A 55,435-nucleotide genomic window follows, 5' to 3' on the forward strand; every position below is an offset into this window, starting at 1 on the left:
ATGTAACGGGGCTCAAACCATACACCGAAGCTACGGGTATCACCTTCGGGTGATGCGGTAGAGGAGCGTTCTGTAAGCCTGTGAAGGTGAGTTGAGAAGCTTGCTGGAGGTATCAGAAGTGCGAATGCTGACATGAGTAACGACAATGGGTGTGAAAAACACCCACGCCGAAAGACCAAGGTTTCCTGCGCAACGTTAATCGACGCAGGGTTAGTCGGTCCCTAAGGCGAGGCTGAAAAGCGTAGTCGATGGAAAACAGGTTAATATTCCTGTACTTCTGGTTATTGCGATGGAGGGACGGAGAAGGCTAGGCCAGCTTGGCGTTGGTTGTCCAAGTTTAAGGTGGTAGGCTGAGATCTTAGGTAAATCCGGGATCTTAAGGCCGAGAGCTGATGACGAGTTACCCTTTGGGTGACGAAGTGGTTGATGCCATGCTTCCAAGAAAAGCTTCTAAGCTTCAGGTAACCAGGAACCGTACCCCAAACCGACACAGGTGGTTGGGTAGAGAATACCAAGGCGCTTGAGAGAACTCGGGTGAAGGAACTAGGCAAAATGGCACCGTAACTTCGGGAGAAGGTGCGCCGGTGAGGGTGAAGGACTTGCTCCGTAAGCTCATGCCGGTCGAAGATACCAGGCCGCTGCGACTGTTTATTAAAAACACAGCACTCTGCAAACACGAAAGTGGACGTATAGGGTGTGACGCCTGCCCGGTGCCGGAAGGTTAATTGATGGGGTTAGCTAACGCGAAGCTCTTGATCGAAGCCCCGGTAAACGGCGGCCGTAACTATAACGGTCCTAAGGTAGCGAAATTCCTTGTCGGGTAAGTTCCGACCTGCACGAATGGCGTAACGATGGCGGCGCTGTCTCCACCCGAGACTCAGTGAAATTGAAATCGCTGTGAAGATGCAGTGTATCCGCGGCTAGACGGAAAGACCCCGTGAACCTTTACTATAGCTTTGCACTGGACTTTGAATTTGCTTGTGTAGGATAGGTGGGAGGCTTTGAAGCGTGGACGCCAGTTCGCGTGGAGCCATCCTTGAAATACCACCCTGGCAACTTTGAGGTTCTAACTCAGGTCCGTTATCCGGATCGAGGACAGTGTATGGTGGGTAGTTTGACTGGGGCGGTCTCCTCCTAAAGAGTAACGGAGGAGTACGAAGGTGCGCTCAGACCGGTCGGAAATCGGTCGTAGAGTATAAAGGCAAAAGCGCGCTTGACTGCGAGACAGACACGTCGAGCAGGTACGAAAGTAGGTCTTAGTGATCCGGTGGTTCTGTATGGAAGGGCCATCGCTCAACGGATAAAAGGTACTCCGGGGATAACAGGCTGATACCGCCCAAGAGTTCATATCGACGGCGGTGTTTGGCACCTCGATGTCGGCTCATCACATCCTGGGGCTGAAGCCGGTCCCAAGGGTATGGCTGTTCGCCATTTAAAGTGGTACGCGAGCTGGGTTTAGAACGTCGTGAGACAGTTCGGTCCCTATCTGCCGTGGACGTTTGAGATTTGAGAGGGGCTGCTCCTAGTACGAGAGGACCGGAGTGGACGAACCTCTGGTGTTCCGGTTGTCACGCCAGTGGCATTGCCGGGTAGCTATGTTCGGGAAAGATAACCGCTGAAAGCATCTAAGCGGGAAACTTGCCTCAAGATGAGATCTCACTGGAACCTTGAGTTCCCTGAAGGGCCGTCGAAGACTACGACGTTGATAGGTTGGGTGTGTAAGCGCTGTGAGGCGTTGAGCTAACCAATACTAATTGCCCGTGAGGCTTGACCATATAACACCCAAGCAATTTGCGCTTAAAAGCCAGATTGCGGTGTGTGAAGACGAAACGAACCGAAAGTTCGAAGTTCACAAACACCTAGCTGTCACATACCCAATTTGCTGAAGCGAGGCCATCTGGTCGCGAGTCAGTACCCGAATTTCTTGACGACCATAGAGCGTTGGAACCACCTGATCCCATCCCGAACTCAGCAGTGAAACGATGCATCGCCGATGGTAGTGTGGGGTTTCCCCATGTGAGAGTAGGTCATCGTCAAGATTAAATTCCGAAACCCCAATTGCGAAAGCAGTTGGGGTTTTGTTTTGCCTGCGAGAAATGTGTCCGCTTGATTTCTATGCAACGGCCCGGGGCATGGCTATTATGCGGGCCTCATTGTGAGGCGATACCTGCATGCTGACGTTGTTGAATCTACTGAAGGATGGACGATTCCATTCCGGACAGGACCTGGGCGTTGCCCTGGGAATAAGCCGAAGTGCTGTATGGAAGCAGCTACAACAGCTTGAAGCTGAACTTGGCCTGTCGATCCATAAAGTTCGCGGTCGCGGATATCAATTGTCGACGCCTCTGACGCTCCTTGATCCTCGTGAAATAAACAGGAAGATGCCTCAATGGCCGGTGCGTGTGTTCGACTCTGTTGACTCGACAAATGCCGAAGCTCTGCGCTCCATCAGTGATGGCGTCCCCGCGCCGTTTTTGGTGCTCGCGGAGCGACAATTGGCAGGTCGTGGTCGTCGAGGTCGTAAGTGGGTAAGCCCATTTGCGGAAAATCTTTATTACAGTCTTGTACTCCGTATCGAAGGCGGAATGCGCCAGATTGAAGGGTTGAGCCTTGTCGTTGGCTTAGCTGTAATGCAGACCTTGCGAAGTGTCGGCGTGCCGACTGCCGGATTGAAATGGCCCAACGATGTTTTGGTGGGTAACAAGAAAATAGCAGGGATCCTGCTCGAGCTCGTCGGCGATCCAGCGGATGTGTGTCATGTTGTATTGGGTATAGGAATCAACGTGAATATGCAGGTTGCCGATGAGGTCGACCAGCAATGGACTTCTATAAAACTGGAGTCAGGCAAAGCCTGCGAGCGCAATGCTCTGGTGGTTGAATTGAGTAATCAACTCAAGACTTATATCCACAAACACCAGCTCAGCGGGTTCGCAAGCCTGCAGGCAGAATGGGCGGAAAATCATCTGTGGCAGGGTCGGTCCGTATCGTTGATCGCGGGTAACAGCCGTATCGATGGAGTAGTGCTCGGGATTGATAACCAAGGCGGGTTGCGCCTGATTGTAGATGGTGTTGAAAGAGCCTTTAGTGGCGGAGAGCTCAGCCTGAGGTTGCGTGATGATTCTTGAGCTTGACTGCGGTAACAGCTTTATAAAATGGCGCGTGCTGGATGCCTCCGCCAGCGAGCTCGTTTCGGAAGGGGTAGTAGATTCGAATCAGGCTTTGCTTGAGAGCCTACGGATCATGAAGCCGCTCTCACTGCGCAAGTGTCGTTTGGTAAGCGTAAGGACTAACGAGGAAACCAGCGCTTTAACCGAAATGCTTGAGCGCGAGTTCGGTATTCCTATCGTGTGTGCGAGGCCCGCTCGCGAGATGTCCGGTGTTCGAAACGGCTACGAAGACTATGAGCGTCTGGGGCTTGATCGCTGGCTGGCGATGCTTGGCGGGTTTCACCTGGCTGCCGGGAGTGCTTGTCTGGTTCTCGACTTCGGTACCGCGGTTACTGCCGATTTTGTCGGGGCTGACGGTGAGCATCTTGGTGGGTTCATTTGTCCAGGCATGCCTTTGATGCGAAACCAGCTTCGCACCCATACCCGTAAAATTCGTTATGGTGATGACGCGGCAGAGCGTGCCCTTTCCAGTCATGTCCCGGGGCGTACCACCGTGGAAGCGGTGGAGCGCGGCTGTTCTTTGATGCTGAGGGGCTTTGTTCTCACTCAATTAGAGCTGGCTCGAGCGTACTGGGGAGAGCAATTCACCGTCTTTATTACGGGAGGGGATGCCGAGTTGGTTAAAGGCGTCGCGCCTGACGCCAGGGTTGTGCCCGACCTGGTTTTTGTCGGCTTGGCCATGGCGTGTCCCTTGTCCTGAGGTTTATATGCGTTGGTTGTTCCTGCTCCTAGTGGTTCTCAATGTTTTTTACTATGTCTGGCATCAGCAGGAAGCGCCCTTGCGAGCCAAAGATGTAACGCCCCTTAGTCTGTATCGCGGTTCGCAGCAGGATATCCGTCTGCTGAGCGAAACTGCTGGTGAAGGCGGGAGAGGGCAGGTGGTGCCGCGTCAGCAGTGTCTTTTCCTTGGTGGATTTTCTGAAGAGGATTCAATCGCCAGGTTGCAACAGCGCCTGGTGGCGATGAAGGTCAATGCTCAATCCGTGCCGAAAGATGCTGCAGGAAGCGGTTACTGGCTTGCAGTTGCGCCGGATGGCCAGCGTTTGTTGGGCGATCAGCAGTTGCAAAACCTTTCCAAGGAATTCAATGAGTTAAAACATAAAATAATGCTGTGCGAAGGGGTTGCACCTGCTCAATAGTTTGCATAGAATGGCGCCCGCTCCACAGCGAACACCTTAAACGGGATTCGAAGTGAAGCGTGTCAACGCAGCTAACCTCAGGTTTTTAAATGAGAAAATGCTTGACAGGGGTTTGGCATGATATAGAATGCCGGCCTGATTAGGAGGGGTTCCCGAGCGGCCAAAGGGATCAGACTGTAAATCTGACGTCTACGACTTCGAAGGTTCGAATCCTTCTCCCTCCACCAGATTTAAGCGTGAGCTGCAAGCTCCGCGGGTATAGTTTAGTGGTAGAACCTCAGCCTTCCAAGCTGATGATGCGGGTTCGATTCCCGCTACCCGCTCCAAGTTTGCAGGTTGTGCAAAAGGGTTTTGCTCTTGTAGCTCAGTTGGTAGAGCACACCCTTGGTAAGGGTGAGGTCAGCGGTTCAAATCCGCTCAAGAGCTCCATATAACAAGGCAGATATGAAAATATCTGCCTTTGTTTTAATGGTTGATATTGTTTGTCTAATTTCTTCTGTAGAGGGTGATATCGATGGCTAAGGAAAAATTTGATCGTTCCCTGCCCCACGTCAACGTTGGGACCATTGGTCACGTTGACCACGGTAAAACCACTCTGACTGCTGCTCTGACTCGCGTCTGCTCCGAAGTTTTCGGTTCGGCCGTCGTTGAATTCGACAAGATCGACAGCGCACCAGAAGAAAAAGCTCGCGGTATCACCATCAACACCGCTCACGTTGAGTACAACTCGACTATTCGTCACTACGCTCACGTTGACTGCCCAGGTCACGCTGACTATGTGAAGAACATGATCACCGGTGCTGCCCAGATGGACGGCGCGATCCTGGTTTGCTCGGCCGCTGATGGTCCGATGCCACAAACCCGTGAGCACATCCTGCTGTCCCGTCAGGTAGGCGTTCCGTACATCGTGGTTTTCCTGAACAAGGCTGACCTGGTAGACGACGCTGAGCTGTTGGAACTGGTTGAGATGGAAGTTCGTGACCTGCTGTCGACCTACGACTTCCCAGGCGACGACACTCCGATCATCATCGGTTCGGCTCGTATGGCGCTGGAAGGCAAAGACGACAACGAAATGGGCACCACTGCCGTTCGTAAACTGGTTGAAACTCTGGATACCTACATCCCAGAACCAGTTCGTATGATCGACAAGCCATTCCTGATGCCAATCGAGGACGTGTTCTCGATCTCGGGTCGCGGTACTGTTGTGACTGGTCGTATCGAGCGCGGTATCGTTCGCGTTCAGGACGCTCTGGAAATCGTTGGTCTGCGTGACACCACCACCACCACCTGCACCGGTGTTGAGATGTTCCGCAAACTGCTCGACGAAGGTCGTGCTGGCGAGAACTGCGGCGTTCTGCTGCGTGGTACCAAGCGTGACGACGTTGAGCGTGGCCAGGTTCTGGTCAAGCCAGGTTCGGTCAAGCCGCACACCAAGTTCACCGCAGAAGTTTATGTTCTGAGCAAGGAAGAAGGCGGCCGTCACACTCCGTTCTTCAAAGGCTACCGTCCACAGTTCTACTTCCGTACTACTGACGTGACTGGTAACTGCGAGCTGCCAGAAGGCGTTGAAATGGTAATGCCAGGTGACAACATTCAGATGACTGTTACCCTGATCAAAACCATCGCGATGGAAGATGGTCTGCGTTTCGCTATCCGTGAAGGCGGTCGTACCGTCGGCGCTGGCGTCGTAGCCAAAATCATCGAATAAGCGGTTGTAATGTATTTTTCGGGCCGGCATAATGGTCGGCCTGATTTTGTTTTAGGTCAGTAGCTCAATTGGCAGAGCGACGGTCTCCAAAACCGTAGGTTGGGGGTTCGATTCCCTCCTGACCTGCCAGATTCACTCGGTGTATCTGGCTTTCTTTTCACAGGATCTTCATAGATGACTCCTAAAGCTGAAGCTCAAGGCTCTCGCTTCGATCTGCTCAAGTGGCTTGTAGTAGTCGCTTTGGTGGTTGTTGGCGTTGTTGGCAATCAGTATTACGCTGCTTCGCCGATCCTGTACCGTGTACTCGCTTTGCTTGCCATTGCTGTCGTAGCTGCCTTTGTAGGCCTGCAGACCGCGAAGGGCAAGTCTTTCTTTGTACTGGTTAAGGAAGCTCGCACCGAGATTCGTAAAGTCGTGTGGCCAACTCGCCAAGAAACCACGCAGACCACGCTGATTGTCGTGGCTGTGGTTCTGGTTATGGCGTTGCTGTTGTGGGGGCTCGATTCCCTGCTCGGCTGGCTTGTTTCCTTGATTGTCGGCTAAGGGTGTCCCGTGGCTAAGCGTTGGTATGTTGTGCATGCTTACTCGGGTTACGAGAAGCATGTGATGCGCTCGCTGATCGAGCGCGTAAAGCTGGCTGGCATGGAAGATGGCTTCGGCGAGATTCTGGTTCCCACTGAAGAAGTGGTTGAGATGCGTAACGGCCAGAAGCGCAAAAGCGAACGGAAGTTCTTCCCAGGCTATGTGCTGGTCCAGATGGATATGAACGAGGGTACTTGGCACTTGGTCAAGGATACTCCTCGGGTGATGGGTTTCATCGGCGGTACCGCTGACAAGCCAGCGCCGATTACCGATAAAGAGGCAGAAGCGATTCTGCGTCGCGTTGCTGATGGTAGCGACAAGCCGAAGCCGAAGACGTTGTTCGAGCCAGGCGAGACGGTGCGTGTCAATGACGGTCCATTCGCTGATTTCAATGGCGTTGTGGAAGAAGTTAACTACGAAAAGAGCCGGATCCAAGTGGCAGTGCTCATTTTCGGTCGCTCTACTCCGGTGGAGCTCGAGTTCAGTCAGGTCGAGAAGGTCTAGCTGGGCAAGCAATCCCAACCCCGCAGCCTTAGGCTGTGGGGTTTTGTCGTCACTGGGATAAACGCGCAAGTAACCGGGGAGCCTTTCGAGGCGTTCGAACCCGTAATTGGAGTGCCTCATGGCCAAGAAAATTACCGCTTACATCAAGCTGCAAGTGAAGGCCGCTCAGGCTAACCCAAGTCCACCGGTTGGTCCTGCTCTGGGTCAGCACGGCGTGAATATCATGGAATTCTGCAAGGCTTTCAACGCCCGTACTCAGGGTCTTGAGCCAGGTCTGCCGACTCCAGTGATCATCACTGTCTACAGCGACCGTAGCTTCACTTTCGAAACCAAATCCACCCCTGCTTCGGTTCTGCTGAAGAAGGCGGCCGGTCTGACCAGCGGTTCCGCTCGTCCGAACACCGTTAAGGTTGGCACTGTTACCCGTGCTCAGCTGGAAGAAATCGCGAAAACCAAAAACGCGGATCTGACTGCAGCTGATATGGATGCAGCCGTGCGTACTATCGCCGGTTCTGCTCGTAGCATGGGCCTTAACGTGGAGGGTGTGTAATGGCTAAGCTGACCAAGCGTCAAAAGGCTATCGCCGGCAAAATCGAAGCAGGCAAGGCCTACAACATCGTAGACGCCGCTGCTCTGCTGGCCGAGCTGTCGACTGTCAAGTTCAGCGAGTCGTTCGACGTTGCTGTAAACCTGGGTGTAGACCCGCGTAAATCCGACCAGGTTGTTCGTAGCGCTACTGTGCTGCCGCACGGCACTGGCAAGACCGTTCGCGTTGCTGTGTTCACCCAGGGTCCAGCTGCTGAGGCCGCTCTGGCTGCCGGCGCTGACCGTGTAGGTATGGACGACCTGGCTGCCGAAATGAAAGGCGGCGATCTGAACTATGACGTAGTGATCGCATCCCCGGATGCCATGCGCGTTGTAGGTCAGTTGGGTCAGATCCTCGGTCCACGTGGCCTGATGCCTAACCCGAAAGTCGGCACCGTAACTCCAGACGTAGCCAACGCGGTCAAGAACGCCAAGGCTGGTCAGGTTCGTTATCGCACCGACAAAAACGGCATCATCCACACTTCCGTTGGCAAGATGGGCTTCGACGCCGTCAAGCTGAAGGAAAACGTTGAAGCCCTGATCGCTGATCTGAAGCGTATCAAGCCAGCTTCCTCGAAAGGCATTTACGTCAAGCGCGTTACCCTGAGCACCACCATGGGCCCAGGTCTGGTTATCGACCAGAGCTCGCTCGACGCGTAAGACAAAGGTTGGCGCGGTTTGCCGCGCCAATTGAAAGATTGGGGTCCCTGCCTGGCGGGGGCTATCCAAGACCGTAGGCGGCGCAAGCCTTAAACCTCAAGCCTACGCAGATGGTGCTCCCGGTTCCTTACCGAATCAGACACCAAAACGACATTCGGTTCCGATCGAATGAAACGGTAACAAGCAGGAGTTAAACCCGTGGCAATTAATCTCGAAGACAAGAAGGCCATCGTCGCTGAAGTCAACGAGGCTGCCAAAGTCGCTCTGTCCGCTGTCGTGGTTGATGCACGTGGCGTAACAGTAGGCGCAATGACCGGACTCCGTAAAGAGGCTCGTGAAGCTGGCGTTTACGTACGTGTTGTACGTAACACCCTGCTCAAGCGCGCTGTTGCTGACACTCAATACAGTGTCCTCAACGACGTGTTCACCGGCCCGACCCTGATTGCATTCTCGAACGAACATCCGGGCGCTGCTGCCCGTATCTTCAAAGAGTTTGCCAAGGGTCAGGACAAGTTCGAGATCAAGGCAGCTGCGTTCGAGGGCAAGTTCCTCGCAGCTAATCAGATCGACGTACTGGCAACTCTGCCGACCCGTGACGAAGCAATTTCTCAGCTGATGAGCGTGATTCAAGGCGCAACCAGCAAATTGGCTCGTACTCTGGCGGCAATTCGCGACCAGAAAGAAGCTGCCGCAGCCTAAGGCTCGTCACTTCTCGCGTTTTTTGTTTATTTCGATGGTCGCGTAGGCCGTCCCCCAATTCAGGAATTGAGTCATGTCTCTGACTAACGAACAAATCATCGAAGCAATCGGCCAGAAATCCGTAGTGGAAATCGTTGAGCTGATCAAAGCGATGGAAGAAACCTTCGGTGTTACCGCTGCTGCCGCTTCGGCTGGCCCAGCTGTAGCTGCTGCTGCTGTTGAAGAGCAAACCGAGTTCAACGTTGTTCTGCTGGAAGCTGGCGAGAAGAAGGTTAACGTGATCAAGGCAGTTCGTGAACTGACCGGTCTGGGCCTGAAAGAAGCCAAAGAGAAAGTAGACGGCGCTCCTCAGGTTGTAGCTGAAGGCGTTTCGAAAGAAGCGGCTGAAGACGCCAAGAAGAAGCTGGAAGAAGCAGGCGCTAAAGTCGAGCTGAAGTAAGCATCGACTTTGCTCCTCCAGCCCGAGCGTCAAGCGACAGGCTGATGGCTGGTGGCTCTTGCCACCGGCCTTTTTCCGTTATTGGCAGCCGACTGGGTCGGTGCCGGTAAAGGCGCTGTAACCACCCGATGCGGTGGCGCAAACCATGGGGTTTGCACGATTTTCTGGCTGCTCCCGTCGGGAGGGGCCAAACAAGCAGGTGACCAAGCTGGGGAACGCTGATGGCTTACTCATATACTGAGAAAAAACGTATCCGCAAGGACTTTAGCAAGTTGCCGGACGTCATGGATGTGCCTTACCTCCTGGCCATCCAGCTGGATTCGTATCGTGAATTCTTGCAAGCGGGAGCGACTAAAGATCAGTTCCGCGACGTGGGCCTGCATGCGGCCTTCAAATCCGTTTTCCCGATCATCAGCTACTCCGGCAATGCTGCGCTGGAGTACGTCGGTTATCGCCTGGGCGAACCGGCATTTGATGTCAAAGAATGCGTATTGCGCGGTGTAACTTTCGCCGTACCTTTGCGGGTAAAAGTGCGCCTGATCATTTTCGACAAAGAATCGTCGAACAAAGCGATCAAGGACATCAAAGAGCAAGAAGTCTACATGGGTGAAATCCCCCTGATGACTGAGAACGGTACCTTCGTAATCAACGGTACCGAGCGTGTTATCGTTTCCCAGCTGCACCGTTCCCCGGGCGTGTTCTTCGACCACGACCGCGGCAAGACGCACAGCTCCGGCAAACTGCTGTACTCGGCTCGCATCATTCCTTACCGCGGTTCGTGGCTGGACTTCGAATTCGATCCGAAAGACTGCGTCTTCGTGCGTATCGACCGTCGTCGCAAACTGCCGGCTTCGGTACTGCTGCGCGCACTCGGTTACACCACCGAAGAAGTGCTGGACGCGTTCTACACCACCAATGTATTCCACCTGAGCGGCGAAACCCTCAGCCTGGAACTGGTGCCATCGCGCCTGCGTGGTGAAGTTGCGGTTCTGGACATCCAGGACGAGAAGGGCAAGGTCATCGTTGAGCAAGGCCGCCGTATTACCGCGCGCCACATCAACCAGATCGAAAAAGCCGGTATCAAGACGCTGGACGTGCCACTGGACTACGTCCTTGGCCGCACCACCGCCAAGGCTATCGTGCACCCGGCTACCGGCGAAATCCTGGCCGAATGCAACACCGAGCTGAACACTGAAGTCCTGGCTAAAATCGCCAAGGCTCAGGTCGTTCGCATCGAGACCCTGTACACCAACGACATCGACTGCGGTCCGTTTGTCTCCGACACGCTGAAGATCGACTCCACCAGCAACCAATTGGAAGCGCTGGTCGAGATCTATCGCATGATGCGTCCAGGCGAGCCGCCAACCAAAGACGCTGCCGAGACCCTGTTCAACAACCTGTTCTTCAGCCCTGAGCGCTATGACCTGTCTGCGGTCGGCCGGATGAAGTTCAACCGTCGTATCGGTCGTACCGAGATCGAAGGTTCGGGCGTGCTGTGCAAGGAAGACATCGTCGCGGTTCTGAAGACTCTGGTCGACATCCGTAACGGTAAAGGCATCGTCGATGACATCGACCACCTGGGTAACCGCCGTGTTCGCTGCGTAGGCGAAATGGCCGAGAACCAGTTCCGCGTTGGCTTGGTACGTGTTGAGCGTGCGGTCAAAGAGCGTCTGTCGATGGCTGAAAGCGAAGGCCTGATGCCGCAAGACCTGATCAACGCCAAGCCAGTGGCTGCGGCGGTGAAAGAGTTCTTCGGTTCCAGCCAGCTGTCGCAATTCATGGACCAGAACAACCCGCTGTCCGAGATCACCCACAAGCGTCGTGTCTCCGCACTCGGCCCTGGTGGTCTGACTCGTGAGCGCGCGGGCTTCGAAGTTCGTGACGTACACCCGACTCACTACGGTCGTGTCTGCCCGATTGAAACGCCGGAAGGTCCGAACATCGGTCTGATCAACTCCCTGGCTGCGTACGCTCGCACCAACCAGTACGGCTTCCTGGAGAGCCCGTACCGCGTGGTGAAAGAGGGTGTCGTCACCGACGAGATCGTGTTCCTGTCCGCTATTGAAGAAGCCGATCACGTGATCGCGCAGGCTTCGGCGACCATGAACGAGCAGAAAGTCCTGATCGACGAACTGGTTGCCGTACGTCACCTGAACGAATTCACCGTCAAGGCGCCGGAAGACGTCACCCTGATGGACGTTTCGCCGAAGCAGGTTGTATCGGTTGCAGCGTCGCTGATTCCGTTCCTCGAGCACGACGACGCCAACCGTGCGTTGATGGGTTCGAACATGCAGCGTCAGGCTGTACCGACTCTGCGCGCTGACAAGCCGCTGGTAGGTACCGGCATGGAGCGTAACGTTGCCCGTGACTCCGGCGTTTGCGTCGTGGCTCGTCGTGGTGGCGTGATCGATTCCGTCGATGCCAGCCGTATCGTGGTTCGTGTTGCCGATGACGAAGTGGAAACCGGTGAAGCCGGTGTCGACATCTACAACCTGACCAAATACACCCGCTCGAACCAGAACACCTGCATCAACCAGCGTCCGCTGGTGCGTAAAGGTGATCGCGTTCAACGTAGCGACATCATGGCCGACGGCCCGTCCACCGACATGGGTGAACTGGCACTGGGTCAGAACATGCGCATCGCGTTCATGGCATGGAACGGCTTCAACTTCGAAGACTCCATCTGCCTGTCCGAGCGTGTGGTTCAGGAAGACCGTTTCACCACGATCCACATTCAGGAACTGACCTGTGTGGCCCGTGACACCAAGCTTGGCCCAGAGGAAATCACTGCGGACATCCCGAACGTGGGTGAAGCTGCACTGAACAAGCTGGACGAAGCCGGTATCGTTTACGTAGGTGCTGAAGTAGGCGCAGGCGACATCCTGGTTGGCAAGGTCACTCCGAAAGGCGAGACCCAACTGACTCCGGAAGAAAAACTGCTGCGTGCAATCTTCGGTGAAAAAGCCAGCGACGTTAAAGACACCTCCCTGCGCGTGCCAACCGGCACCAAAGGTACTGTCATCGACGTACAGGTCTTCACCCGTGACGGCGTTGAGCGTGATGCTCGTGCACTGTCGATCGAGAAGTCCCAGCTGGACGAGATCCGCAAGGATCTGAACGAAGAGTTCCGCATCGTTGAAGGCGCGACTTTCGAGCGTCTGCGTTCCGCACTGGTAGGCCACAAGGCCGAAGGCGGTGCCGGCCTGAAGAAAGGTCAGGACATCACCGACGAAGTACTCGACGGTCTTGAGCACGGCCAGTGGTTCAAACTGCGCATGGCTGAAGATGCTCTGAACGAGCAGCTCGAGAAGGCTCAGGCCTACATCGTTGATCGTCGCCGTCTGCTGGACGACAAGTTCGAAGACAAGAAGCGCAAACTGCAGCAGGGCGATGACCTGGCTCCAGGCGTGCTGAAAATCGTCAAGGTTTACCTGGCAATCCGTCGCCGCATCCAGCCTGGCGACAAGATGGCCGGTCGTCACGGTAACAAGGGTGTGGTCTCCGTGATCATGCCGGTTGAAGACATGCCGCACGATGCCAATGGCACCCCGGTCGACGTGGTCCTCAACCCGCTGGGCGTACCTTCGCGTATGAACGTTGGTCAGATCCTCGAAACCCACCTGGGCCTCGCGGCCAAAGGTCTGGGCGAGAAGATCAACCGGATGGTCGAAGAGCAGCGTAAAGTCGCTGAACTGCGCACCTTCCTGGACGAGATCTACAACCAGATCGGCGGTCGTAACGAAGATCTGGACAGCTTCTCCGATCAGGAAATCCTCGATCTGGCGAACAACCTGCGTGGCGGCGTTCCAATGGCCACTCCAGTGTTCGACGGCGCCAAGGAAAGCGAAATCAAGGCCATGCTGAAACTGGCAGACCTGCCGGAAAGCGGCCAGATGCAGCTGACCGACGGCCGTACCGGCAACAAGTTCGAGCGTCCAGTTACCGTTGGCTACATGTACATGCTGAAGCTGAACCACTTGGTAGACGACAAGATGCACGCTCGTTCTACCGGTTCTTACAGCCTGGTTACCCAGCAGCCGCTGGGTGGTAAGGCGCAGTTCGGTGGTCAGCGTTTCGGGGAGATGGAGGTCTGGGCACTGGAAGCATACGGTGCTGCTTACACTCTGCAAGAAATGCTCACAGTGAAGTCGGACGATGTGAACGGCCGTACCAAGATGTACAAGAACATCGTGGATGGCGATCACCGTATGGAGCCGGGCATGCCCGAGTCCTTCAACGTGTTGATCAAGGAAATTCGTTCCCTCGGCATCGATATCGATCTGGAAACCGAATAACACGTGACGCGAATCGAGAGCGGGGCAGGATTGCCCGCTCTCTGCTCCGCCAGGAGGAAAGGCCTTGAAAGACCTACTGAATTTGCTGAAAAACCAGGGTCAAGTCGAAGAGTTCGACGCCATCCGTATCGGATTGGCCTCGCCGGAGATGATCCGTTCGTGGTCGTTCGGTGAAGTTAAAAAGCCGGAAACCATCAACTACCGTACGTTCAAACCTGAGCGTGACGGCCTGTTCTGCGCCAAGATCTTTGGCCCGGTAAAGGATTACGAGTGCCTGTGCGGTAAGTACAAGCGCTTGAAGCACCGTGGTGTGATCTGCGAGAAGTGCGGCGTTGAAGTTGCACTGGCCAAGGTTCGTCGTGAGCGCATGGCGCACATCGAACTGGCTTCTCCGGTTGCCCACATCTGGTTCCTGAAATCGCTGCCGTCGCGTATCGGCCTGCTGATGGACATGACCCTGCGTGATATCGAACGCGTTCTCTACTTCGAGAGCTATGTCGTTATCGATCCAGGCATGACCACCCTTGAAAAAGGTCAGCTGCTGAACGACGAGCAGTACTTCGAAGCGCTGGAAGAGTTCGGTGACGATTTCGACGCCCGCATGGGTGCCGAAGCTGTCCGTGAACTGCTGCACGCTATCGACCTGGAGCACGAGATTGGCCGTCTGCGTGAAGAGATTCCGCAAACCAACTCGGAAACCAAGATCAAGAAGCTGTCCAAGCGTCTGAAGTTGATGGAAGCCTTCCAGGGTTCCGGCAACCTGCCAGAGTGGATGGTGCTGACCGTTCTGCCGGTTCTGCCGCCAGATCTGCGTCCACTGGTCCCGCTGGATGGCGGTCGTTTCGCGACCTCCGACCTCAACGATCTGTATCGTCGAGTGATCAACCGTAACAACCGTTTGAAGCGCCTGCTGGATCTGTCCGCGCCGGACATCATCGTGCGCAACGAAAAGCGTATGTTGCAGGAAGCGGTCGATGCACTGCTCGACAACGGTCGTCGTGGCCGCGCAATCACTGGTTCCAACAAGCGTCCTCTGAAATCCCTGGCTGACATGATCAAGGGTAAGCAAGGTCGTTTCCGTCAGAACTTGCTCGGTAAGCGTGTTGACTACTCCGGTCGTTCGGTAATTACCGTAGGCCCGACCCTGCGTCTGCACCAGTGCGGTCTGCCGAAGAAGATGGCTCTCGAGCTGTTCAAGCCGTTCATTTTCGGCAAGCTGGAAATGCGTGGTCTGGCGACCACCATCAAAGCGGCCAAGAAAATGGTCGAGCGCGAGTTGCCAGAGGTTTGGGACGTTCTCGCTGAAGTGATTCGCGAACACCCGGTCCTGCTCAACCGTGCACCGACCCTGCACCGTCTGGGTATCCAGGCGTTTGAACCGGTACTGATCGAAGGTAAGGCTATCCAGCTGCACCCGCTGGTCTGCGCCGCGTACAACGCCGACTTCGACGGCGACCAAATGGCCGTGCACGTACCGCTGACACTGGAAGCCCAGCTCGAAGCGCGTGCGTTGATGATGTCGACCAACAACATTCTGTCGCCAGCCAACGGTGAGCCGATCATCGTTCCGTCGCAGGACGTTGTATTGGGTCTGTACTACATGACCCGTGAAGCGATCAACGCCAAAGGCGAAGGTCGTGTATTCGCGGATCTGCAGGAAGTCGACCGTGTGTTCCGTGCCGGCGAAGCCGCACTGCATGCCAAGGTCAAGGTTCGTATCAACGAAACCGTCAACGACCGTGACGGCAACAGCGTGAGCGGTACCCGTATCGTCGACACCACTGTCGGCCGTGCGCTGCTGTTCCAGGTTGTGCCAAAAGGTCTGTCGTTCGACGTCGTCAACCTGCCGATGAAGAAAAAGGCGATCTCCAAGCTGATCAACCAGTGCTACCGCGTGGTTGGTCTGAAAGAGACCGTGATCTTCGCTGACCAGTTGATGTACACCGGTTTCGCTTACTCGACCATCTCCGGCGTTTCCATCGGTGTTAACGACTTCGTTATCCCGGATGAAAAAGCCCGCATCATCGGTGCAGCCACCGACGAAGTGAAAGAGATCGAGAGCCAGTACGCCTCCGGCCTGGTAACCCAGGGCGAGAAGTACAACAAAGTGATCGACCTCTGGTCGAAAGCGAACGACGAAGTTTCCAAGGCGATGATGGCCAACCTCTCGAAAGAGAAAGTCATCGACCGTCACGGCGACGAAGTCGACCAAGAGTCTTTCAACTCGATGTACATGATGGCCGACTCGGGTGCGCGGGGTTCCGCAGCACAGATTCGTCAGCTGGCCGGTATGCGTGGTCTGATGGCCAAGCCGGACGGTTCCATCATTGAAACGCCGATTACTGCGAACTTCCGTGAAGGTCTGAGCGTACTTCAGTACTTCATCTCGACGCACGGTGCTCGTAAAGGTCTGGCGGATACCGCGTTGAAAACCGCTAACTCCGGTTACCTGACTCGTCGTCTGGTAGACGTGGCGCAGGATCTGGTGGTTACCGAGATCGATTGCGGCACCGAACACGGTCTGCTGATGACTCCGCACATTGAAGGCGGTGACGTTGTAGAACCGTTGGGTGAGCGCGTATTGGGTCGTGTCATTGCCCGTGACGTATTCAAGCCGGGTACCGAGGACGTTATCGTTCCTGCCGGCACTCTGGTTGACGAGAAGTGGGTTGAGTTCATCGAGCTGAACAGCATCGACGAAGTGATCGTGCGTTCGCCGATCAGCTGCGAAACCCGCTACGGCATCTGCGCCAAGTGCTACGGCCGTGATCTGGCTCGTGGTCACCAGGTGAACATCGGTGAAGCGGTCGGCGTTATCGCTGCCCAGTCCATCGGTGAGCCGGGTACTCAGCTGACCATGCGTACGTTCCACATCGGTGGTGCGGCAAGCCGTACTTCCGCAGCCGACAGCGTTCAGGTGAAGAATGGCGGTACCGTCCGTCTGCACAACCTGAAGCACGTTGAGCGAGTGGATGGCCATCTGGTTGCTGTGTCCCGTTCCGGTGAGCTGGCAATCGCGGACGACTTCGGTCGTGAGCGCGAGCGTTACAAGCTGCCGTACGGTGCTGTGATTTCGGTTAAAGAAGGTGACAAGGTCGACGCTGGCGCAATCGTGGCCAAGTGGGATCCGCACACTCACCCGATCGTTACCGAAATGAAAGGTACCGTGACCTACGTGGGCATGGAAGAAGGCATCACGATCAAGCGTCAGACTGACGAATTGACCGGTATGACCAACATTGAAGTACTTGACGCGAAAGATCGTCCAGCTGCCGGTAAGGAAATCCGTCCAGCAGTGAAGATGGTCGACGACAACGGCAAGGATCTGTTGCTGCCAGGCACTGACGTTATCGCTCAGTACTTCCTGCCAGCCAACGCCCTGGTCGGTGTGGCTGACGGTGCGAAGATTGCGATCGGTGACGTTATCGCTCGTATCCCGCAGGAAACTTCGAAGACCCGTGACATCACCGGTGGTCTGCCGCGTGTTGCCGACCTGTTCGAAGCCCGTCGTCCGAAAGAAGCGTCGATTCTGGCTGAAGTCAGCGGCACCATCGCGTTCGGTAAAGAGACCAAGGGCAAGCGCCGTCTGGTCATTACCCCGAACGACGGTAGCGATCCGTACGAAGAGCTGATTCCGAAGTGGCGTCACCTGAACGTCTTCGAAGGCGAACAGGTAAACCGCGGCGAAGTTATCTCCGACGGTCCAAGCGATCCGCACGACATCCTGCGTCTGCTGGGTGTAAGCGCGCTGGCCAAGTACATCGTCAACGAGATCCAGGACGTTTATCGTCTGCAAGGCGTGAAGATCAACGACAAGCACATCGAGACCATCCTGCGTCAGATGCTGCGTAAAGTTGAGATCTCCGAGTCCGGCGATTCCAGCTTCATCAAGGGCGACCAGATGGAACTGACTCACGTTCTGGTAGAGAACGAGCGTCTGAGCGCGGAAGACAAGTTTGTCTCCAAGTTCACTCGCGTTCTGCTGGGTATCACCAAGGCGTCGTTGTCCACCGAATCGTTCATCTCGGCGGCTTCCTTCCAGGAAACCACCCGCGTACTGACCGAAGCGGCAGTCACCGGCAAGCGCGATTACCTGCGCGGCCTGAAAGAAAACGTAGTCGTGGGTCGTCTGATCCCGGCCGGTACCGGTCTTGCCTATCACAGCGAGCGCAAGCGTCGCCGTGATGCCGACAAGCCGTTGCGCGTAAGCGCCAGTGAAGTGGAAGCTGCACTGACCGAAGCGCTGAACTCGAGCGGTAACTGAGTTCTGCGATAAACGAGAGTGAGGCCCTGATCGCTCCGTTCGTCGAATCGAGACATTAAGTCAAGGTTCGATGGGCGGGGAGGTCGGGGCCTTGCCTTGACTGGAATCAAGATCCTCTTTAGACTCTTGATCCCCTAAATTTGGCGGGAATTCGTTCCTGCCATTTTGCTTTTCTTGCAAGACAATAGCGTCGCAAGACAACAGTGGAGCTAGTAGATGGCAACTATCAACCAGCTGGTACGTCAGCCGCGTAAGCGTATCGTCGAGAAATCCGACGTACCTGCGCTGCAGAACTGCCCGCAACGTCGTGGCGTGTGCACCCGTGTGTACACCACCACGCCGAAAAAACCTAACTCGGCACTGCGTAAAGTATGCCGTGTGCGTCTGACCAACGGTTTCGAGGTTTCCTCGTACATCGGCGGTGAAGGCCACAACCTGCAAGAGCACAGCGTGGTACTGATCCGCGGCGGTCGTGTAAAAGACTTGCCAGGTGTTCGTTACCACACCGTTCGCGGCTCCTTGGATACTTCCGGCGTTAAAGGCCGTAACCAGGGTCGTTCGAAGTACGGTACCAAGCGTCCGAAGTAATCGGCCGTTTTGCAGATTTTTATTTTATTGAGTCGATAAGAGTAAGGTCGGGCACGCATCCTCTGGATCTGTCCCGAGCTAACCTGAAGACCGCTTGAGGGCTTATCATGCCAAGACGTCGCGTAGCAGCAAAGCGTGAGATTCTGGACGATCCGAAATACGGAAGCCAGATCCTCGCCAAATTCATGAACCACGTTATGGAAAGCGGCAAGAAAGCCGTTGCCGAGCGTATCGTTTATGGTGCCCTGGAAACCGTTGCGGCCCGTAAGGCTGGCACCGATCCCCTGGAACTCTTCGAAAAAGCACTCGACGCCATCGCTCCGCTGGTCGAAGTGAAGTCGCGCCGCGTTGGTGGTGCTACTTACCAGGTTCCGGTCGAGGTTCGTCCTTCCCGTCGTAACGCTCTGGCAATGCGCTGGTTGGTAGACTTCGCCCGTAAGCGCGGCGAGAAGTCTATGGCTCTGCGTTTGGCTGGCGAACTGCTGGATGCTGCTGAAGGTAAAGGTGCTGCTGTTAAGAAGCGTGAAGACGTGCACCGTATGGCCGAAGCTAACAAAGCTTTCTCGCACTACCGCTTCTAATTTTAGCTTCACTAATTTTGCGAGGGCTTTATGGCTCGTACTACTCCGATTAGCCGCTACCGTAACATCGGTATCGTCGCTCACGTGGATGCTGGTAAAACCACCACCACCGAGCGCGTACTGTTTTACACCGGCAAAAGTCACAAAATGGGCGAGGTGCATGATGGCGCCGCGACCACAGACTGGATGGTTCAGGAGCAGGAGCGTGGTATTACCATTACTTCTGCTGCCATTACCGCCTTCTGGAAAGGTTCCGAGAAGCAGTACTCTCACGAGCACCGTTTCAACGTAATCGATACCCCGGGCCACGTTGACTTCACCATTGAAGTTGAGCGTTCCCTGCGCGTACTCGACGGCGCTGTCGTTGTGTTCTGCGGTACTTCGGGTGTTGAGCCGCAGTCGGAAACCGTATGGCGTCAAGCCAACAAATACGGCGTTCCACGTCTTGTTTACGTAAACAAGATGGACCGTGCCGGCGCCAACTTCCTGCGCGTGATCGGTCAAATCAAGCAGCGTCTGGGTCACACTCCGGTGCCGATCCAGTTGGCCATCGGTTCCGAAGACAACTTCCAGGGTCAGATCGATCTGATCAACATGCAAGCTGTCTACTGGAACGACTCCGACAAAGGTATGGTCCCTGTTCGCAAGGACATTCCTGCCGAGCTGCAAGAGCTGGCTGAAGAGTGGCGCAACAACATGGTTGAAGCTGCTGCCGAAGCCAACGAAGAGCTGATGAACAAGTACCTGGAAGGCGAAGAGCTGTCGATCGAAGAGATCAAGGCTGCTTTGCGTCAGCGTACTATCGCCGGCGAAATCGTTCTGGCTGTTTGCGGTTCTTCGTTCAAGAACAAGGGCGTTCCCCTGGTTCTCGACGCCGTTATCGACTACCTGCCTGCTCCGACCGACATTCCTGCTATCAAGGGTTCCAACCCTGATAACGAGGAAGAAGAGATGGAGCGTCATGCAGACGACAACGAGCCTTTCGCGGCTCTGGCGTTCAAGATCGCTACCGACCCATTCGTGGGTACCCTGACCTTCGTCCGCGTTTACTCGGGCGTGTTGAACTCCGGCGACGGCGTGATCAACTCGGTCAAGGGCAAGAAAGAGCGCGTGGGTCGTATGGTGCAAATGCACGCAAACGCCCGTGAAGAGATCAAGGAAGTGCGCGCTGGTGACATCGCGGCCCTGATCGGCATGAAGGACGTCACCACTGGTGAAACCCTCTGCAACGCTGACAAGCCGATCATCCTGGTTCGCATGGACTTCCCGGAGCCGGTTATTTCGGTTGCCGTAGAGCCTAAGACCAAGGATGACCAGGAAAAAATGGGTATCGCTCTGGGCAAACTCGCTCAGGAAGACCCGTCTTTCCGCGTTAAAACTGATGAAGAGACTGGTCAGACGATCATCTCGGGCATGGGCGAGCTGCACCTGGACATCCTGGTTGACCGGATGCGCCGTGAGTTCAACGTCGAAGCCAACATCGGCAAGCCTCAGGTTTCGTATCGTGAGCGCATCACGAAGAACTGTGAAATCGAAGGCAAGTTCGTTCGTCAGTCCGGTGGTCGCGGTCAGTTCGGTCACTGCTGGATCCGTTTTGCTCCTGCTGACGAAGGTCAGGAAGGTCTGCAATTCGTGAACGAAGTTGTAGGTGGTGTGGTTCCTAAGGAATACATCCCGGCTATCCAGAAGGGTATCGAAGAGCAGATGAAGAACGGCGTTGTTGCCGGCTATCCGCTGATCGGCCTGAAGGCTACCGTGTTCGATGGTTCTTACCACGACGTCGACTCCAACGAGATGGCGTTTAAGGTGGCTGCCTCCATGGCGACCAAGCAACTGGCCCAGAAGGGTGGTGGTGAGTTGCTCGAGCCGATCATGGCGGTAGAGGTTGTTACGCCTGAAGACTATATGGGTGATGTGATGGGCGACCTTAACCGTCGTCGCGGCATGATCCAGGGTATGGAAGACACAGTGTCCGGCAAGGTTATCCGTGCCGAGGTTCCACTGGGTGAGATGTTCGGTTATGCGACCGACGTTCGTTCCATGTCCCAGGGTCGCGCAAGCTACTCTATGGAATTCAAAAAATACGATACGGCTCCGTCGCACATCGTCGAATCCGTAACCAAAAAACAAGGCTGATTCAGCCCCTTTAGGCTAGGAGTTAATTGTCGTGGCTAAAGAAAAATTTGATCGTTCCCTACCGCACGTCAACGTTGGCACCATTGGTCACGTTGACCACGGTAAAACCACTCTGACTGCTGCTCTGACTCGCGTCTGCTCCGAAGTTTTCGGTTCGGCCGTCGTTGAATTCGACAAGATCGACAGCGCACCAGAAGAAAAAGCTCGCGGTATCACCATCAACACCGCTCACGTTGAGTACAACTCGACTATTCGTCACTACGCTCACGTTGACTGCCCAGGTCACGCTGACTATGTGAAGAACATGATCACCGGTGCTGCCCAGATGGACGGCGCGATCCTGGTTTGCTCGGCCGCTGATGGTCCGATGCCACAAACCCGTGAGCACATCCTGCTGTCCCGTCAGGTAGGCGTTCCGTACATCGTGGTTTTCCTGAACAAGGCTGACCTGGTAGACGACGCTGAGCTGCTGGAACTGGTTGAGATGGAAGTTCGTGACCTGCTGTCGACCTACGACTTCCCAGGCGACGACACTCCGATCATCATCGGTTCGGCTCGTATGGCGCTGGAAGGCAAAGACGACAACGAAATGGGCACCACTGCCGTTCGTAAACTGGTTGAAACTCTGGATACCTACATCCCAGAACCAGTTCGTATGATCGACAAGCCATTCCTGATGCCAATCGAAGACGTGTTCTCGATCTCGGGTCGCGGTACTGTTGTGACTGGTCGTATCGAGCGCGGTATCGTTCGCGTTCAGGACGCTCTGGAAATCGTTGGTCTGCGTGACACCACCACCACCACCTGCACCGGTGTTGAGATGTTCCGCAAGCTGCTCGACGAAGGTCGTGCTGGCGAGAACTGCGGCGTTCTGCTGCGTGGTACCAAGCGTGACGACGTTGAGCGTGGCCAGGTTCTGGTCAAGCCAGGTTCGGTCAAGCCGCACACCAAGTTCACCGCAGAAGTTTACGTTCTGAGCAAGGAAGAAGGCGGTCGTCACACTCCGTTCTTCAAAGGCTACCGTCCACAGTTCTACTTCCGTACTACTGACGTGACTGGTAACTGCGAGCTGCCAGAAGGCGTTGAAATGGTAATGCCAGGTGACAACATTCAGATGACTGTTACCCTGATCAAAACCATCGCGATGGAAGACGGTCTGCGTTTCGCTATCCGTGAAGGCGGTCGTACCGTCGGCGCTGGCGTCGTAGCCAAAATCATCGAGTAAGACTTTTAAAGTCAGCTTGATGGATTGAAAAAGCCCCCGCTCAGCGGGGGCTTTTTTATTGGGTTGACACCTATCAGGGGCGTCTATAGAATTGCGCCTCCTTTTAACGGGCGTATTGCGCCCGGTGGGAATAGCAGCCGGAGTCTGAAATCCAATGCAAAATCAGCAAATCCGTATCAGGTTGAAGGCTTTTGACCATCGCCTGATCGACCAATCAACCCAGGAAATCGTGGAAACCGCGAAACGTACTGGTGCTCAAGTGCGTGGTCCAATTCCACTGCCTACCCGTAAAGAGCGGTTCACCGTTCTGGTTTCCCCGCACGTCAACAAAGACGCGCGTGACCAGTACGAGATCCGCACTCATAAGCGTGTTCTGGACATCGTCCAGCCAACGGATAAAACCGTTGATGCGCTGATGAAGCTTGATCTTGCGGCCGGTGTGGAAGTGCAGATCAGCCTCGGCTAAGACTCGGTCTTGGTCGTGTAACGCTCTGAAATGGGCGGCCATAGCGGGTGAAAGCCCCGTACACTCATGAGGTTTACAACATGACTATTGGTGTAGTCGGTCGTAAATGCGGTATGACCCGTATTTTCACCGAAGAAGGTGTCTCCATTCCGGTCACGGTCATTGAGATCGAGCCGAATCGCGTCACCCAGTTCAAAACTGAAGAGACCGATGGCTATCGTGCAGTGCAAGTCACTGTCGGCGAGCGTCGCGCTTCGCGTGTAACAGCAGCTCAGGCTGGCCACTTCGCTAAAGCGAACGTTGCCGCTGGTCGCACCACCATGGAATTCCGCCTTGAAGAAGGCGAGTACCAGGCTGGCGATCTGATCAACGCTGAAATCTTCGCCGCTGGTCAACTGGTTGATGTAACCGGTCAGTCCAAGGGTAAAGGCTTCCAGGGTACGATCAAGCGTTGGAATTTCCGCGGGCAAGATAACACCCACGGTAACTCCGTATCCCACCGCGTCCCAGGCTCTATCGGCCAGTGCCAGACTCCTGGTCGTGTATTCAAGGGCAAAAAAATGTCCGGTCATATGGGCGCTGAGCGCGTGACCGTGCAGTCCCTGGAAGTAGTGCGCGTGGACGCTGAACGCAATCTGTTGTTGGTCAAGGGTGCTGTTCCTGGCGCTACTGGCGGCAACCTGGTTGTACGTCCAGCAGCCAAGGCTCGCGGTTAAGGGGAAGCTGACATGCAATTAAATGTAAATGACGCTCAAGCGATCGAAGTTTCCGAACTGACATTTGGCGGCGAATTCAACGAGACGCTGGTTCACCAAGCAGTCGTGGCCTACATGGCCGGCGGCCGTCAAGGTAGCAAGCAGCAGAAGACCCGTTCCGACGTCCGTGGTGGCGGCAAGCGCCCATGGCGTCAGAAAGGTACTGGCCGTGCTCGTGCCGGTACTATCCGTAGCCCAATCTGGCGTGGCGGCGGTACCACTTTCGCAGCTCGTCCACAGGATCACTCCCAGAAGCTGAACAAGAAGATGTATCGCGCAGCAATGCGTTCCATCCTTGCTGAGCTGGTGCGTACTGATCGTCTGGTCGTGGTTCAGGATTTCGCTGTTGAAACTCCGAAAACCAAAGATCTGCTGGGCAAACTGAACAACATGAGCCTGACCGACGTTCTGATCGTGTCGGACGCTGTTGATCAGAACCTGTACCTGGCTGCTCGCAACCTGCCGCACGTAGATGTACGTGATGTGCAAGGTTCCGATCCAGTTAGTCTGATCGCATACGACAAGGTGTTGATCACCGTGTCGGCCGTGAAGAAATTCGAGGAGCTGCTGGGATGAACCAGGAACGCGTATTTAAAGTTCTGCTTGGCCCGCACGTTTCCGAGAAGGCTACGGTTCTGGCAGACAAGAAAGGCCAGTTCGTTTTCAAGGTTGCTACTGATGCAACCAAGCTGGAAATCAAGAAGGCCGTCGAAAGCCTGTTCAGCGTGAAAGTAGAGCGCGTCACTACCCTGAACGTTCTGGGTAAGAGCAAGCGCACTGCTCGCGGTCTGGGCAAGCGTAATGACTGGAAGAAGGCAGTTATCTCCCTTCAGCCAGGCCAAGATCTCGATTTCAGCAGCAGTGCTGAGTAAGGAAGGGGTGCATCATGGCAATCGTTAAATGCAAACCGACTTCCCCTGGCCGCCGTTTTGTGGTCAAGGTGGTCAACCAGGAGCTGCATAAAGGCGCTCCTCACGCACCGCTGCTCGAGAAAAAATCGAAGTCTGGTGGTCGTAACAACAATGGCCGTATTACCACTCGTCACATCGGTGGTGGTCATAAGCAGCATTACCGTATGGTCGATTTCCGTCGCAACGACAAAGATGGCATCGTCGCCACTGTCGAGCGTATCGAATACGATCCAAACCGTACTGCTCACATCGCACTGCTCTGCTACGCAGACGGCGAGCGCCGCTACATCATCGCCCCTAAAGGCGTGAGTGCTGGCGACCAGCTGATCGCAGGCGCTCTGGCTCCAATCAAGCCAGGCAACGCTCTGCAACTGCGCAACATTCCAGTCGGTTCTACCGTACACGGCATCGAATTGAAGCCAGGTAAAGGTGCACAGATCGCTCGTTCCGCTGGTGCTTCGGCTCAGCTGATCGCTCGTGAAGGTGTCTACGTGACCCTGCGTCTGCGTTCCGGTGAAATGCGTAAAGTCCTGGCTGAATGCCGTGCGACCCTGGGTGAAGTCTCGAACTCCGAGCACAGCCTGCGTTCGCTGGGTAAAGCTGGTGCCAAACGCTGGCGTGGCGTTCGCCCAACCGTTCGTGGTGTTGCCATGAACCCGGTTGACCACCCACATGGTGGTGGTGAAGGTCGTACCTCTGGTGGTCGTCATCCGGTATCGCCATGGGGCTTCCCGACTAAGGGCGCGAAGACTCGTGGTAATAAGCGTACCGACAAAATGATCGTCCGTCGTCGCAAGTAAATAGAGGGATACGACAGTGCCACGTTCTCTGAAAAAAGGTCCTTTTATTGATCTTCACCTACTGAAGAAGATCGAAGTGGCGGCGGAAAAGAACGATCGCAAACCAATTAAAACCTGGTCGCGTCGTTCGATGATCCTGCCACAAATGGTCGGTCTGACCATCGCAGTACACAACGGTCGTCAGCACGTCCCAGTTCTCGTTAACGAAGACATGGTCGGCCACAAACTGGGCGAGTTCGCCGGTACCCGCAACTATCGCGGGCACGTGGCTGACAAGAAAGCCAAGCGTTAAGGGGTAAGGAAATGGAAGTAGCCGCTAAGTTGTCGGGCGCTCGAATCTCCGCCCAGAAAGCCCGCTTGGTCGCCGACCAGATCCGCGGGAAGAAGGTGGGCGAAGCGCTCAACCTGTTGGCTTTCAGCAGTAAGAAAGCCGCCGAGATCATGAAGAAAGTGCTGGAGTCGGCCGTAGCCAACGCCGAGCATAACGAAGGCGCAGACGTTGATGACCTGAAGGTCAGCACCGTTTTCGTCAACGAAGGGCGTTCGCTGAAGCGCATCATGCCACGTGCCAAAGGCCGTGCTGATCGCATCGTCAAGCGGTCTTGCCATATCACTGTCAAGGTTGCTGACAAGTAACGGAGTCGAAGAGATGGGTCAGAAAGTACATCCCATTGGCATTCGCCTGGGAATCGTCAAGGAGCACACCTCCGTCTGGTACGCAGACGGTCGGACTTATGCGGACTACTTGTTCGCAGATCTGAAAGTGCGTGAGTATCTCCAAGACAAACTAAAAAGCGCGTCCGTAAGCCGTATCGATATCCATCGTCCGGCCCAAACTGCACGCATCACCATCCACACCGCTCGTCCAGGTATCGTTATCGGGAAGAAAGGTGAAGATGTTGAGAAACTGCGTCAGGACCTGACCAAGCAAATGGGTGTGCCTGTGCACATCAATATCGAAGAGATCCGCAAGCCGGAGCTCGACGGTATGCTGGTTGCGCAGAGCGTAGCTCAGCAGCTGGAGCGTCGTGTAATGTTCCGTCGCGCTATGAAGCGCGCTGTACAGAACGCCATGCGCATTGGTGCCAAAGGCATCAAAATCCAAGTGAGCGGTCGTCTCGGCGGTGCTGAAATCGCACGTACTGAATGGTATCGCGAAGGTCGTGTGCCACTGCACACCCTGCGTGCCGACATCGACTATGCCAACTACGAAGCTCACACCACTTACGGTGTGATCGGTGTAAAGGTTTGGATCTTCAAAGGCGAAGTTATTGGTGGTCGCCAAGAAGAACTGAAACCACAAGCACCAGCGCCTCGTAAAAAAGCTGCTAAGTAAGGGGTACGCCAAATGTTGCAACCAAAGCGTACGAAGTTCCGCAAGCAGATGACCGGCCACAACCGTGGTCTGGCACTGCGCGGTAGCAAAGTCAGCTTCGGCGAGTTCGCGCTGAAGTCTGTTGCTCGTGGTCGTCTCACCGCTCGTCAGATCGAGTCAGCGCGTCGTGCTCTGACCCGTCACGTAAAACGTGGCGGCAAGATCTGGATCCGTGTATTCCCGGACAAGCCGATCTCCAAGAAACCTCTCGAGGTTCGTATGGGTAAAGGTAAGGGTAACGTGGAGTACTGGGTTGCCCAGATTCAGCCAGGCAAAGTCCTGTATGAAATCGAGGGTGTTTCTGAAGAGCTGGCGCGTGAGGCTTTCGCCCTGGCTGCTGCAAAGCTGCCGCTCGCCACCTCCTTTGTTAAACGGACGGTGATGTGATGAAAGCGAATGAACTTCGTGAAAAATCCGCACAGCAGCTGAACGAGCAACTGCTCGGCTTGCTGCGCGACCAGTTCAATCTGCGCATGCAGAAAGCAACTGGCCAGTTGGGGCAGTCTCATCTGCTCTCGCAAGTTAAGCGTGACATCGCTCGCGTGAAGACTGTGCTCAACCAGCAGGCAGGTAAGTGATCATGGCTGAAGCCGAAAAAACTGTCCGTACGCTGACTGGCCGTGTTGTCAGCGACAAGATGGACAAAACCATCACCGTTCTGATCGAGCGTCGCGTAAAGCACCCGATCTACGGTAAATACGTTAAGCGTTCGACTAAGCTGCACGCGCACGACGAAACCAATCAGTGCCACATCGGCGACAAAGTCACTATTCGTGAAACTCGTCCGATGGCCAAGACCAAGTCTTGGGCGCTGGTTGATGTTCTCGAACGCGCTGTGGAAGTCTAAGGGCTAGGGGTCGGAGAAATTATATGATTCAGACTCAATCCATGCTCGATGTGGCCGATAACAGCGGCGCTCGCCGTGTTATGTGCATCAAGGTGCTGGGTGGCTCCCATCGTCGTTACGCTGGTATCGGTGACATCATCAAAGTTACCGTGAAGGAAGCAATTCCTCGCGGTAAGGTGAAAAAAGGCCAGGTGATGACTGCTGTTGTAGTCCGCACTCGTCACGGCGTACGTCGTGCTGATGGCTCCATTATCCGCTTTGATGGCAACGCTGCTGTTCTTCTGAACAACAAGCAAGAGCCGATCGGCACCCGTATCTTTGGGCCAGTGACCCGTGAACTTCGTACTGAGAAGTTCATGAAGATCGTCTCGCTCGCCCCAGAAGTGCTGTAAGGAGATCCGACATGCAAAAGATTCGTCGTGACGACGAGATCATCGTGATCGCCGGCAAAGACAAAGGTAAGCGCGGTAAGGTGCTGAAGGTTCTTGCTGACAACCGTCTGGTTGTTGGTGGTCTGAACCTGGTCAAGCGTCATACCAAGCCTAACCCGATGTCGGGCGTACAGGGCGGTATCGTCGAGAAAGAAGCGCCACTGCACGCTTCCAACGTCGCCATCTTCAACGGCGAAACCAACAAGGCTGACCGCGTTGGTTTCAAAGTAGAAGACGGTAAGAAAATTCGTGTCTTCAAGTCGACCCAAAAAGCGGTTGATGCTTGAACACTGCTAGGTAGAAGACCATGGCACGACTAAAAGAGATTTACCGGAAGGAAATCGCTCCGAAACTTAAGGAAGAACTTAAGCTTTCGAACGTGATGGAAGTTCCGCGCGTTACCAAAATCACCCTGAACATGGGTCTGGGCGAAGCGATCGGCGACAAAAAAGTCATCGAGCACGCTGTTGCTGACCTGGAAAAGATCACCGGCCAGAAAGTCGTTGTGACCTACGCTCGTAAATCCATCGCTGGCTTCAAAGTCCGTGAAGGATGGCCGATCGGCGTCAAAGTGACCCTGCGCCGTGAGCGTATGTACGAGTTCCTGGATCGTCTGCTGTCGATCTCCCTGCCTCGGGTTCGCGACTTCCGCGGCCTGAATGCCAAGTCCTTCGATGGTCGTGGTAACTACAGCATGGGCGTGAAAGAGCAGATCATTTTCCCGGAAATCGACTACGACAAGATCGATGCTCTCCGCGGTCTGGACATTACCCTGACCACCACTGCCAAGAACGATGATGAAGGCCGCGCTCTGCTGCGTGCTTTCAAATTCCCGTTCCGCAACTGATTGGAGTAGGAAAATGGCCAAGAAGAGCATGAAGAACCGTGAGCTGAAGCGTCAGCTCACCGTTGCCAAGTACGCCACCAAGCGTGCAGCGCTGAAAGCTATCATCGTCGATCTGAACGCAAGTCCAGAAGCGCGTTGGGAAGCTACCGTAGCTCTGCAGAAGCAACCACGTGACGCAAGCGCTTCGCGCATGCGTAACCGTTGCCGCCTGACTGGTCGTCCGCACGGCGTGTACCGCAAGTTCGGCCTCGGCCGTAACATGCTGCGTCAAGCTGCAATGCGTGGTGACGTGCCAGGTCTGGTTAAAGCCAGCTGGTAATAGTTGTCAAAGTCTCGGTGTTCGGGTTCGCAAGAACCTGACCATCGGTGGCCTTGAATCTGAATCAAGCCCCTTTTGGGGCTTGATTCATTTCTGGGGTGTGTCTAGAATGACCGGCTCGCCTGAGCCCGTGTTTTTCTGCCCGGAAGTTCTCGGCGACAAGTAGTAGCCGCAAGGCTAATTTTTTTGTATTAGGAGCGTCTAGCCCATGAGTATGCAGGACCCGTTAGCGGACATGCTAACTCGAATCCGTAATGCCCAGATGGCTGAAAAGTCTGTCGTAAGCATGCCGTCTTCCACGTTGAAGGCAGCTGTAGCAAAAGTCCTGAAGGACGAAGGTTACATCGCGGATTTTCAGATCACCACCGACGCCAAGCCGTCGCTGTCCATCTCGCTGAAATACTTCGAAGGCCGTCCGGTTATCGAAGAAGTGAAGCGCGTTAGTCGTCCAGGCCTGCGTCAGTACAAGTCCGTTGAAGATCTGCCGAAAGTTCGTGGCGGTCTTGGCGTGTCTATCGTCTCCACCAACAAAGGTGTGATGACGGATCGTGCTGCGCGCGCTGCCGGTGTCGGCGGCGAAGTTCTTTGCACTGTGTTCTAAGGGGGGATAAGCATGTCTCGCGTCGCTAAGAACCCCGTTAAGCTGCCAGCCGGTGTCGAAGTCAAATTCGCAGGCCAACAGCTTTCGGTGAAGGGTGCCAAGGGTACTCTTGAACTGAACATCCATTCGTCCGTTGAGATCGTTGAAGAAGCTGGTGAGCTGCGTTTCGCTGCTCGCAATGGCGATCAACAAACTCGCGCAATGGCCGGTACCACGCGTGCGTTGGTAAACAACATGGTCCAGGGCGTAAGCCAAGGCTTCGAGCGCAAGCTCCAGCTGGTCGGTGTTGGTTACAAAGCGCAAGCAAAAGGTCAGGTTCTGAACCTGGCTCTTGGCTTCTCGCACCCAGTGGATTACGAACTGCCGGAAGGCATCACCGCTGAGACTCCTAGCCAGACCGATATCCTGATCAAGGGCATCGACAAGCAGCTGGTAGGTCAAGTGGCCGCCGAGATCCGCGACTTCCGTCCACCAGAGCCATACAAAGGCAAAGGTGTGCGCTACGCGGACGAAGTCGTCCGTCGTAAAGAAGCCAAGAAGAAGTAGGGCATAGCAAATGACCGACAAAAAAGTTACTCGACTGCGTCGCGCTCGCAAAGCACGCCTGAAAATGCACGAACTCGAAGTCGTGCGTCTCTGCGTGTTCCGCTCGTCGCAGCACATCTACGCCCAGGTCATCTCGGCCGACGGCAACAAAGTCCTGGCAAGTGCCTCGACTTTGGATAAAGAACTGCGTGATGGTGCCACTGGCAACATCGACGCGGCCACAAAGGTTGGCCAGCTGGTCGCTACGCGTGCTAAGGCCGCTGGCGTATCGCAAGTGGCTTTCGACCGCTCTGGCTTCAAGTACCACGGCCGCGTTAAAGCGCTGGCTGATGCTGCTCGTGAAGCTGGGCTGGAGTTCTAAGTTATGTCAAATAACGACCAAAAGCGCGACGAAGGCTACATCGAGAAGCTGGTTCAAGTTAACCGCGTAGCCAAAACCGTTAAAGGCGGCCGTATCTTCACTTTCACCGCGTTGACCGTGGTTGGTGATGGTAAAGGGCGTGTTGGCTTCGGCCGTGGCAAGTCGCGTGAAGTGCCTGCTGCGATCCAGAAGGCAATGGAAGCTGCTCGCCGCAACATGATTCAAGTTGATCTGAACGGCACCACTCTGCAGTACGCAATGAAGTCCGCTCACGGCGCTTCGAAGGTGTACATGCAGCCTGCTTCTGAAGGTACCGGTATCATCGCTGGCGGCGCTATGCGTGCTGTCCTCGAAGTTGCTGGCGTTCAGAACGTTCTGGCCAAGTGCTACGGCTCGACTAACCCGGTAAACGTGGTTCACGCCACTTTCAAGGGTCTGAAGGCTATGCAGTCTCCTGAGTCCATCGCTGCCAAGCGTGGCCTGCGTGTTGAGGAGATCAAGTAATCATGGCTACCGTTAAAGTTACGCTGATCAAAAGCATGACCGGCCGCATCCCTAACCACAAACTGTGCGTTAAGGGTCTGGGTCTGCGTCGCATCGGTCACACTGTAGAAGTCCAGGATACTCCCGAGAATCGCGGGATGATCAACAAGGCTTACTACATGCTGCGTGTCGAGGGTTAATCGATGAAACTCAATGATCTGAGTCCAGCGCCGGGTTCCCGTCGCGAAAAGCATCGTCCGGGCCGTGGTATCGGTAGTGGTTTGGGCAAGACTGGTGGCCGTGGTCACAAAGGTCAGACCTCCCGCTCCGGTGGCACCATCGCTCCAGGCTTTGAAGGCGGTCAACAGCCGCTGCATCGTCGCCTGCCTAAGTTCGGTTTCGTTTCCCTGAAAGCCATGGATCGCGCAGAAGTGCGTTTGTCCGAGCTGGCCAAAGTGGAAGGCGACATCGTTACTGTGCAGTCCCTGAAAGATGCCAACGTGATCAACGTCAACGTACAGCGTGTGAAAATCATGCTGTCCGGTGAAGTGACTCGCGCTGTCACTATCGGCAAGGGAATCGGCGCCACCAAAGGTGCGCGTGCGGCTATCGAAGCAGCTGGCGGCAAGTTCGAGGAATAAATGGCTAAGCAAGGTGCTCTCTCTGCGCTCGGCAAAGGCGGTATGTCTGAACTCTGGGCTCGTCTGCGTTTTCTGTTCCTGGCGATTATCGTCTACCGAATAGGCGCACACATCCCGGTTCCAGGTATCAACCCGGACCGACTCGCAGACCTGTTTCGACAGAATGAGGGGACCATTCTTAGCTTGTTCAACATGTTCTCCGGCGGCGCGCTGGAACGGATGAGCATCTTTGCACTGGGGATCATGCCGTACATTTCGGCATCGATCATCATGCAACTGATGACCGCCGTCAGCCCGCAGCTGGAGCAGTTGAAGAAGGAAGGTGAAGCTGGCCGTCGCAAGATTAGCCAGTACACCCGCTACCTCACCGTCGCTCTCGCTCTGGTCCAGGCTATTGGCATGTCCATTGGTCTGGCCGGGCAGGGCGTCGCGTTCACTGGTGACTTTGGCTTCCATTTCGTCGCGGTAACCACATTTGTGGCTGGTGCGATGTTCATGATGTGGCTGGGTGAGCAGATTACTGAGCGTGGTGTTGGCAATGGTATCTCGATGTTGATTTTTTCGGGTATCGTCGCCGGTCTTCCGAGAGCAATCGGGCAGTCTTTCGAGTCTGCGCGTCAGGGTGATATCAACATCTTCGCCCTGGTTGCCATCGGTTTGCTGGCAGTAGCGATTATCGGTTTCGTGGTGTTCATTGAGCGTGGTCAGCGTCGTATTGCTGTTCACTACGCCAAGCGTCAGCAGGGCCGCAAGGTTTTTGCTGCGCAGACAAGCCACTTGCCGCTGAAGGTGAACATGGCCGGTGTTATTCCGGCTATTTTCGCGAGCAGCATCTTGCTGTTTCCGGCTTCGTTGGGTGCCTGGTTCGGTCAGTCTGAAGGTATGGGCTGGTTGCAGGACATCTCGCAGTCGATCGCTCCTGGTCAGCCGTTGAATATTCTGCTGTTTAGTGCAGGGATTATTTTCTTCTGCTTCTTCTATACGGCGTTGATGTTCAATCCGAAAGACGTAGCGGAAAACCTGAAGAAGTCCGGTGCCTTTATTCCGGGCATCCGTCCAGGTGAGCAGTCTGCGCGCTATATTGATGGCGTTCTGACCCGCTTGACCCTGTTCGGTGCTCTTTACATGACGGCCGTGTGCCTGTTGCCCCAATTCCTGGTGGTTGCAGCAAACGTTCCGTTCTACCTTGGCGGGACCTCGTTGCTGATCGTGGTCGTGGTTGTGATGGACTTCATGTCCCAAGTACAATCGCACCTCGTTTCGCACCAGTACGAATCCCTGATGAAGAAAGCCAACCTGAAGGGTTACGGCAGCGGCATGTTGCGCTGAGTACCCATAAGGTTCGAGGAGTTGGTGATGAAAGTTCGTGCATCGGTGAAAAAGCTGTGCCGTAACTGCAAGATTATTCGCCGCGAAGGTGTTGTTCGAGTAATTTGCAGCGCGGAACCGCGTCACAAACAGCGCCAAGGCTGAGTGTGATTGTGCTTCAAGCCCGGTAGCTAGTGCGCTACCGGGTTGATTATTTGTTATTACAGCGATATTATCTCGCGCCCTATTTCTTGGCTTCCGGGGCGTAGGTAGCTGTCAATTGGAGTCCCACTGAATGGCCCGTATTGCAGGCGTTAACATTCCAGATAACAAGCATACTGTTATCTCGCTGACCTACATCTATGGTGTTGGTCGCACTACTGCGCAGAAGATCTGTGCAGTGACTGGGGTAAACCCAGCAGCAAAGATCAAAGATCTGAGCGACGAGCAAATTGAACAGCTGCGTGGCGAAGTGGCGAAGTTCACCACTGAAGGTGACCTGCGTCGCGAAATCAACATGAAAATCAAGCGCTTGATGGACCTCGGTTGCTATCGCGGTCTGCGTCATCGTCGTGGTCTGCCAGTACGCGGTCAGCGTACCAAGACCAACGCGCGTACCCGTAAAGGTCCGCGTAAGCCGATCCGCAAGTAATCGCCCCAGCGAATCGACAGGAATTTAATCATGGCAAAACCTGCTGCTCGTCCTCGTAAAAAAGTTAAAAAGACAGTGGTTGATGGCATCGCCCACATCCATGCATCTTTTAACAACACCATCGTGACCATCACCGACCGTCAAGGTAACGCTCTTTCCTGGGCTACCTCCGGTGGTTCGGGTTTCCGCGGTTCCCGCAAGTCCACCCCGTTCGCTGCTCAAGTAGCTGCTGAGCGTGCTGGTCAAGCTGCGCTGGAATACGGCCTGAAAAACCTCGACGTAAACGTCAAGGGTCCAGGTCCAGGTCGTGAATCCGCAGTCCGCGCTTTGAACGGCTGTGGCTACAAGATCGCCAGCATCACCGACGTGACGCCAATCCCGCACAACGGGTGCCGTCCGCCGAAGAAGCGCCGCGTGTAATCCAGGAGATTGTAAAGAATGGCTCGTTACATTGGTCCAAAATGCAAACTCGCTCGTCGCGAAGGCACCGATCTCTTCCTGAAGAGCGGCGTGCGCGCGATCGAATCGAAGTGCAACATTGAAGCAGCACCTGGTATCCACGGCCAACGCCGCGGTCGCCAGTCCGACTACGGCACCCAACTGCGTGAAAAGCAGAAGGTCCGTCGTATCTACGGCGTTCTCGAGCGTCAGTTCAGCGGCTACTACAAAGAAGCTGCTGGCAAGAAAGGTGCAACCGGTGAAAACCTGCTGCAACTTCTCGAATGCCGTCTGGACAACGTTGTATACCGTATGGGCTTTGGTTCGACTCGTGCCGAATCCCGCCAGCTGGTATCGCACAAGTCGATCAGCGTAAACGGTCAGACCGTAAACGTTCCGTCGTATCAGGTTCGTGCTGGTGACGTGGTTGCAGTTCGCGAGAAAGCAAAAAACCAACTTCGCATTGTCCAAGCTCTCGATCTGTGTGCCCAACGTGGCCGCGTAGAATGGGTAGAAGTAGACACTGAGAAGAAGTCGGGCGTTTTCAAGAACGTTCCTGCTCGCAGTGATCTGTCCGCCGACATCAACGAAAGCCTGATTGTCGAGCTCTACTCCAAGTAAGGGCTAGAAAATAGGTGCATCCATGCAGATTTCGGTAAATGAGTTCCTGACACCCCGCCACATTGATGTGCAGGTTGTCAGTCCAACCCGCGCCAAGATCACTCTCGAGCCTCTCGAGCGTGGTTTTGGCCACACCCTGGGCAACGCGCTGCGCCGCATCCTGTTGTCCTCAATGCCCGGCTGCGCAGTAGTCGAGGCCGAGATTGACGGTGTGCTCCACGAGTACAGCGCCATCGAAGGTGTACAGGAAGACGTAATTGAAATCCTGTTGAACCTTAAAGGTCTGGCCATCAAGCTGCACGGTCGTGACGAAGTTACGCTGACCTTGTCGAAGAAGGGTTCGGGGGTGGTTACCGCTGCCGATATTCAGCTGGATCATGATGTCGAGATCGTTAATCCCGATCACGTAATCGCTAACCTGGCGTCTAACGGCGCCCTGAACATGAAGCTCACCGTAGCTCGTGGTCGTGGTTATGAACCAGCCGACTCGCGTCAGAGCGATGAAGATGAAAGCCGCAGCATCGGTCGCTTGCAGCTTGACTCTTCGTTCAGCCCGGTTCGCCGTATCGCTTACGTGGTGGAAAACGCCCGTGTCGAACAGCGCACCAACCTGGACAAGCTGGTTATTGATCTGGAAACCAACGGTACCCTGGATCCTGAAGAGGCTATCCGTCGCGCTGCAACCATCCTGCAACAGCAGCTGGCTGCGTTCGTCGACCTCAAAGGTGAAAGTGAGCCGCTGGTTGTCGAGCAGGAAGACGAGATCGATCCGATCCTGCTTCGCCCGGTTGACGATCTGGAACTGACTGTACGTTCGGCTAACTGCCTTAAGGCGGAAAACATCTACTACATCGGCGACCTGATTCAGCGTACCGAAGTAGAGCTGTTGAAGACTCCGAACCTGGGCAAGAAATCCTTGACTGAAATCAAGGACGTTCTGGCCTCCCGCGGTCTGTCCCTCGGCATGCGCCTCGACAACTGGCCGCCTGCAAGTCTTAAGAAGGACGACAAGGCGACTGCCTGATCGTCGTAATCACCGAACGTAGTGTTTGGTAAGGAATGAACCATGCGTCATCGTAAAAGTGGTCGTCACCTGAGCCGCACCAGCTCGCACCGCAAGGCCATGTTCCAAAACATGGCGGTGTCGCTGTTCGAGCACGAGCTGATCAAAACTACTCTGCCAAAAGCCAAAGAACTGCGCCGCGTTGCCGAGCCGCTGATCACTCTGGCCAAGACAGACAGCCTGGCTAACCGCCGTCTGGCTTTCGACCGTACTCGTTCGAAAGCTATCGTTGGTAAGCTCTTCAACGACCTGGGCAAGCGTTACGCTACCCGTGAGGGTGGTTACCTGCGCATCCTCAAGTGCGGTTTCCGCGCTGGCGACAACGCGCCTATGGCGTACGTCGAGTTGGTTGATCGTGCTACTGCTGGCGAAGCTGTATCCGCCGAGTAAGACGTCAGTCTGAAACGAAGAACCGGGCCTAGTGCCCGGTTTTTTGTGGCCGTAAGAAATGCGCCGTCCATACAAGTTTCTGACATCGCTGAACTGCCACTATGTGCCGGGAAACATAATTAGTAATTATCTATCGATGCTTGCAGGTTAATGAATTTGTAGCTGTAACGTCGATGATCAATACTTCCCGCCAAGCCCATAAGCCGGCAGTTCAAGACTGACAGAGGAAGAAGACCGCATGAGCCAGACCAAGACGCTTACAACCGCCAGTGGCGCGCCAGTCGCTGACAACCAGAATTCCCGTTCCGCCGGCCCACGCGGTCCGCTGCTGCTCGACGATTTCCATCTGATCGAAAAGCTCGCGCACTTCAACCGTGAAAACATTCCAGAACGCCGTGTCCACGCTAAAGGCTCGGGCGCCTACGGCACGTTCACCGTCACCCGTGGCATCACTGAATACACCAGTGCGAAGTTGTTCGAGTCGGTCGGCAAACAAACGCCAACCTTTCTGCGCTTTTCTACCGTAGGTGGCGAGCGTGGTTCGGCCGACACTGAGCGCGATCCGCGCGGCTTCGCCTTGAAGTTCTACACCGAGGAAGGCAATTGGGACATCGTTGGCAACAACACGCCAGTGTTCTTCATCCGTGATCCGCTGAAGTTTCCTGACTTTATCCACACGCAAAAGCGTCTGCCGCAAAGCAACCTGAAAAGCGCGCAGATGATGTGGGATTTCTGGTCGCATTCGCCTGAAGCGCTGCATCAGGTCACCATCCTGTTTTCTGATCGTGGCATCCCTGACGGCTACCGTCACATGCACGGCTTCGGTAGCCACACCTACAGCCTGATCAACGCCAAAGGAGAGCGTCACTGGGTGAAGTGGCACTACAAGACCCAGCAGGGCATCAAGAACCTGGCGCCAGCCGAGGCCGCCCGTTTGGCCGGTACCGACCCGGACTATGCGCAGCGTGACCTGTTCGAGGCCATCGAGCGCGGTGAATTCCCGAAATGGCGCGTGTGCATTCAGATCATGACCGAAGCGCAAGCGGCGGCTCATTACGAGAATCCGTTCGACGTGACCAAGACCTGGTCGCAGAAAGAGTTTCCACTGATCGAAGTCGGTGAGCTGGAGCTGAATCGCAACCCGTTGAACTACTTCGCGGAAGTTGAACAGGCTGCGTTTGGCCCGAGCAACATGGTGCCAGGCGTCGGTCTGTCGCCAGACCGCATGCTGCAAGGTCGCGTATTCGCCTACGCTGACGCGCACCGTTACCGTGTGGGCACCAATCACCAGCAATTGCCGGTGAACGCTCCGCGCAGCCCGGTGAATACTTATCAGCGTGACGGCTCCATGGCTTTCGGCAGCAACGGCGGCGCGGCGCCGAACTATGAACCGAACAGCTACGTTGAGTCGCCTAAACAAGCGCCACATTACGCTGAGCCAGCGCTGGCCTTGAGCGGTGCTGCTGATCGTTATGATCACCGCGAAGACACCGACTACTACAGCCACGCCGGTGCCTTGTTCCGCTTGATGAGCGACGAGCAGAAAGCATTGCTGGTCAGCAACATTGCCGGTGCCATGGCGGGTGTTTCCAGCGACGTCGTCGATCGTCAGTTGCAGCATTTCTACAAAGCCGATCCGGCGTATGGAGAAGCAATCGCAAAGCTGCTCAACTGACAGCTTAACGTAGTCTAAACGAGAAGCAGAACCGCCCTCATTTGGGCGGTTTTTGCGTTATTTGGCCTGCTTTTCTCAGAATATCTTCGCTTTTATTGCGCGAAGCGAGTGACCTTCCGGTCAGGTTGGTTCAAACTACAGACTTTCAGGAAGGGAGATGTAGGGCGATGCAAGGCCACCCAGATGTAATCGATTACCTCAATACGTTGCTGACCGGCGAACTGGCCGCGCGTGACCAATATTTCGTTCATTCGCGGATGTATGAGGACTGGGGGTTCACCAAGCTCTACGAGCGCATCAACCACGAGATGGAAGAAGAAGCCGGCCACGCCGATGCGTTGATGCGGCGGATTCTGATGCTCGAAGGCACGCCGCGCATGCGTCCGGATGATCTGGATGTCGGCACCACGGTGCCTACGATGCTCGAAGCTGATCTGCGCCTCGAATACAAAGTCCGCGCTGCGCTGTGCAAAGGCATCGAACTTTGCGAGCAACACAAGGACTATGTCAGCCGCGAAATTCTGCGGGTTCAGCTCAACGACACCGAAGAAGATCACACCTACTGGCTGGAAAAGCAGCTGGGCCTGATCAAGCTGATCGGTCTCGAGAACTACCTGCAATCCCACGCGTCCTGATTGCACGGCTACAAAAAAGCCCCTGTCACTTCAACGGTGACAGGGGCTTTTTCATGCCTGGCAGTTAAGCCCGATCGCGGATCAGCAGCGGCTTGAGGTAATGGCCGGTGTGAGATTGCTTCATCTCGGCAACTTCCTCCGGCGTACCGGTGGCAATGATCTGCCCGCCCTTGGAACCGCCTTCAGGACCGAGGTCCACCAACCAGTCAGCGGTCTTGATCACATCGAGGTTATGCTCGATCACCACCACGGTGTTGCCGTGATCGCGCAGACGATGCAGAACATCGAGTAACTGCTGGATATCGGCGAAGTGCAGGCCGGTGGTTGGCTCATCGAGGATATACAGGGTTTTGCCCGTATCGCGTTTGGACAGCTCGCGCGATAACTTGACCCGCTGTGCTTCACCGCCGGACAGGGTCGTAGCCGACTGCCCCAGCTTGATGTAGGACAGGCCGACATCCATCAGCGTTTGCAGCTTGCGCGCCAGTGCCGGCACCGCATCGAAGAACTCCCGTGCTTCCTCGATGGTCATTTCGAGGGTTTCATGGATGCTCTTGCCCTTGTATTTGATCTCAAGGGTTTCGCGGTTGTAGCGCTTGCTCTTGCACACATCGCAGGGCACGTAGATGTCCGGCAGGAAGTGCATTTCCACCTTGATCAGGCCATCGCCCTGGCACGCTTCGCAGCGACCGCCCTTGACGTTGAACGAGAAACGCCCCGGGCCGTAACCACGGGAGCGTGACTCGGGCACGCCGGCAAACAGTTCGCGGATCGGCGTGAACAGCCCGGTGTAGGTCGCCGGGTTGGAACGCGGCGTGCGCCCGATCGGGCTCTGGTCGATGTCGACGACTTTGTCGAGATGTTCCAGGCCTTTGATGCTGTCATGCGCAGCCGCTTCCAGCGTGGTCGCGCCATTCAGTGCCGTGGCGCTGAGTGGGAACAGCGTGTTGTTGATCAGTGTCGATTTGCCCGAACCGGATACGCCAGTCACGCACGTCAGCAGGCCGATCGGGATGTCCAGATCGACATTGCGCAGATTGTTGCCGCGCGCACCCTTGAGCGACAGGTTGAGCTTCTTGTTGCGGGGCGTGCGTTTGGCCGGCACTTCGATCTTCACCCGGCCGGACAGGTATTTGCCAGTCAGCGAATCAGGGTGCGCCATGACTTCGTCCGGCGTGCCCTCGGCAACGATCCGCCCGCCGTGCACACCGGCGCCCGGGCCGATATCGACGACATAGTCAGCCAGACGAATCGCGTCTTCATCATGCTCGACCACGATCACCGTGTTGCCGATATCGCGCAAATGCTTGAGCGTGCCGAGCAGCCGGTCGTTGTCGCGCTGATGCAGGCCAATGGATGGTTCATCGAGGATATACAGAACACCGACCAGGCCGGCGCCAATCTGGCTGGCCAGACGAATCCGCTGCGCCTCGCCACCGGACAGGGTGTCGGCGCTGCGATCCAGCGACAGATAGTCGAGGCCGACGTTGACCAGGAATTGCAGACGCTCGCGGATTTCCTTGAGGATCTTGTCGGCGATCTCGCCGCGGCGGCCGGTCATCTTCAGTGCGCCGAAATATTCGCAGGCATCGCCGATCGGCAGATTGGTCACTGCCGGCAGGGTTTTCTCGCCGACCCAGACGTGCCGGGCTTCGCGACGCAGACGCGTGCCACGGCAATCCGGGCAGGCCTGATGGCTGAGGAACTTGGCCAGCTCTTCGCGCACGCTCGCCGATTCGGTTTCGCGATAGCGACGCTCAAGATTCGGCACGATGCCTTCGAACGGGTGCGAGCGTTTGACGATGTCGCCACGGTCGTTCAGGTATTTGAAGTCGACGTTTTGCGAGCCGCTGCCGTGCAGGATGAACTTCTGCTGCTCGGCGCTCAGGTCGTTGAAGGGCTTGTCCAGGCTGAACTTGTAGTGCGAGGCGAGTGAGCCGAGCATCTGGAAGTAATAGACGTTGCGCCGGTCCCAGCCGCGTATTGCACCTTCGGCCAGGGTCAGCTCGCCATTGACCAGACGCTTGATGTCGAAGAACTGCTTCACACCCAGGCCATCACAGGTCGGGCAGGCGCCGGCAGGGTTGTTGAAGGAAAACAGCTTGGGTTCCAGCTCGCTGATCGCATGGCCGCAGATCGGGCAGGCGAAGCGTGCGGAGAAGATCATTTCTTCGCCCGGCTCGTCGTCCATCGGCGCGACCAGGGCAATGCCGTCGGCGAGTTTCAGCGCAGTCTCGAAAGACTCGGCGAGGCGCTGCTGCAGATCGGCGCGGACCTTGAAGCGGTCAACGATCACATCGATCGAATGCTTCTTCTGTTTATCCAGCTTCGGCAGCTCGTCGAGCTCGCAGATCCGCCCGTTGACCCGGGCACGGACGAAACCTTGCGCACGCAGTTCTTCGAAGACCGACAGGTGTTCGCCCTTGCGCTCGCGGATCACCGGCGCCAGCAGCATGAGTTTGCTGCCTTCCGGCTGCGCCAGCACCAGATCGACCATCTGGCTGACGGTCTGCGCTTCCAGTGGAATGTCGTGATCCGGGCAACGCGGCGTACCGACGCGGGCATAGAGCAAGCGCAGGTAGTCGTAGATTTCGGTGATGGTGCCGACCGTGGAACGCGGGTTGTGCGAGGTCGACTTTTGTTCGATGGAGATTGCCGGCGACAGGCCTTCGATGGTGTCGACGTCGGGTTTTTCCATCATCGACAGGAACTGCCGGGCATAGGCCGACAGCGATTCGACATAGCGGCGCTGACCTTCGGCATACAGCGTGTCGAACGCCAGGGACGACTTGCCGGATCCGGACAGGCCGGTGATGACGATCAGTTTGTCCCGTGGCAGGGTCAGGTCGATGTTCTTCAGGTTGTGGGTACGGGCCCCACGTATCAGGATCTTGTCCAAAGTGGCCTCGCTTGGCGGGCGGCGAAAACGTAGGAGTATACGGGCAAATACTGGATGGATGCACACTATCCAACGAAGGGCGTTTTGCCGTTCATGAAGAGAGTTTCATCTATACGCGTCATAGCGTCGCGATATACCCCGTCTTCCGATGGGACTGGTAGAATCGCCGCCGGTTCACACGAGGTTTTTCCATGCACGATCCCCACAGCGAACGCATGAGTGGCAGCGAGACCCGCGCGGCGAGCGGTCTGGCCCTGGTGTTCGCCTTCCGTATGCTTGGCATGTTCATGGTGTTGCCGGTGCTGGCGACCTATGGCATGGATCTGGCGGGAGCGACCCCGGCCCTGATCGGGCTGGCGATTGGCGCTTACGGTCTGACCCAGGCAATTTTCCAGGTTCCGTTCGGGATCATTTCCGACCGCATCGGTCGCCGGCCGGTGATCTACCTCGGTCTGATCGTCTTCGCTCTCGGCAGTGTTCTGGCTTCGCAGGCCGATTCGATCTGGGGTGTGATCGCCGGGCGGATCCTGCAAGGCGCCGGGGCGATTTCCGCAGCGGTGATGGCGCTGCTTTCCGACCTGACCCGCGAGCAGCATCGGACCAAAGCCATGGCGATGATCGGCATGACCATCGGCCTGTCGTTCGCCGTGGCCATGGTGGTCGGGCCGTTACTGACCAGTGCGTTCGGGCTGTCCGGGCTGTTCCTCGCCACTGGCGCCATGGCGCTGGTCGGCATCCTGATCATCATGTTCATGGTGCCGCAGTCCACCGGGCCGTTGCAGCACCGGGAATCCGGCGTGGCCCGGCAGGCGCTGATGCCGACGCTCAAGCACCCGGACCTGCTGCGCCTGGATCTGGGCATCTTTGTGTTACATGCCATGTTGATGTCGAGCTTCGTCGCCTTGCCGCTGGCACTGGTGGAAAAAGCCGGTTTGCCCAAGGAACAGCACTGGTGGGTCTACCTCACCGCGTTGCTGATTTCGTTCTTCGCCATGATCCCGTTCATTATCTACGGCGAGAAGAAACGCAAAATGAAACGAGTTTTGCTCGGCGCCGTCATGACATTGATGCTGACTGAACTATTCTTCTGGCAGTTCGGCGACAGCCTGCGTGCTCTGGTGATCGGCACGGTGGTGTTTTTCACCGCGTTCAATCTGCTCGAGGCATCGTTGCCGTCGCTGATCAGCAAGGTTTCACCGGCAGGCGGCAAGGGCACGGCCATGGGCGTGTACTCCACCAGCCAGTTCCTCGGTTCGGCACTCGGCGGGATACTCGGCGGCTGGTTGTTCCAGCATGGCGGTCTGTCGGTTGTGTTCCTCGGATGCGCCGCGCTGGCTGCACTTTGGCTGGCCTTTGCTGTTACCATGCGCGAACCTCCCTACGTGACGAGCCTGCGCTTGCCGTTGTCGCCCGAAGCGATCCGCGAAGCGGGTCTGGTCGAGCGCCTCAAGGCCCTGGTAGGGGTAACAGATGCAGTGATAGTCGCCGAAGAGGCGGCTGTTTACATCAAACTGGACAAAGAATTAGTGGATCGCAGCACCCTCGAACGCCTGGTCAACAACCCGGCCGGGGCTGCTTGCGACGCTTAGGAGAACGTTATGGCCCGTGGGGTTAACAAAGTCATATTGGTCGGCACTTGCGGCCAGGATCCCGAAGTTCGCTACCTGCCTAACGGTAACGCCGTGACCAACCTGAGTCTGGCCACCAGCGAACAATGGACCGACAAGCAGACCGGTCAGAAGGTCGAGAAGACCGAGTGGCACCGTGTGTCGATGTTCGGCAAGGTTGCCGAGATCGCCGGCGAATACCTGCGCAAGGGTTCGCAGGTGTACATCGAAGGCAAGCTGCAGACCCGCGAGTGGGAAAAGGACGGCATCAAGCGTTACACCACTGAAATCGTGGTCGACATGCAAGGCACCATGCAACTGCTCGGCGGCCGTCCACAACAGGGCGATCAGCAAGGCGGCGGCAACAACTACCAGCAGCAGGCGCCACGTCAGCAGGCACCGCGCCCGCAGCAGTCGGCTCCACAGCAGCGTTCGGCTCCGCCAGCGCCACAGCAGGCCGCACCGCAACCGGCTCCGGATTTCGACAGCTTCGATGACGATATTCCGTTCTGATTTGCCGCTGTAACCGCTTTGAATGAAAAAGGCCCGTCGCTTAAACGACGGGCCTTTTTTGTTCAGGAAATTCCTGGCTACTCACAATATCCTGTGGGAGCGAGCCTGCTCGCGAATGCGTCAGATCAGTCGATGCACCTGTAACTGACAGGACGCTTTCGCGAGCAGGCTCGCTCCCACAAGGTAATTTCGTCTTAATCCAGGATCAGGTGCGGCAGGAAGCGGCTGGAGTCTTTGGTGATCAGACTGTTGTCCTCACGCACACCAATCCCTGCCGCCTCATCACCAATCACCCACGAGCCAATCAGCGTGTAGCTGTCGCCAAACTTCGGCAGCGGTGCGAACTCCTGCAAGATGAACGGCGCATCGGTGTAGGGCCCGTCCTCTTTGACGATCAGCCCCTCCGCTGTTTGCAGTTCGATGTTGGCACCTTCGCGGGAAAAGTACGGCTTGCGCACCCAGCCCTTTGGCACGGCACTTTGCGGATTCGGATCAAGGTGCGCAGCGAGCAGATTCGGATGTCCCTTGTGCAATTCCCACAGCAGCGGCAGCGCACCTTTGTTGGACAGGATCGCCTTCCACGCCGGCTCGAAAAACTGCGTGTCACACTCGGCGATCGCCGCGCCGAACGGTTCGTGGAAGATGAATTCCCAGGCGTGCAGCTTGAACAGATGCGGGATCCAGCGATCCTGCAGATCGACGAAACGGCCCTCAGCCGTCAGGCCGATGTCTTCGATATCGATGTGGCGTGATTCGATGCCGACCTTTGCCGCGATCAGCCGCAGATAGTCGGTGGTGCCTTTGTCCTCGACCGAGTCCTTCATCGAGGCAAAGTAGAACGGCCGCTTCAACTGCAACTCGGCGAAGGCCTGATGCAGCTTGGTGTCGATGCTGTTGAACTGGTCAGCATGCGGCGGCAGCGTGCCACGCTCGATGCATTGCTCCAGCCAGCCCCACTGAAACGCCGCCGCTTCATAGAGGCTGGTCGGCGTGTCGTAGTTGAGCTCCAACAGTTTCGCCGGCCCGTTGCCGCTGTAGGAAAAGTCCATGCGACCGTACAGATGCGGATGACCCTCGCGCCAGGAGGTGCGGATCATGTCGTAGTACGTCGCCGGGATGCTGAGGCGATCGAGCAACTCCTCGCTGTTGACGACGCGATCAACCAGATCCATGCACATCTCGTGCAGTTCGGTGGTCGGATCTTCGAGATCGTTTTCGATCTGCGCGAGGCTGAACTGGTAGTAGGCGCTTTCGTCCCAGTACGGTTCGTCGTCGATGGTGTGGAACAGGAAACCGAGGCTTTCGGCGGTGTGTTTCCAGTCGGGGCGCTCGGCGCAGTGGATCTTTTTCATGTCAGCTGCTCGAGCGTCCGGAACTGCTGCCCCAGCCACCCCAACCGCTGCGGGCGCTGGACTGACTGCCGAAGCCGCCGCGCGAAGTCGACGAGGCAACGTTCACCGGTTTGCTCTTGCTGCTCTCGTAATCCGACTGGCTGCGCGAGGTTGTGTCAGCTCGGCGGTACTGCGTTGAGGTGTTGTACGGCTGGCGCGTTTCGCGATCACGGTAAACGGTGCGTTCGGCGTTGTTGCTCATTGCGTTGCCGATCAGCCAGCCGGTCAGCCAGCCATTGCCGCCGCCACCTGAGCCACCGGAATAGTGCGAGCCGCCGTGGCTTGCGCTGCTGCTGGTGTCGCCCGCCGGCATTTGCGAATTGGCGATGGCATCGAGATCCTGCGGCGTCTCGGCATTGCGCGCCACTTTGAAGCCGCCGAGTTTCGGCACGAAACGACCATCGGAATTTTTCTGACACCAGCCAGCGGCAAAGTCTGCGTCGCACTTGGCCTTGTCGGTGTAGGCCGGGGCGATGCGCCGGTGTTCGTTCAGGGCGGCGACGTAGGCGCTGGAGCAGAGATCGGCGGCCACTTCGGCGTCGACACACTGTTCAACGCTCTGGAAGTTGCGCGGCTGATCCAGCGCCGCTGCTTCACCGGAAATCGCCATCGCCACCGACGCGGCGAGGGACAATTGCACGTATTTGCTGCGTTTCATCGAGAGGCTTCCTGCCGGTCAGTGGGACGGTGTCATGCACGCGGCATTGAGCATGCCGACGCTGATCGCCACGGCGGCGACATAAATGCCGGCGGCGACTTCGCCGTTGGCGATGCGCTGGGACGTGCCCTTGAGCACCAGCCCGGTCGCAACGAACGCCAACAGCTGCACGACGGCGGCGATGACCGCCCAGAGGACGAAGTCGAGCACGTTGACCGAGTAGGCGATCACGTTGCTCGCCGGAATGGCGAAACCGATGATCGCCCCGGACAGGGCAATGGCGGCGGCAGTGTTGCCGGCACGGATCAGTTCGAATTCCTTGTGCGCGGTAATGCGCGTGTAGACGAATTGAAACAGCATGAACAGCAACACGGCGCCGATCAGGTAGACGACAAAACCGACCAGCGCGGTTTTGTTCAGGGAAACGGCCAAGACTTCCAGCATGAAAAACTTCCTTTTTTAAATGGCGCTCAAATCAGTCGTGTACAGCGAGATGCCCAGCGAGGTGCTCAGGCTGACGGTGCCTTCTTCGTCCTGTTCCACGGAGAACAGCAGCAGTTCGCGGCGATCGGTCAGGCCGGTGTCGCGGGCATACAGCATGGCGTGGTGCTTGATGGTGTAGGACTCGTCCGGGTTGACCACGTGCTCGGTCATTGGCACCAGTTCGGTCTGATGCAGTTCGGTGCCCCATTCACGGGTGTATTCAACACCGTCGTGGTGGTAGGTCGGCAGACCGATCAGGCTGTTGGGGCCGGCCAGACGCTGCAGTTCGGCGTCACTGTTGACCGTTACATAGCTGAGGTAATTGAACAGGGTGACCGACTCGACCTGATCATCGCCGGTGACGTGGATCTGCACCCAGAAATCCTCGTCGTTCATGTAGTAGCGGTGCAGCTTGTTGGACTGGCCGAGATCGACCCAACCGGCGCTCCACACCGCTTGATCGAATGGCACCCGCACCGACGTCGAGCCCTCCAGCAGCAACGCCAGGGTCGTGTCGAAGCGCACGCCTTTGCCTTGTGCCATGCCCAGTGGACCGCTGGCGCCGGTGCTCGTTGGCGCAGCGGTCTGCCAATTGCTGGTGCCGAGCAAGTCTTTAAACCATCCCATGGGTACGTTCCTTGAAGCGGGTGGAGGTGTTCGGGGGTGAAAAAGTGGCGGTAGTGTAACGGGCGAAGCGGTGAACGAGCAGAGGCAATTACGCCGTGAAACCATGTGGGAGCGAGCCTGCTCGCGAATGGGTTGTGTCAGTCACTCGATTATTTGACTGTCACGACGCTTTCGCGAGCAGGCTCGCTCCCACAAGTTACCGTTCAGTGATTACTGCGCGGACTTCTGCTTCAGCCGCTCAAGGATCGCATTGGCGCTGCCTTCGTTCGGCGTGATGCCGGCGTCGCGCAATTTGCGTTCCAGATCGTTACCGGTGGAGGCGTCGGCCAGTTCGTCTGCGGCGTTCAGTTCGGCAGCGCGTTGCTGCTGCTTGGCTTGCAGGCGGTTCAGGGTGCCGACTGCGGTTTCCAGTTTGCCGTTGGCGCCGCCGCTGGCAATCGAGGCGCTGACCTGGGCTTTCTGCACGCTATCGCGGGCCTTGGCCATGTCCACTTGCTGGCGCAGGCTTTTGATCCGCGATTCGGCTTTGCTGATGTCTTTGCGCATGTTGTCGGCGTAGGCGCCGAATTCATCGCTGAGTTTCTTCTCGGCAGCGAGGTCGTTGGTCAGGGTCGAAATCGCTTCGGCCACTTCCAGCGCCAAGTCTTCGCGGCCGGCATTCAACGCGGCCACAGCCTTGGCTTCGAGGTCCTTGATCTTGGCGTCGTACTCGCTGACGCGGTCGGCGGCCAGTTTGTGCTTGGCCATGATCGTCACCAGTTCGCGGCGGGCATTGGACAGCGCGGTGTCGGCGTCGCGGATTTCCTGATCGAGGATGCGCAGGGCCTGCTGGTCGGCGATGGCTTCGCCGACTTCATTGGCGCCGCCGCGCAGTGCGGTGAACAACTTGCTCCAGATGGACTGAGTCATTGGATATTCCCTGTTGATTACTTGAAGAAGTGTTCGAAGGCTTCGCTGGCGCGCTGCACGTTGTCGACCAGGGTTTTCACCTCGGTGACCACGTTGGTCAGGCTCGAGTCGGCGCTGAGGGCGCCGAACATGTTGTAGACGGTCTGCCCGTTCGGCATCGATTCGATTCCGATCGACGACAGCGGGAACATCTCGCGGCTGCGCAGCACGGCATCGTTGAACGCCTGGACGTTGCTGATCGAATCGATGTCCACCAGCACGGTGTCGACGATGATCTGCTGGCCGGCCAGGGCGATGTGAATCGGCAGGCCGCCGAATTCGTTCATTTCCAGCTTGATGCTCGGCTCGGAGCTCTGGATCAGGGACAGCGAAATCTCTTGGGAAGCCACCTCGTCCAGCGCCTTGAGGGCATTGAAGAGGCTGTCGATGGTCCAGTTGTTGCCTGCGCTCATGTATTTCTCCGACATGAAAGAGCCAGCCAGAATCGGTTGGCGTAGCTGTTGCTCCATTTGCTTGAGCAAGCTTCGGTTTTCCGGAAGCACCCAAGTTTCGTGTTTCACATAACCGGCGGCGGCCAGGCCTGCGCGCATCTGCTTCATGTAGAAGCTCGATGGTTTTTTCGCCGACTTCTTGCCACGCTCGCCCTTGGGGCTGGCTGCGGCAGTCGTCCGAGTGCGGCTTGTCATGGCTGGAATCCGGTTATGAGCGTCTCACGCGTGGGCCACACTACAACCAATGCAAAGTGCCATCAATGACTCACGCGTGAGATTTTCATGACAGACGCAAAAAGGCCCGCAACGGAGCGGGCCAGGGGATTGCGCAGTTGTTGCTAGGCGTTGCTGCCCAGGAACTGCTCAGTCGATACCACGCTGGCATAGGCAAAACCCAGCGCCGCCATGAATGCTGCGTGCACATGAGCGGCCGGCACCGTCAGGCCGTTGAATTCCAGATCACGGCTGGCGCAGGCATCGTGAATCACGGTCACGCTGTAACCCATGTCCGCCGCCGCGCGGGTGATGCCATCGACGCACATATGGCTCATGCTGCCGACCACCACCAGGTCGGTGATGCCGTGTTCGTCGAGCACCGCTTTCAGTTCGGTTTCACGGAACGAGTTGACGAAATGCTTGAGCACCACCGGCTCGTTGGCGCGGTTGAGTACTTTCGGATGCAGTTTCGCGCCTTCGGAGCCGGGAGTGAAAAACGGCGCATCCTCGGAGGTGAATTCATGCCGAATGTGCACCACCGGATTGCCCGTTTCGCGAAAGGCTGCGATCAGCCGTGCGGCGTTGTCGGCAGCGGCGTCGGCGCCAACCAGCGGCCACTTGCCTTGGGGGAAGTAGTCGTTCTGGATATCGACTACGATGAGCGCTTGCTTGGCCATGGGATTGTCCTCGAGGCAGTGATTGGGTGTGGTCTCAGTATTGGCGCTTGCCGAGGATCCGAGGATTGGCCGCACCGACAATAGACGGGGGAAAACTGACAATGGCTGCACAAAGAGCCGCCACCGCTGAACTGGGCGTGCTGATTTATCCCGGCGCGCAACTGGCGGCGGTGCACGGTCTGACCGACCTGTTCGCCGTGGCCAATCGCATCGCCGCCGAGTATCAGGCTGTGCAATTGCCCTTGCTGCGGGTCAGTCACTGGCAGGTCGAGGGCGAGCAGTTGCCGACCCGGGTCTATGACAGTCATCCCGGTGCCGAAGGCGCTTTGCTCGCCGTGCTGATTCCGCCGTCCCTCGGCGGGTTCGATGCGGCGCAGATGACCGCGAGTCTTGCGCAATGGCTGCGCGATCAGCATGCGCGCGGCGCAACCCTTGGTGGTGTTTGTGTGGGCTCGTTGATGCTCGCTGAAAGCGGCTTGCTCGACGGTCGCAGCGCCACCACGCACTGGACCTCGGCCCAGGCTTTTGCCGAGCGTTACCCGAAGATCAAACTCAAGGCCGACACGCCGATTGTCGACGACGGTGACCTGATCACCACGGCGGGGCTGATGGCCTGGTCGGAACTGGGACTGCGCCTGGTCGATCGCTTGCTCGGCCCGAGCAGCGCCACCGCGACCGCGCGTTTTCTGGTGATGGAACACAGCGACAGCGCCAGTGAATGCGGGAGCAATTTCGCGCCGATCCTCAGTCATGGCGACGCGGCGATTCTCAAGGTCCAGCACTGGCTGCAAAGCACCGGGGCGACGGATGTTTCGCTGAACGCGATGGCCGAGCGCGCGGGCCTTGAAGAACGCACTTTCCTGCGCCGATTCCGCGCCGCGACAGGCTTGAAACCGACCGAGTATTGCCAGCACCTGCGGGTTGGCAAAGCGCGAGAAATGCTCGAGTTCACCAATGGCACGATCGACCACATTGCCTGGACGGTGGGCTATCAGGATCCGGGCGCGTTTCGCGCGATTTTCAAGAAGATTACCGGGTTGGGGCCTAGTGATTACCGGGGGCGGTTTGGTGTGAACCCCGCTCCCAGAACGACGATGAACTAATGTGGGAGCGAGCCTGCTCGCGAAGGCGCTGGATCTACAGAATTGTAGTCGGCTGACACTACGCTTTCGCGAGCAGGCTCGCTCCCACAATGATCGCGGCGAGGATGAGAGATCGTGCAATTTGCCGGAGTTTTGCGCGCTGTCGTGCAGTTTGAAACAGGCGTGATGCCAGCACAGTCACGGCAAACTCCCGATTATCGGGCGGTTCGGAGGGAGCGTTGATTGGCCTGATCTCTGCAATTTCCCTGAGTGAACCCATCGACTGATGCAAGGGGAACGCATGACCCCGACACCCAGCAACAAAATCGTCGTGGCCCATTCGGTGCGTGCCGAGGCGCCGCAACATGAAGTCGAGACCAACAAGGCTCTGGCGCGCTGGTTGGCGCAGATTCTCGGTTGCAAGTTCGGCGGCAGTTACGACCCGGCCAAACATTCGGGCCGCGACCTCTATCTGCTGCCGACGCAGACAATCGTCGGCGCCGCCCACGCGCAAGCGCTTGGCATCAACGGCCCCGATGACTTGTGGGGCGGTTACGTCGAATACGATTTCATCTGCACCAAAGCCATCAGCCACGGTTTGCGCAGTCATCTGGCGCACGCGCCGCAGGGCTGGTCGCCGCTGTTTTCGGAGCGGGTGCGCAACGTTGTGCTCGACGGTCTCAGCGTATTTGCCCTGGAAGATGCACGGCCCGCCGCCGAACATCTGCTGTACGCCGGGCCGATTCGCTTGAAGCCGGTTCACGCTTGCGCCGGTCGCGGTCAGGAAGTGATCAAAAGCCTCGACGCGTTCGATGAGATCCTCGCGCGGCCCGAGGCGCAAAGCCTGTTCAGGGACGGCGTAGTGCTAGAGCAGGACTTGAGCAACGTCGTCACCCACAGCGTCGGCCAGTCGTTCATCGGCGGCAAAGTGTTGAGCTACTGCGGTGATCAATACTTGACCGAGGACGGCCAAGGCGAAGAGGTCTACGGCGGTTCGAATCTGCTGGTGGTGCAGGGCGGCTATGACCAATTGCTCGCGCTGGATCTGCCTGACGATGTGCGTCTGGCCATTGAGCAGGCACAGGTCTTCGACAGCGCCGCCAACGAAGCCTACCCGCGCTTCTTCGCCTCGCGGCGCAATTACGATATCGCCCAAGGCCTCGACGCCAGCGGCAACCCGCGCAGCGGCGTGCTCGAACAATCCTGGCGCATGGGCGGTGCCAGCAGCGCCGAAGTGGCGGCGCTGCAAAGCTTCGTCAACGATCCACAGATGCGCGCGATTCGCGTGTCGTCGGTGGAAACCTATACCGATCAGGCGCTGCCGGCGGACGCAATCGAGGTCTATCGCGGCCCGGCGGAAAACAGCGCATTTCTTCTCAAATATGTGACGGTCCAATCCTATGACGGCTAGAAGCGAAAGCATTCAAATCGACATTGATGACGAACAGATGAGCGGGACCTTTCTCAGTCCCAAATCGAAAGTCCCGGGGGTGTTGTTTGTTCACGGTTGGGGCGGCAGTCAGGAACGTGATCTGGAACGGGCCAAAGGCATCGCCGGACTGGGTTGCGTGTGCCTGACCTTCGACTTGCGCGGGCATACCGGCGGCACCGGGATTCCGCTGACCCGCGTGACCCGTGAAGACAATCTGCGTGACTTGCTGGCGGCCTATGATCGCCTGTTGGCGCACCCGGCGCTGGATACCTCGGCGATCGCTGTGGTCGGCACCAGTTATGGCGGCTATCTGGCCTCGATTCTGACCTCATTGCGCCCGGTGCGCTGGCTGGCGCTGCGCGTGCCGGCGCTGTACCGCGACGAGCAATGGCACACGCCCAAGCGCGATCTGGACAAGGCCGACCTGCGCGATTATCGCAATACGCTAGTGCGCGCCGACAGCAATCGCGCCCTGCATGCCTGTTCGCAATTCACGGGCGACGTGCTGTTGGTGGAATCGGAAACCGACGATTTCGTGCCCCACGCGACGATCATGAGTTACCGCGCCGCGTGTCAGCAGACCCACTCGTTGACCCACCGGATCATCGATGGCGCGGATCACGCGTTGAGTGACCCGGTGTCGCAGCAGGCCTACACCTCGATTCTGGTGGACTGGATTACCGAGATGGTGGTGGGGGAGCGGTTGAGCATTATCCAGTCCAGATGATGTGTCGCGTGTACCGGCCCCTTCGCGAGCAGGCTCGCTCCCACAGGTTGAACGCATTTCAAATGTGGGAGCGAGCCTGCTCGCGAAAGGGCCATCAGCAGCAAGGCATGGTCAGGAGGGTTTCTTTTCGATCCGCAATGCCTTGGCCTTGGCCTCCACCACCAGATACATCACCACCGTAATCAACAGCGGCAGCAGAAAATAAATCGCCCGATACGCCAGCAATCCCGCGACCAGACTGCCGCGCGATGCCTCGTGCTGCAGCAGCGCCACAAACACCGCCTCAAGCACACCCAGCCCCGCCGGAATGTGCGTGATGACCCCGGCAATCGCGCTGATCAACAGCACGCCGAGCACCAGCGGATAATCCAGTTTGCTTGGCAGCAGAGTGAAGATCACCGCCGCCATCAGCGACCAGTTCAGCGCGCCCAAAAGCAATTGCAGCACCGCCATGCGCAGCGACGGCAGGTTGATTTCCACGCCGCGAATCGACCACTCGCGGCGCTTGGAAAACTGACACGCCGCCAGATAGCCGGCGCTGACCAGCAGCAATAACACACCGACCAGTTGCAAGGCCGAACTGCTGAGCTTCCAGCCCGGCGGCATCGTCACCAGACCGCTGCTGAACACCACGCCTGCGATGGTCATGTAGCCGAACCAGTTGGTCGCCAGGCTCAGGCCGAGAATCTTGGCAATGTTGCCTTTGCTTACGCCCAGCCGCGAATACAGGCGATAGCGCATGGCGATGCCGCCGACCCAGGCGCTGAGATTGAGGTTGAAGGCGTAGCTGATGATGCCCACCGGCAGGATCTGCTTCCAGGTCAGGTCCTGACGAATGTAGGTGCGGCCGATCAGGTCGAAACTGGCGTACACCAGAAAGCTCAGCAGGGTCAGGCTGGCGGCGATGATCAGCGTGCGCACCTTGAAATCGGCGAGGGTCTCCAGCACCTCGGCCCATTCGATGCGCGTGGCGAACATCGTCAGCAGGACGATCAGCGCGAGGAAAAACAGGATGGTCAGCGGACGTTTCCAGCGGCTCCATTTCGACGGCGCCGCTTGTGCCGAATGGCTATCGGAGTGCACTTCGGAATGACTCATGGACGCGCACCTCGGAAAGGCTTCAGACGCGGTTTATGCGCCGGCAGCCAACCGGCCATGGCCGGGAAGTGCCGCAGGAAGTGGAATACCAGAAAGCCCACGGTCATGTGCCAGATGCGCCCACGCGGCAACAGCTTGGCGTCCATGGCTTTGCAGTGGTTCTGGCTGAGGTCTTCGAGGCGCTCGTACAGGTGCTGATTGAATGCGCGGTCGCGGATCAGCACGTTGGCTTCCAGGTTCAGCGACAGGCTCAGCGGGTCGAGATTGCTTGAGCCGACGGTACTCCAGTCATCATCGACCAGCGCGACCTTGCCGTGCAGCGGGCGCTGGCAGTATTCGTGGATCTGCACGCCGGCACGCAGCAGATAATCGTAGGTCATGCGCGCCGCCAGTTTCGCCACGAGCATGTCCGGCTGGCCCTGCAGGATCAGCCGCACCTCGACGCCACGGCGGGCGGCGTTGCGGATTTCGCGCAGCAAACGGTAGCCGGGAAAGAAGTAGGCGTTGGCGATGATCACCCGGCGCTTGGCCTTGCGCAGCACCTGCAAATACACGTCTTCGATATCGGTGTTGTGTTGATCGTTATCGCGGAACACCAGGCGCACCTGGCCGTCGTGATCGGTGAAGGCCATTTCCTCCAGACGCTGGCGCCGGCGCTGCCACCAGAACCGCGCGCGTCCGGGACGACCGCTTTGCAGCAGGGCGAAGTGATGGATATCGGCGACCACCGGGCCCTGGATCTCCACCGAGTAATCCTGCTTGGCTTCAGGGCCGAAATCGGCCAGGTGATCGCCGGAAAAGTTGATCCCGCCGATGAACGCGATCAAGCCGTCGACCACCACGATCTTGCGGTGCAAGCGGCGGAACCAGTTGGTGCGGATGCCCAAATGCTTTGGCGCCGGATCGAAGATTTGCAGATGCACGCCGGCATCGCTCAAGGCCGACAGATAGCCAGTGCTCAGCTCGCCACAGCCGAAGCCGTCGAGGCTGACCGTGGTGCGCACGCCGCGCTGGGCGGCTTCGATGAGGATTTGCTGCAACTCGGCACCGACCTTGTCTTCGAAGACGATGAAGGTCTCCAGCAGGATTTCGCTCTTGGCTGCGCGCATCGCTTCGAACACGCGGGGGAAATATTCCTCGCCGTTCTCCAGCAGCTCTACGCGGTTGTTGCTGTGCCATTGATACTCGACGTCAACGTGGCCGGGCTCGCGCACCGGCGGATTCAGCGGGACCGGGTCGACGGCGGATTTTTCCAGTGGCGCACTGTTCATAGTTCAATCTCCACCGATAACGGTGCGTGGTCGGAAAGGTGGGACCAGGGCCGGTTGGTCAATACTTTTGGCCGGCTGGCCTTGAGGTTGCGTACGTAGATGCGGTCGAGTCGTAGCGCTGGCAGACGCGCGGGAAAACTGCGCGCCGGCTTGCCGTACTGCTCGGCGAACACTTCGCGCAGGCCACAGGGTTTGAGCTGCGCATCGGCGCGCTGGCGCCAGTCATTGAAATCGCCAGCGACGATCACCGGGGCGTCGGCGGGCAATTCGGCGAGACGTTGCATCAGCAGATCCAGTTGCGCGTTGCGGTGGCTCTCGCGCAGGCCCAGATGCACGCAGATCGCGTGCACTTCGGTGCCGTCGCCAGGCAGGCGCAGCACGCAATGCAACAGGCCGCGGTTTTCATGGCCGCTGATCGACACGTCGAGGTTGTCGTGGCGGATGATCTGGAATTTCGACAGCAGCGCATTACCGTGATCGCCCGCCGGATACACCGCGTTGCGCCCGTAGGCGAATTGCGGCCAGAGGCTGTCGGCGAGAAATTCGTATTGCGGCATCGTCGGCCAGTTGTCGTAGCGTTTCGGATGCTGCTCGTGAGTGCCGTGCACTTCCTGCAG

The 55,435-nt window shown here is 57.0% G+C and carries 62 protein-coding genes, 4 tRNA genes and 2 rRNA genes (2 of these 68 cut by a window edge); 57 read left to right on the forward strand and 11 right to left on the reverse strand.

Annotated features, from left to right (window positions below):
* The 52 genes from KVG85_RS22595 to bfr all read left to right on the forward strand — a co-directional run.
* A 23S ribosomal RNA gene (locus tag KVG85_RS22595) occupies positions 1–1,775 on the forward strand; it begins 1,119 nt to the left of the window's first position.
* A 148-nt stretch (positions 1,776–1,923) separates the two neighbouring features.
* Positions 1,924–2,039: ribosomal RNA gene (rrf, locus tag KVG85_RS22600) — 5S ribosomal RNA — on the forward strand.
* Positions 2,040–2,171: 132 nt separating this feature from the next.
* Complete coding sequence (gene birA / locus KVG85_RS22605) at positions 2,172–3,125, forward strand: bifunctional biotin--[acetyl-CoA-carboxylase] ligase/biotin operon repressor BirA (RefSeq protein ID WP_217865095.1); 954 nt, start codon at positions 2,172–2,174, stop codon at positions 3,123–3,125.
* Positions 3,115–3,867 carry a pantothenate kinase gene (locus tag KVG85_RS22610; RefSeq protein ID WP_217865096.1) on the forward strand — a complete coding sequence of 251 codons (753 nt, stop codon included), beginning with the start codon at positions 3,115–3,117 and terminating at the stop codon, positions 3,865–3,867. The genes birA and KVG85_RS22610 overlap by 11 nt, the downstream gene beginning before the upstream one ends.
* A gap of 7 nt (positions 3,868–3,874) precedes the next feature.
* Positions 3,875–4,306, forward strand: coding sequence for a hypothetical protein (locus tag KVG85_RS22615; RefSeq protein WP_217865097.1), 432 nt, complete (start codon positions 3,875–3,877; stop codon positions 4,304–4,306).
* A gap of 142 nt (positions 4,307–4,448) precedes the next feature.
* Positions 4,449–4,533, forward strand: a tRNA-Tyr gene (locus KVG85_RS22620).
* 25 nt (positions 4,534–4,558) lie between these two features.
* Positions 4,559–4,632, forward strand: a tRNA-Gly gene (locus tag KVG85_RS22625).
* A gap of 27 nt (positions 4,633–4,659) precedes the next feature.
* Positions 4,660–4,735, forward strand: a tRNA-Thr gene (locus tag KVG85_RS22630).
* An 85-nt stretch (positions 4,736–4,820) separates the two neighbouring features.
* Entirely contained in the window at positions 4,821–6,014 is a 1,194-nt protein-coding gene (gene tuf, locus KVG85_RS22635; RefSeq protein ID WP_024014521.1) for an elongation factor Tu, read from the forward strand.
* 53 nt (positions 6,015–6,067) lie between these two features.
* Positions 6,068–6,143 (forward strand) — tRNA-Trp (locus KVG85_RS22640).
* Positions 6,144–6,188: 45 nt separating this feature from the next.
* Positions 6,189–6,557 carry a preprotein translocase subunit SecE gene (secE, locus tag KVG85_RS22645; protein WP_217865098.1) on the forward strand — a complete coding sequence of 123 codons (369 nt, stop codon included), beginning with the start codon at positions 6,189–6,191 and terminating at the stop codon, positions 6,555–6,557.
* Positions 6,558–6,566: 9 nt separating this feature from the next.
* The gene (gene nusG / locus KVG85_RS22650; RefSeq protein ID WP_007957598.1) at positions 6,567–7,100 is read left to right on the forward strand and encodes a transcription termination/antitermination protein NusG; all 534 of its coding nucleotides are present in this window, start codon (positions 6,567–6,569) and stop codon (positions 7,098–7,100) included.
* Positions 7,101–7,218: 118 nt separating this feature from the next.
* Entirely contained in the window at positions 7,219–7,650 is a 432-nt protein-coding gene (gene rplK, locus KVG85_RS22655) for a 50S ribosomal protein L11 (RefSeq protein WP_003176435.1), read from the forward strand.
* The gene (gene rplA / locus KVG85_RS22660) at positions 7,650–8,345 is read left to right on the forward strand and encodes a 50S ribosomal protein L1 (protein WP_016772938.1); all 696 of its coding nucleotides are present in this window, start codon (positions 7,650–7,652) and stop codon (positions 8,343–8,345) included. Before rplK ends, rplA begins: the two co-directional genes overlap by 1 nt.
* A gap of 198 nt (positions 8,346–8,543) precedes the next feature.
* Positions 8,544–9,044: a 50S ribosomal protein L10 gene (rplJ, locus tag KVG85_RS22665; RefSeq protein ID WP_008081912.1), complete on the forward strand. Its 501-nt coding sequence runs from the start codon at positions 8,544–8,546 to the stop codon at positions 9,042–9,044.
* A 73-nt stretch (positions 9,045–9,117) separates the two neighbouring features.
* The gene (gene rplL, locus KVG85_RS22670; RefSeq protein WP_007962228.1) at positions 9,118–9,483 is read left to right on the forward strand and encodes a 50S ribosomal protein L7/L12; all 366 of its coding nucleotides are present in this window, start codon (positions 9,118–9,120) and stop codon (positions 9,481–9,483) included.
* A gap of 221 nt (positions 9,484–9,704) precedes the next feature.
* Positions 9,705–13,778, forward strand: coding sequence for a DNA-directed RNA polymerase subunit beta (gene rpoB / locus KVG85_RS22675; protein ID WP_016772939.1), 4,074 nt, complete (start codon positions 9,705–9,707; stop codon positions 13,776–13,778).
* Between the two features lie 64 nt (positions 13,779–13,842).
* Complete coding sequence (rpoC, locus tag KVG85_RS22680) at positions 13,843–18,042, forward strand: DNA-directed RNA polymerase subunit beta' (RefSeq protein WP_016772940.1); 4,200 nt, start codon at positions 13,843–13,845, stop codon at positions 18,040–18,042.
* A gap of 216 nt (positions 18,043–18,258) precedes the next feature.
* Entirely contained in the window at positions 18,259–18,630 is a 372-nt protein-coding gene (rpsL, locus tag KVG85_RS22685) for a 30S ribosomal protein S12 (RefSeq protein ID WP_003186084.1), read from the forward strand.
* A gap of 107 nt (positions 18,631–18,737) precedes the next feature.
* A complete protein-coding gene (gene rpsG, locus KVG85_RS22690; RefSeq protein WP_016772941.1) occupies positions 18,738–19,211 on the forward strand; it encodes a 30S ribosomal protein S7 in 474 nt (157 codons plus the stop codon).
* Between the two features lie 30 nt (positions 19,212–19,241).
* On the forward strand, positions 19,242–21,347 hold the full coding sequence (gene fusA, locus KVG85_RS22695) for an elongation factor G (RefSeq protein WP_016772942.1): 2,106 nt from the start codon (positions 19,242–19,244) through the stop codon (positions 21,345–21,347).
* 31 nt (positions 21,348–21,378) lie between these two features.
* Positions 21,379–22,572 carry an elongation factor Tu gene (tuf, locus tag KVG85_RS22700; protein ID WP_024014521.1) on the forward strand — a complete coding sequence of 398 codons (1,194 nt, stop codon included), beginning with the start codon at positions 21,379–21,381 and terminating at the stop codon, positions 22,570–22,572.
* Positions 22,573–22,726: 154 nt separating this feature from the next.
* Positions 22,727–23,038 (forward strand): 30S ribosomal protein S10, encoded by a 312-nt coding sequence (gene rpsJ, locus KVG85_RS22705; RefSeq protein WP_003186070.1) that lies wholly within the window; start codon positions 22,727–22,729, stop codon positions 23,036–23,038.
* An 80-nt stretch (positions 23,039–23,118) separates the two neighbouring features.
* Positions 23,119–23,754 (forward strand): 50S ribosomal protein L3, encoded by a 636-nt coding sequence (rplC, locus tag KVG85_RS22710; protein ID WP_003228738.1) that lies wholly within the window; start codon positions 23,119–23,121, stop codon positions 23,752–23,754.
* A gap of 12 nt (positions 23,755–23,766) precedes the next feature.
* Positions 23,767–24,369 carry a 50S ribosomal protein L4 gene (rplD, locus tag KVG85_RS22715; protein ID WP_003228735.1) on the forward strand — a complete coding sequence of 201 codons (603 nt, stop codon included), beginning with the start codon at positions 23,767–23,769 and terminating at the stop codon, positions 24,367–24,369.
* Positions 24,366–24,665, forward strand: coding sequence for a 50S ribosomal protein L23 (gene rplW / locus KVG85_RS22720; protein WP_002555488.1), 300 nt, complete (start codon positions 24,366–24,368; stop codon positions 24,663–24,665). The genes rplD and rplW overlap by 4 nt, the downstream gene beginning before the upstream one ends.
* Positions 24,666–24,679: 14 nt before the next feature.
* Positions 24,680–25,504 (forward strand): 50S ribosomal protein L2, encoded by an 825-nt coding sequence (gene rplB, locus KVG85_RS22725; protein ID WP_016772943.1) that lies wholly within the window; start codon positions 24,680–24,682, stop codon positions 25,502–25,504.
* A 16-nt stretch (positions 25,505–25,520) separates the two neighbouring features.
* On the forward strand, positions 25,521–25,796 hold the full coding sequence (rpsS, locus tag KVG85_RS22730) for a 30S ribosomal protein S19 (protein ID WP_011336172.1): 276 nt from the start codon (positions 25,521–25,523) through the stop codon (positions 25,794–25,796).
* A gap of 11 nt (positions 25,797–25,807) precedes the next feature.
* The gene (gene rplV, locus KVG85_RS22735; RefSeq protein ID WP_003103908.1) at positions 25,808–26,140 is read left to right on the forward strand and encodes a 50S ribosomal protein L22; all 333 of its coding nucleotides are present in this window, start codon (positions 25,808–25,810) and stop codon (positions 26,138–26,140) included.
* Between the two features lie 13 nt (positions 26,141–26,153).
* Positions 26,154–26,840 (forward strand): 30S ribosomal protein S3, encoded by a 687-nt coding sequence (rpsC, locus tag KVG85_RS22740; protein WP_003176422.1) that lies wholly within the window; start codon positions 26,154–26,156, stop codon positions 26,838–26,840.
* Between the two features lie 12 nt (positions 26,841–26,852).
* Positions 26,853–27,266 (forward strand): 50S ribosomal protein L16, encoded by a 414-nt coding sequence (gene rplP / locus KVG85_RS22745; protein ID WP_003228729.1) that lies wholly within the window; start codon positions 26,853–26,855, stop codon positions 27,264–27,266.
* A complete protein-coding gene (gene rpmC / locus KVG85_RS22750) occupies positions 27,266–27,457 on the forward strand; it encodes a 50S ribosomal protein L29 (RefSeq protein ID WP_002555481.1) in 192 nt (63 codons plus the stop codon). The genes rplP and rpmC overlap by 1 nt, the downstream gene beginning before the upstream one ends.
* Positions 27,458–27,459: 2 nt before the next feature.
* Positions 27,460–27,726, forward strand: coding sequence for a 30S ribosomal protein S17 (gene rpsQ, locus KVG85_RS22755; protein ID WP_003194644.1), 267 nt, complete (start codon positions 27,460–27,462; stop codon positions 27,724–27,726).
* A 23-nt stretch (positions 27,727–27,749) separates the two neighbouring features.
* Positions 27,750–28,118, forward strand: a complete 369-nt coding sequence (gene rplN / locus KVG85_RS22760) for a 50S ribosomal protein L14 (RefSeq protein WP_002555479.1) — start codon at positions 27,750–27,752, stop codon at positions 28,116–28,118.
* Between the two features lie 11 nt (positions 28,119–28,129).
* Positions 28,130–28,444, forward strand: a complete 315-nt coding sequence (gene rplX, locus KVG85_RS22765; RefSeq protein ID WP_003186046.1) for a 50S ribosomal protein L24 — start codon at positions 28,130–28,132, stop codon at positions 28,442–28,444.
* A 20-nt stretch (positions 28,445–28,464) separates the two neighbouring features.
* Entirely contained in the window at positions 28,465–29,004 is a 540-nt protein-coding gene (rplE, locus tag KVG85_RS22770; RefSeq protein ID WP_003210069.1) for a 50S ribosomal protein L5, read from the forward strand.
* Between the two features lie 13 nt (positions 29,005–29,017).
* On the forward strand, positions 29,018–29,323 hold the full coding sequence (gene rpsN, locus KVG85_RS22775; RefSeq protein WP_003186042.1) for a 30S ribosomal protein S14: 306 nt from the start codon (positions 29,018–29,020) through the stop codon (positions 29,321–29,323).
* A gap of 208 nt (positions 29,324–29,531) precedes the next feature.
* A complete protein-coding gene (gene rpsH / locus KVG85_RS22780) occupies positions 29,532–29,924 on the forward strand; it encodes a 30S ribosomal protein S8 (protein ID WP_016772944.1) in 393 nt (130 codons plus the stop codon).
* Positions 29,925–29,936: 12 nt separating this feature from the next.
* Entirely contained in the window at positions 29,937–30,470 is a 534-nt protein-coding gene (rplF, locus tag KVG85_RS22785) for a 50S ribosomal protein L6 (RefSeq protein WP_003228722.1), read from the forward strand.
* A 10-nt stretch (positions 30,471–30,480) separates the two neighbouring features.
* Positions 30,481–30,831 (forward strand): 50S ribosomal protein L18, encoded by a 351-nt coding sequence (gene rplR, locus KVG85_RS22790; protein ID WP_003186037.1) that lies wholly within the window; start codon positions 30,481–30,483, stop codon positions 30,829–30,831.
* Positions 30,832–30,834: 3 nt separating this feature from the next.
* Entirely contained in the window at positions 30,835–31,335 is a 501-nt protein-coding gene (gene rpsE / locus KVG85_RS22795; RefSeq protein ID WP_007955637.1) for a 30S ribosomal protein S5, read from the forward strand.
* Between the two features lie 2 nt (positions 31,336–31,337).
* Positions 31,338–31,514 carry a 50S ribosomal protein L30 gene (gene rpmD / locus KVG85_RS22800; RefSeq protein ID WP_003176408.1) on the forward strand — a complete coding sequence of 59 codons (177 nt, stop codon included), beginning with the start codon at positions 31,338–31,340 and terminating at the stop codon, positions 31,512–31,514.
* A gap of 3 nt (positions 31,515–31,517) precedes the next feature.
* Entirely contained in the window at positions 31,518–31,955 is a 438-nt protein-coding gene (gene rplO, locus KVG85_RS22805; RefSeq protein WP_003228720.1) for a 50S ribosomal protein L15, read from the forward strand.
* Positions 31,956–33,284 carry a preprotein translocase subunit SecY gene (gene secY, locus KVG85_RS22810; RefSeq protein ID WP_016772945.1) on the forward strand — a complete coding sequence of 443 codons (1,329 nt, stop codon included), beginning with the start codon at positions 31,956–31,958 and terminating at the stop codon, positions 33,282–33,284.
* Positions 33,285–33,311: 27 nt separating this feature from the next.
* Positions 33,312–33,428: a 50S ribosomal protein L36 gene (gene rpmJ, locus KVG85_RS22815; protein WP_002555468.1), complete on the forward strand. Its 117-nt coding sequence runs from the start codon at positions 33,312–33,314 to the stop codon at positions 33,426–33,428.
* Positions 33,429–33,558: 130 nt separating this feature from the next.
* Positions 33,559–33,915 carry a 30S ribosomal protein S13 gene (gene rpsM / locus KVG85_RS22820; RefSeq protein WP_003186020.1) on the forward strand — a complete coding sequence of 119 codons (357 nt, stop codon included), beginning with the start codon at positions 33,559–33,561 and terminating at the stop codon, positions 33,913–33,915.
* 30 nt (positions 33,916–33,945) lie between these two features.
* A complete protein-coding gene (gene rpsK / locus KVG85_RS22825; protein WP_002555466.1) occupies positions 33,946–34,335 on the forward strand; it encodes a 30S ribosomal protein S11 in 390 nt (129 codons plus the stop codon).
* An 18-nt stretch (positions 34,336–34,353) separates the two neighbouring features.
* Positions 34,354–34,974, forward strand: a complete 621-nt coding sequence (gene rpsD / locus KVG85_RS22830) for a 30S ribosomal protein S4 (RefSeq protein WP_003176404.1) — start codon at positions 34,354–34,356, stop codon at positions 34,972–34,974.
* A 22-nt stretch (positions 34,975–34,996) separates the two neighbouring features.
* The gene (locus KVG85_RS22835; protein WP_016772946.1) at positions 34,997–35,998 is read left to right on the forward strand and encodes a DNA-directed RNA polymerase subunit alpha; all 1,002 of its coding nucleotides are present in this window, start codon (positions 34,997–34,999) and stop codon (positions 35,996–35,998) included.
* Between the two features lie 42 nt (positions 35,999–36,040).
* Complete coding sequence (gene rplQ, locus KVG85_RS22840; protein ID WP_003176402.1) at positions 36,041–36,427, forward strand: 50S ribosomal protein L17; 387 nt, start codon at positions 36,041–36,043, stop codon at positions 36,425–36,427.
* Positions 36,428–36,665: 238 nt separating this feature from the next.
* Positions 36,666–38,102 (forward strand): catalase, encoded by a 1,437-nt coding sequence (locus KVG85_RS22845; RefSeq protein ID WP_217865099.1) that lies wholly within the window; start codon positions 36,666–36,668, stop codon positions 38,100–38,102.
* A 167-nt stretch (positions 38,103–38,269) separates the two neighbouring features.
* On the forward strand, positions 38,270–38,737 hold the full coding sequence (gene bfr / locus KVG85_RS22850) for a bacterioferritin (protein ID WP_016772947.1): 468 nt from the start codon (positions 38,270–38,272) through the stop codon (positions 38,735–38,737).
* A gap of 64 nt (positions 38,738–38,801) precedes the next feature.
* Here bfr and uvrA read toward each other — a convergent pair whose 3' ends face one another.
* Positions 38,802–41,636, reverse strand: coding sequence for an excinuclease ABC subunit UvrA (uvrA, locus tag KVG85_RS22855; protein ID WP_024014519.1), 2,835 nt, complete (start codon positions 41,634–41,636; stop codon positions 38,802–38,804).
* A 191-nt stretch (positions 41,637–41,827) separates the two neighbouring features.
* Here uvrA and KVG85_RS22860 point away from each other — a divergent pair, with 191 nt between their 5' ends.
* Positions 41,828–43,225 carry an MFS transporter gene (locus KVG85_RS22860; protein WP_217865100.1) on the forward strand — a complete coding sequence of 466 codons (1,398 nt, stop codon included), beginning with the start codon at positions 41,828–41,830 and terminating at the stop codon, positions 43,223–43,225.
* Between the two features lie 9 nt (positions 43,226–43,234).
* Positions 43,235–43,756, forward strand: a complete 522-nt coding sequence (locus KVG85_RS22865) for a single-stranded DNA-binding protein (RefSeq protein ID WP_042610650.1) — start codon at positions 43,235–43,237, stop codon at positions 43,754–43,756.
* 194 nt (positions 43,757–43,950) lie between these two features.
* Here KVG85_RS22865 and KVG85_RS22870 read toward each other — a convergent pair whose 3' ends face one another.
* The 7 genes from KVG85_RS22870 to KVG85_RS22900 form a co-directional block, all read right to left on the reverse strand.
* Complete coding sequence (locus KVG85_RS22870; protein WP_217865101.1) at positions 43,951–45,108, reverse strand: glutathionylspermidine synthase family protein; 1,158 nt, start codon at positions 45,106–45,108, stop codon at positions 43,951–43,953.
* A gap of 1 nt (position 45,109) precedes the next feature.
* A complete protein-coding gene (locus KVG85_RS22875) occupies positions 45,110–45,805 on the reverse strand; it encodes a DUF1190 domain-containing protein (RefSeq protein WP_217865102.1) in 696 nt (231 codons plus the stop codon).
* Positions 45,806–45,823: 18 nt separating this feature from the next.
* Entirely contained in the window at positions 45,824–46,249 is a 426-nt protein-coding gene (locus KVG85_RS22880; protein ID WP_016772952.1) for a DUF350 domain-containing protein, read from the reverse strand.
* 15 nt (positions 46,250–46,264) lie between these two features.
* The gene (locus KVG85_RS22885) at positions 46,265–46,915 is read right to left on the reverse strand and encodes a DUF2491 family protein (protein WP_024014515.1); all 651 of its coding nucleotides are present in this window, start codon (positions 46,913–46,915) and stop codon (positions 46,265–46,267) included.
* A 210-nt stretch (positions 46,916–47,125) separates the two neighbouring features.
* Complete coding sequence (locus KVG85_RS22890) at positions 47,126–47,824, reverse strand: PspA/IM30 family protein (protein WP_016772954.1); 699 nt, start codon at positions 47,822–47,824, stop codon at positions 47,126–47,128.
* A gap of 17 nt (positions 47,825–47,841) precedes the next feature.
* Positions 47,842–48,423, reverse strand: a complete 582-nt coding sequence (locus KVG85_RS22895; protein ID WP_225914461.1) for a YjfI family protein — start codon at positions 48,421–48,423, stop codon at positions 47,842–47,844.
* A gap of 230 nt (positions 48,424–48,653) precedes the next feature.
* Entirely contained in the window at positions 48,654–49,208 is a 555-nt protein-coding gene (locus KVG85_RS22900) for a cysteine hydrolase family protein (protein WP_217865104.1), read from the reverse strand.
* A 101-nt stretch (positions 49,209–49,309) separates the two neighbouring features.
* On the opposite strand from KVG85_RS22900, the gene KVG85_RS22905 reads away from it, so the two are divergent.
* The 3 genes from KVG85_RS22905 to KVG85_RS22915 all read left to right on the forward strand — a co-directional run bounded on the left by KVG85_RS22905 (position 49,310) and on the right by KVG85_RS22915 (position 52,449).
* Positions 49,310–50,311: a GlxA family transcriptional regulator gene (locus KVG85_RS22905; protein ID WP_217865105.1), complete on the forward strand. Its 1,002-nt coding sequence runs from the start codon at positions 49,310–49,312 to the stop codon at positions 50,309–50,311.
* Positions 50,312–50,591: 280 nt separating this feature from the next.
* Positions 50,592–51,701 (forward strand): DUF3182 family protein, encoded by a 1,110-nt coding sequence (locus KVG85_RS22910; protein ID WP_024014511.1) that lies wholly within the window; start codon positions 50,592–50,594, stop codon positions 51,699–51,701.
* The gene (locus tag KVG85_RS22915) at positions 51,691–52,449 is read left to right on the forward strand and encodes an alpha/beta hydrolase family protein (protein ID WP_042610641.1); all 759 of its coding nucleotides are present in this window, start codon (positions 51,691–51,693) and stop codon (positions 52,447–52,449) included. Before KVG85_RS22910 ends, KVG85_RS22915 begins: the two co-directional genes overlap by 11 nt.
* 111 nt (positions 52,450–52,560) lie before the next feature.
* On the opposite strand, the gene KVG85_RS22920 is transcribed toward KVG85_RS22915, so the two are convergent.
* The 3 genes in view from KVG85_RS22920 to KVG85_RS22930 are tightly spaced (each overlapping or abutting the next) and all read right to left on the reverse strand, a layout consistent with a single transcriptional unit that may run on beyond the window.
* Positions 52,561–53,547, reverse strand: coding sequence for a lysylphosphatidylglycerol synthase domain-containing protein (locus KVG85_RS22920; RefSeq protein WP_024014510.1), 987 nt, complete (start codon positions 53,545–53,547; stop codon positions 52,561–52,563).
* On the reverse strand, positions 53,544–54,818 hold the full coding sequence (clsB, locus tag KVG85_RS22925) for a cardiolipin synthase ClsB (RefSeq protein WP_016772961.1): 1,275 nt from the start codon (positions 54,816–54,818) through the stop codon (positions 53,544–53,546). Before clsB ends, KVG85_RS22920 begins: the two co-directional genes overlap by 4 nt.
* A protein-coding gene (locus tag KVG85_RS22930) for an endonuclease/exonuclease/phosphatase family protein (RefSeq protein WP_056790768.1) crosses the window boundary here: on the reverse strand, positions 54,815–55,435 show its 3' portion. It continues 177 nt past the right edge of the window; 621 of the gene's 798 nt are visible here — the last part of the coding sequence; the start codon falls outside the window, past its right edge; the stop codon is at positions 54,815–54,817. The genes clsB and KVG85_RS22930 overlap by 4 nt, the downstream gene beginning before the upstream one ends.

It is taken from the genome of Pseudomonas triticicola (assembly GCF_019145375.1).
Lineage (GTDB): Bacteria > Pseudomonadota > Gammaproteobacteria > Pseudomonadales > Pseudomonadaceae > Aquipseudomonas > Aquipseudomonas triticicola.

Coding starts and splice junctions, on each gene's coding strand:
- birA (WP_217865095.1), top strand. CDS start 2,172: ATGCTGACGTTGTTGAATCTACTGAAGGATGGACGATTCCATTCCGGA.
- KVG85_RS22610 (WP_217865096.1), top strand. CDS start 3,115: ATGATTCTTGAGCTTGACTGCGGTAACAGCTTTATAAAATGGCGCGTG.
- KVG85_RS22615 (WP_217865097.1), top strand. CDS start 3,875: ATGCGTTGGTTGTTCCTGCTCCTAGTGGTTCTCAATGTTTTTTACTAT.
- tuf (WP_024014521.1), top strand. CDS start 4,821: ATGGCTAAGGAAAAATTTGATCGTTCCCTGCCCCACGTCAACGTTGGG.
- secE (WP_217865098.1), top strand. CDS start 6,189: ATGACTCCTAAAGCTGAAGCTCAAGGCTCTCGCTTCGATCTGCTCAAG.
- rplK (WP_003176435.1), top strand. CDS start 7,219: ATGGCCAAGAAAATTACCGCTTACATCAAGCTGCAAGTGAAGGCCGCT.
- rplA (WP_016772938.1), top strand. CDS start 7,650: ATGGCTAAGCTGACCAAGCGTCAAAAGGCTATCGCCGGCAAAATCGAA.
- rplL (WP_007962228.1), top strand. CDS start 9,118: ATGTCTCTGACTAACGAACAAATCATCGAAGCAATCGGCCAGAAATCC.
- rpoB (WP_016772939.1), top strand. CDS start 9,705: ATGGCTTACTCATATACTGAGAAAAAACGTATCCGCAAGGACTTTAGC.
- rpsL (WP_003186084.1), top strand. CDS start 18,259: ATGGCAACTATCAACCAGCTGGTACGTCAGCCGCGTAAGCGTATCGTC.
- rpsG (WP_016772941.1), top strand. CDS start 18,738: ATGCCAAGACGTCGCGTAGCAGCAAAGCGTGAGATTCTGGACGATCCG.
- fusA (WP_016772942.1), top strand. CDS start 19,242: ATGGCTCGTACTACTCCGATTAGCCGCTACCGTAACATCGGTATCGTC.
- rpsJ (WP_003186070.1), top strand. CDS start 22,727: ATGCAAAATCAGCAAATCCGTATCAGGTTGAAGGCTTTTGACCATCGC.
- rplC (WP_003228738.1), top strand. CDS start 23,119: ATGACTATTGGTGTAGTCGGTCGTAAATGCGGTATGACCCGTATTTTC.
- rplD (WP_003228735.1), top strand. CDS start 23,767: ATGCAATTAAATGTAAATGACGCTCAAGCGATCGAAGTTTCCGAACTG.
- rplW (WP_002555488.1), top strand. CDS start 24,366: ATGAACCAGGAACGCGTATTTAAAGTTCTGCTTGGCCCGCACGTTTCC.
- rplB (WP_016772943.1), top strand. CDS start 24,680: ATGGCAATCGTTAAATGCAAACCGACTTCCCCTGGCCGCCGTTTTGTG.
- rplV (WP_003103908.1), top strand. CDS start 25,808: ATGGAAGTAGCCGCTAAGTTGTCGGGCGCTCGAATCTCCGCCCAGAAA.
- rpsC (WP_003176422.1), top strand. CDS start 26,154: ATGGGTCAGAAAGTACATCCCATTGGCATTCGCCTGGGAATCGTCAAG.
- rplP (WP_003228729.1), top strand. CDS start 26,853: ATGTTGCAACCAAAGCGTACGAAGTTCCGCAAGCAGATGACCGGCCAC.
- rpmC (WP_002555481.1), top strand. CDS start 27,266: ATGAAAGCGAATGAACTTCGTGAAAAATCCGCACAGCAGCTGAACGAG.
- rpsQ (WP_003194644.1), top strand. CDS start 27,460: ATGGCTGAAGCCGAAAAAACTGTCCGTACGCTGACTGGCCGTGTTGTC.
- rplN (WP_002555479.1), top strand. CDS start 27,750: ATGATTCAGACTCAATCCATGCTCGATGTGGCCGATAACAGCGGCGCT.
- rplX (WP_003186046.1), top strand. CDS start 28,130: ATGCAAAAGATTCGTCGTGACGACGAGATCATCGTGATCGCCGGCAAA.
- rplE (WP_003210069.1), top strand. CDS start 28,465: ATGGCACGACTAAAAGAGATTTACCGGAAGGAAATCGCTCCGAAACTT.
- rpsN (WP_003186042.1), top strand. CDS start 29,018: ATGGCCAAGAAGAGCATGAAGAACCGTGAGCTGAAGCGTCAGCTCACC.
- rpsH (WP_016772944.1), top strand. CDS start 29,532: ATGAGTATGCAGGACCCGTTAGCGGACATGCTAACTCGAATCCGTAAT.
- rplF (WP_003228722.1), top strand. CDS start 29,937: ATGTCTCGCGTCGCTAAGAACCCCGTTAAGCTGCCAGCCGGTGTCGAA.
- rplR (WP_003186037.1), top strand. CDS start 30,481: ATGACCGACAAAAAAGTTACTCGACTGCGTCGCGCTCGCAAAGCACGC.
- rpsE (WP_007955637.1), top strand. CDS start 30,835: ATGTCAAATAACGACCAAAAGCGCGACGAAGGCTACATCGAGAAGCTG.
- rpmD (WP_003176408.1), top strand. CDS start 31,338: ATGGCTACCGTTAAAGTTACGCTGATCAAAAGCATGACCGGCCGCATC.
- rplO (WP_003228720.1), top strand. CDS start 31,518: ATGAAACTCAATGATCTGAGTCCAGCGCCGGGTTCCCGTCGCGAAAAG.
- secY (WP_016772945.1), top strand. CDS start 31,956: ATGGCTAAGCAAGGTGCTCTCTCTGCGCTCGGCAAAGGCGGTATGTCT.
- rpmJ (WP_002555468.1), top strand. CDS start 33,312: ATGAAAGTTCGTGCATCGGTGAAAAAGCTGTGCCGTAACTGCAAGATT.
- rpsM (WP_003186020.1), top strand. CDS start 33,559: ATGGCCCGTATTGCAGGCGTTAACATTCCAGATAACAAGCATACTGTT.
- rpsK (WP_002555466.1), top strand. CDS start 33,946: ATGGCAAAACCTGCTGCTCGTCCTCGTAAAAAAGTTAAAAAGACAGTG.
- rpsD (WP_003176404.1), top strand. CDS start 34,354: ATGGCTCGTTACATTGGTCCAAAATGCAAACTCGCTCGTCGCGAAGGC.
- KVG85_RS22835 (WP_016772946.1), top strand. CDS start 34,997: ATGCAGATTTCGGTAAATGAGTTCCTGACACCCCGCCACATTGATGTG.
- rplQ (WP_003176402.1), top strand. CDS start 36,041: ATGCGTCATCGTAAAAGTGGTCGTCACCTGAGCCGCACCAGCTCGCAC.
- KVG85_RS22845 (WP_217865099.1), top strand. CDS start 36,666: ATGAGCCAGACCAAGACGCTTACAACCGCCAGTGGCGCGCCAGTCGCT.
- bfr (WP_016772947.1), top strand. CDS start 38,270: ATGCAAGGCCACCCAGATGTAATCGATTACCTCAATACGTTGCTGACC.
- KVG85_RS22860 (WP_217865100.1), top strand. CDS start 41,828: ATGCACGATCCCCACAGCGAACGCATGAGTGGCAGCGAGACCCGCGCG.
- KVG85_RS22865 (WP_042610650.1), top strand. CDS start 43,235: ATGGCCCGTGGGGTTAACAAAGTCATATTGGTCGGCACTTGCGGCCAG.
- KVG85_RS22870 (WP_217865101.1), bottom strand. CDS start 45,108: ATGAAAAAGATCCACTGCGCCGAGCGCCCCGACTGGAAACACACCGCC.
- KVG85_RS22875 (WP_217865102.1), bottom strand. CDS start 45,805: ATGAAACGCAGCAAATACGTGCAATTGTCCCTCGCCGCGTCGGTGGCG.
- KVG85_RS22880 (WP_016772952.1), bottom strand. CDS start 46,249: ATGCTGGAAGTCTTGGCCGTTTCCCTGAACAAAACCGCGCTGGTCGGT.
- KVG85_RS22885 (WP_024014515.1), bottom strand. CDS start 46,915: ATGGGATGGTTTAAAGACTTGCTCGGCACCAGCAATTGGCAGACCGCT.
- KVG85_RS22890 (WP_016772954.1), bottom strand. CDS start 47,824: ATGACTCAGTCCATCTGGAGCAAGTTGTTCACCGCACTGCGCGGCGGC.
- KVG85_RS22895 (WP_225914461.1), bottom strand. CDS start 48,423: ATGAAGCAGATGCGCGCAGGCCTGGCCGCCGCCGGTTATGTGAAACAC.
- KVG85_RS22900 (WP_217865104.1), bottom strand. CDS start 49,208: ATGGCCAAGCAAGCGCTCATCGTAGTCGATATCCAGAACGACTACTTC.
- KVG85_RS22905 (WP_217865105.1), top strand. CDS start 49,310: ATGGCTGCACAAAGAGCCGCCACCGCTGAACTGGGCGTGCTGATTTAT.
- KVG85_RS22910 (WP_024014511.1), top strand. CDS start 50,592: ATGACCCCGACACCCAGCAACAAAATCGTCGTGGCCCATTCGGTGCGT.
- KVG85_RS22915 (WP_042610641.1), top strand. CDS start 51,691: ATGACGGCTAGAAGCGAAAGCATTCAAATCGACATTGATGACGAACAG.
- KVG85_RS22920 (WP_024014510.1), bottom strand. CDS start 53,547: ATGAGTCATTCCGAAGTGCACTCCGATAGCCATTCGGCACAAGCGGCG.
- clsB (WP_016772961.1), bottom strand. CDS start 54,818: ATGAACAGTGCGCCACTGGAAAAATCCGCCGTCGACCCGGTCCCGCTG.